A 53,105-nucleotide genomic window follows, 5' to 3' on the forward strand; every position below is an offset into this window, starting at 1 on the left:
CACTGGGTGAACGGCGCTTCGGTCACGTAGAGCGTGTCGCCGTCGCGGACGACGAAATCGCGGGCCATGAACATGCCGTTGGGTTCGGTCAGGTCCAGAACATAGACCAGCCGCTGCGCGCCGATGAGGTCGGTGCGGCCCATCACCTGGTTGGCGATCTCGGCGGGTTCGTTGCGGAAGATGAAGACGCCGGTGGGATCGGCCGAAGCGGTCAGCAGACCGCCGACCTGGGCAATCGCCTCGACCGCCGACAGGGTCTGCGTCTCGAACGGCACGCGGGCCTGGGTGCCGGTGGCGCCAAGCGCCGTGAAGGCGCGGGTGTCTTCCTCGACCAGGATCTTGTCGCCGCCGCGCAGGGCGATGTCCATGGCCGGGTTCTCGTAGAGATCCTGGAACCAGATCTTGCCGGTCTGACCGCCACGCTGGACGGTGACCTGTGCGATCTCGGGCCGGATGGTCACGCCGCCCGCCCGTGCCAGCATCGACGACAGGGTGCGGGTCGGACGTTCGATGGCATAGACGCCCTGGCCGCCGACAGCGCCGGCAAGGCTCACGGTCGAGCCGTCCCCGGCGATGCGGCGCACCTGCACCTGCGGATCGGGGGTCTGTTCCTCGAGCTTGGAGGTGATGATCCGGCGGATCGCTTCGGGCGAATTGCCCGATGCCTTGATGCGGCCAGCGTAGGGCACGAAGATGAAACCCGATCCGTCGACCTGCACCTCTTCGAGGATGGTGGAGTTCGACGCCTCGCCGGACAGCAGCCCGTCATCGACGTTTTCCCAGATCGTCAGGCCCAGGGTGTCGCCGGGGTTGATCACGTCCGATCCGACCACGCCGGCACTCTGGAAGGTCTCGCTGAAGCCGAGCGCCGGCACCACGGCGGTGGCGCGGGTCACGCGGTCGTTGACCGACACGACGAAGGCGTCGCCCTGGCGTTGTACCGATCCGGCAAAGATTTCGCGTTTTGTGGGGCCAACGCGCGGCAGGCCGCAGGATGCCAGAATCGACACCGCGGCCAGCAGGGCGATCGCTCTCGCCCGACGGGTGGGGGAGGTATTCACTGCTCGGTCTCCTCGACCTGTTATTGTTCTGCCTCAGGTTTTTCTTTTAACCTACGGGACTCCTGCCCAAAAAGCCAGTCGCAGGTATTCGGCGCCCTAACGGACGACGCGCAACTGTTGCCTTGGAGCCGCGGTTCCGAGCAGCAGCGCGTCGTAGGGATCGTCCTCTGCCAGCATCATATCGACCACATGCCGCAGCAGTTGCCGGCGCCCGCGCGCCGAGTAGAAGCCGCCGGGAAGCTGCGATGTTTCCAGCAGGTAACGGCGGTAATCCTTGTAGGCGCGGTTGTCCGGACGGGCGGGAGTGGCGAAGAATTCGGCCAGCGGCTGGTCCGAGACGAACTCCGGCTTGGCATAGACCGCGTCGCCGAAGACCTTGAGCGGAATCCCGCGCCAGAGCACCTGCTGGGCGGCGGTGGAATTCACCGTCACGGCGGTGCGCGCGTCGTTCAGAAGCTGCGCCAGCTTGCCGCCGCGCACGAAGTGCACCCGGTCCGAGACGCCATGCGCCTTGGCGAAGTCGCGGATCGCGCGGCGCACCGGCACACGGCCGTCCTCGAGCGGATGCGCCTTGAAGACCAGGTGATGATGCCCCGGCGCGCCCTTGGCGAAGCCCTCGATCACCAGTCCGAGGAAATCGGTCATGGTGGAGAAGGGCGAATGCATCTGGAACGAGCTGTCGTGTTCCAGTTGCAGCAGTGCCAGGTGATAGGGGAAGCCGCCCAGCCGGATGCGCTGGGTGGCGACGATCCGGTCGAGCGCCGTCAGCGGCAGGGTCAGCAGGCGTTTGACGTAGAGCCGGAACTCCTGCGCCACGGCGAGGCTGCGGTGCGGGCGGAAGTTGCGGTAATCGCCGTTCCGGAACATCACGAACCAGTGGTAGAGCGCGCCGTAGAAGATGTGGTGGCGCATGTCGCCCCAATGCGCGGGCGGCAGCGGCGCCTCCATGTCGGACTGGCGCAGGGCGTCCTGCATCTGCGCGATGGACATCTCTGTCAGCCGCGAATGGCCGTTCGATCCGCCCCGTTCGTAGGTCACCCAGTAGGGGCGCATGTAGCCTTCCTCGAAGACATGCACGGTGACGCCGCGGGCGTGGGCGGCGGCGACGGCCTCGGCGTGGATCGAGCGCGTGTCGCCGTAGAGCACGATGTCGGTGACGCGGCGCTCGGTCAGCAGGGCGCCGATATGGGCGGGCCAGTCCTCGGTCGTGCCGCGGTAGGGCAGGTAGCTTGCGGAGTGGAACCAGAAGGCGCGGTCGCCGGCGTTGAACCCGACGCGCCAGACCTCGGCGCCGGTCTTGCGCAGCATCTTGCCCAGCTTTGAAAAGAACGGCCCGTGCGGCCCCTGCAGGAACAAGAAGACCCGTTTCTGTCCGGTTGCGTTGCTCATATCGACAGGCTATCCCTCCGCTCGGATCAGGTGTAGCGCCTGAAGGCGGCGAAAATAAGGCCCCATTGCCTTGCGGCGGGAGGGCCCGAAAGGGGCAGAGCCATGTTTACCGGCATCATCACCGACATCGGCGAGGTCCGGTCGCTGGAGCAGCGCGGCGACCTGGGCGCGCGGATCGCCACGCAATACGACACCGCCGGGATCGAGATCGGTGCCTCCATCGCGTGCAACGGCGTGTGCCTGACGGTCGTGGCCCTGGGCAGCGACTGGTTCGACGTGCAGATCAGCGCCGAGACGGTGAGCAAGACCAACATCGGCGCCTGGTCGGTGGGCTACCGGGTGAACCTTGAGCGCGCGCTCAGGGTGGGCGACGAACTGGGCGGGCATATCGTGTCCGGGCACGTGGACGGGCAGGCCGAGGTGATCCGGGTGGCCGAGGAGGGCGACAGCACCCGCGTCACCCTGCGTGCCCCCGAGGCGCTGGCGCGGTTCATCGCGCCCAAGGGGTCGGTGGCGCTGAACGGCACCTCGCTCACGGTGAACGAGGTCGAGGGCCGCGACTTCGGCATCAACTTCATCCCGCACACCAAGGTGGCGACGACCTGGGGCGACGTGCAGGAAGGCGACATGGTCAACCTCGAAATCGACACTCTGGCGCGCTACGTGGCGCGGCTGGCGGAGATGTCCTGACGGCGGTGGAGCCGTTCATCGTGGGGGCGGAGAGGCGCCGTCCGCTGCGCTTTTTGCGGATCGGGGCAACGGAATCGCCCTTCGGGCGATACGAGAGACGCTGTCTCTCGTGCTCTCTGGAGGTTTATCGGCAAGATGAAGGCGGATCAGGCTCGGGCGCGGCGCGCGCGGGCCAGCGCGAGGTGCAGGCCGAGACCTGCGAGATAGGCGGTCATCACCGCCAGCAGCCCCGCGGTGGCGCCGCCCAGTCCGAGGATCGCGAGCAGCAGCGGCATGCCCAGCAGGTTGCCGACATTTCCCATCTGCGCGAGCGCGCCGTTGGCCAGGGCCCGGTCGGCGGGGTCGGAAGCCAGTTCGGGCACCGCCGCGAAGCTGGCCGATTGCACCAACGCCAGCGCGGCAAAGAGCGCGAAGACCGGCCAGAGGGGGCCCGGCAGGGCCAGAAGCGCGGCGACCGCGATGGCGGAGGCGGCGAAGCCCAGCAGGATCACCTGCACCGCACTCAGCTTGCGCAGCAGGGCCACCCCCAGCGTCAGCGCCACCGCGATCGAGGTCAGCGGCAGCGCGCCCAGCAGCCAGCCGGGCGAGGACGGCTCCATGACCGCCGGAAGCAGCGTCAGCAGCGACACGAAGGTCAGCGTGTAGCAGAGCCAGCCGAGGGCCGGGGCGCTGAGCGCCGGCGAGCGGTAGATCGCCGCGTGGCGTGCCAGGACCGCGCGCCAGGTCAGGGGGTCGGTGACCCGCACGAGGCGGGCGGTCGGCAACAGGACCGAGAGCCAGAGCGCCATGGCGGCCATCCAGGCGCCGTGCAGCGCGAAGAGCGCGCCGGGGCCGTGGCTGTCGACCAGCGGCAGGCCGGCCCAGGCGAAGAGCGCGAAGGCGACACCGAAGAAGGTGGACCAGAGCGTCAGCGCCGCGCCGCGCCAGCGGTCCGCGACCGTCTCGGAGATCAGCGTCGGCGCCGCGACGACGATCACCAGGTGGGACAGCCCTTCGACCAGCCGCGTCGCCAGCAGCGCCCCGAGCCCCGGCAGGATCGCTTGCGCCAGCGACAGCGCCGCGCCGAGCCAAAGCCCCCAGAGCAGCATCCGCCGCAGACCCAGCCGGGCCACGATCATGCCGGCGACGACACCCAGGAGCGCGCCGAGCAGGGAAATCAGCGACACGGCCAGGCCCAGGCTCGTCCCGGCCTGCGGGTAAAGCGCCTGCAGCGCCGGGAAGGCGACGGCGATCTTGGCGAACTGCCCGGCGGCCCCAAGGCCCGCGAGCCAGAGCACGACGACGGTCAGGGCAGGGTCGGCGGGCCGGGTCATGGCGTCCTGATGCCACAGCGCGGCGCGGCCCGCCAGAGCGCGCGCCTGTGCTTCTCCGGTTTTCAATAACCCTCGGGGGAGTCCGCCCTGGCGGACGGGGGCAGAGCCCCCAGCGGTGCCGGCGTCACTCGGCCGGCTGGAACCCTTCGATCAGCTGGCGCAATCCGAACGCGGCGCCGGCAAAGATCGCGGCGAAGGTCACCGGCGCGGACCAAGCCAGCACCGAAAAGGCCGACAGCCCCTGTCCGATGGTGCAGCCGAGCGCCACGACCGCGCCCACGCCCATCAGCGCCGCGCCGACGATCTGCCGGCGCAGCTCGCGCGGGTCCTCGCAGGCCTCCCAGCGGAAGTGGCCCTTGATCAGCGACCCGGCGAAAGCGCCGATCCAGACCCCGGCGACGGAGCCCACGGCAAAGCTCACCGGCCGGACCGAGCCGGTCATCCACCACAGGATCGCCTCGCCCAGCGGCGCGGAAAAGCTGTGCGACACCGGCGCGATCGGCTCGAAGCCGTGGGCGCGGATATAGCTCGTCCCGGCCCATCCGGTCAGGATCGCGGCGCCGACGATTGCGGCCCAGAAGACCGTGCCGGGCGTTTGCCAGAGCGCTTTCGAGGCCAGCGACGCCGCCAGCAGTGCCAGTCCAAGGGCGATCCCGATCGCCGGGGCGCCCAGGCCGGTCAGGCGGGCCAGCCCGTGCGCAATGCCGGGCAGCCGGTCGTCGGTCACCGCGTCGATGGGAAAGAGCGCGGCGCGCAGCGGTGCGAGGGGCCCGCTGACTGTGGCATAGGCGGCGACGCCCATGACCAGCACGATGACGAAGCTGCGCAGATCGCCGCCGCCCAGCCGGGCCAGCGCGCCGTAGCCGCAGTTGCCCGCCAGCGCCATGCCGTAGCCGAAGGCCAACCCGCCCAGGACCGACCCGAGCGGGTTCCAGTGCAGCCCGAGGTAGAGTGTGTCAGCCGCAGGAAGCGCCCCGGTCGCGATCAGCGCGAAGGTGCCGACGATCGCGACGCCGATGGCGATGCCCCACATGCGCAGCCGCAGGTCCGACCCGCCGTAGAGTCTGTCCTCGATGGCGCCCAGGGTGCAGAAGCGGCCCAGCCGCGCCGCGAGGCCCAGCAGGATGCCGCCCACGACGCCGACCAGCGCCGAAGCGCCGTATTCTCCGATCAGGTCGATCATGCCGGGGCCCTCCCTCTGCCCAGACAGTCCGGCGCGGTTCCCGCGCGCCCCGTATGCGTGGTGTCAGTCGTCGTTGCAGAAGAGCTCGTAGACGCATTCGAGCATCTTGCGCGGCTTGTCGTCGGCGAGGCGGTAGTAGATCGCCTTGCCGTCGCGGCGCGGCACCACCAGCCCCTCGAGCCGCAGGCGCGACAATTGCTGGCTGACTGCGGCCTGGCGGGCCGACAGCAGGTCCTCGAGCTCGGTCACGGATTTCTCGCCCGACACCAAGTGGCAAAGGATCATCAGCCGCCCCTCGTGGCTGATCGCCTTGAGAAAGGCCGAGGCTGCGGTGGCCTTTTCGAGGATCCTGTCGAATTCCTCTTCGCTCATGTCGTCGCGCAGAACGGGCAGGGCGGTCATGGCATCATCCCTCAGAGTCGGTCACGGGGGTCGCGGCAGAGACATCAGGTTCGAAACCCGCGTGTTCGGCCAGCATCATCGACAGCAGGCCCCAGAAGAAATCCGCGCCCGGGTAGCCTTCGATGCGGGCCTGTTCGGTGCCGTCCTCGACCAGGATGAAGGTCGGGGTGAAATTCACCTTGCGGTCATAGGTGATTCCCTCGGGTGGGCCGTCGCGCAGATCGGCGCGCAGAAGCGGCGCGTGCCGGCCTTCGCGGGTCTTGGGGTAGGCCTCGGCGATCTCTTCGTCCCAGCGCTCGCAGTAGACACAGCCGGGCTGTTCGACCATGACGAGCCGCGGCTCTGCCAGGGCAGTGACCGGAGCGAATGCCCAGAGGACAAGGACGGGCAGGGCGAATGTGCGCAGCATCGGACTTCTGTTTGACCTTCTTCGGTTGCACAACGTAATATGAATATGTGAATTAAACAAGGAGCCCGTCGCCCGTGCTCGATATCTCGTTCGCCGGTGCAGCACTTGCGGGGCTGCTGAGCTTCTTCACTCCCTGCATCCTGCCGATGGTGCCCTTCTACCTGTGTTACATGGCAGGTCTGTCGATGGCGGAACTGCGCAGCGACGCCGGCATCCCGCCGGGCGCGCAAAAGCGTCTTGTGCTGTCGTCGGTGTTCTTTGCGCTGGGAGTGACGACGATCTTCGTCCTACTGGGTATGGGGGCGACGGCGGTGGGCCGGGCCTTTGCCGACTGGATGGACGTGCTGAAATACGGCGCCGCGGCGCTCTTGCTGGTCTTCGGGCTGCATTTCCTCGGGATCATCCGCGTGCCGATCCTCTACCGCGAGGCGCGGGTTGACAGCAGCGCGGAGCCGACGACTGTGCTGGGCGCCTACGTCATGGGGCTGGCCTTCGGGTTCGGCTGGACGCCCTGCGTCGGCCCGGCGCTGGCGTCGATCCTGATGATCGCCAGCGGCATGGGCGACATTACCCAGGGGGGGCTACTGCTGCTGGTCTACGGGCTGGCGATGACGGCGCCCTTCGTGGTCGCGGCGCTGTTTTCCGGGCCGTTCCTGCGCTGGACCGCGCGGCACCGGGACAAGCTCGCGCATGTCGAGAAAGTGATGGGCGGGATGCTCATCCTCTTTGCGATCCTGATCGCGACCGATACGGTAAACCTGATTGCCGATGCCATGATCCGGTGGTTTCCCGGATGGGTGTCGCTGAGCTGACGCTTGGGAGGGCGAAACATATGAAACACTGGATGACGGGACTTGCGGCAACGCTGATCGCCCTGCCGGTCTGGGCGGCTGAGCTGGGCGACGACGGCCTGCACAAGACCGACTGGATGCGCGACACCTTCAAGGACCTGCGCGACGACCTGGCCGAGGCCAATGACGAGGGCAAGCGGCTGGTGCTCTTCTTCGAGCAGCGCGGCTGCATCTACTGCACGCAGATGCATGAAGAGGTGTTTCCCGATCCCACGATCTCGAACTACATCGAGGAGAACTACTTTGTCGTGCAACTGAACCTGCATGGCGACATCGAGGTGACCGACCTCGACGGAGAATCGCTGTCCGAGAAGGAGATGGCGCGGAAGTGGCGGGTGATGTTCACGCCGACCATCATGTTCCTGCCCGAAGAGGTGCCCGAGGACACGTCGGCCGCCGAGGCCGCGGTTGCGGTGATGCCGGGCGCCTTCGGAAAGGGCACCACGCTCGACATGTTCACCTGGGTCAATGAAAAGCGATACCTGCTTGATAACGGTGAGGATTTTCAGCGATACCACGCGCGGATGATTCAGGAACGCGACAACGGCAAGACCGACTGACCGGCCGTGCGTTGAGCGGTATTTATTCACTTCTGTGAATTTGTTGTTGCGTGTGTGTGGGCCGGTGGCCTACGGTATACCGGAACGATCCGCCGTCAGAGCGGAAGAGACAAGCCTAGGGAGGGAACATGAGGCTGACAGCAATCACGATGGCCGCGAGCCTGGTGGCGGGGGCGGCCCTGGCCGACGCGGTCGCGCCGGGCGACGTGACCTACACCGAATACGGCGAAATCGAAACATCGCTCAGCGGCGCGCCCGGCGACGCCGAGGCCGGCGCCAAGGTGATGACCACCCGCGGCCTGGGCAACTGCGTGGCCTGCCACAAGGTCGACGCGCTCGACGCGGCGTTCCAGGGCGAAGTCGGCCCGCCGCTCAACGGTGTCGGCGGGTATCGCAGCGAAGCGGAACTGCGCGGTATCGTGGCCAACGCCAAGATGACTTTCGAAGGCACGGTGATGCCGGCCTTCTACAAGACCAGCGGCTTCATCCGCCCCGGAGACGGTTACACTGGCAAGGGGGCTGCAGAAGAGGACCTTGAACCGCTGCTGACGGCACAACAGATAGAAGACGTGGTCGCCTACCTGATGACGCTCAAGGACTGAGCAGGCCCCGCGGCCTGCCCGAGACTGCACGAGATTAAGGAGATAACTCATGGATTTCACGAGACGCGAGACACTGGCGATGACCGCCGGTGCAGCGCTGATGACGGTCCTGCCGTTCCGCGCCAACGCAGCGGTCGATGACATGATCGCGGAGTTCACCGGCGGTGCCGACATCGCCGATTCCGGTGTCGAACTGACGGCACCCGAGATCGCCGAAAACGGCAACACCGTGCCGATCGAGGTCGCGGCCCCCGGCGCCAGCGCCATCATGGTGCTTGCCGCGGGCAACCCGACCCCGCCGGTCGCCACGTTCAACTTCGGCCCGCTGGCCGCAAGCCAGGCCGCAAGCACGCGGATCCGCCTTGCCGGTACGCAGGAGGTGATCGCCATCGCCAAGCTCGAGGACGGCAGCTTTGCCCGCTCTTCGAAGATGGTGAAGGTCACCATCGGCGGCTGCGGCGGCTAAGTCAGACACAGCAGAGACACAAGGAGACGAGAAAATGGCATCTGGAGTCAAACCCCGCGTCAAGGTCCCCAAGTCGGCTGCGGCTGGCGAGGAGATCACCATCAAGACGCTGATCAGCCACCCGATGGAATCCGGCCAGCGCAAGGACAGCGACGGCAACACCATCCCGCGCTCGATCATCAACCGCTTCACCTGCGACTTCAACGGCGAGAACGTCGTCGACGTGAAGATGGAGCCGGCGATTTCCACCAACCCGTATTTCGAGTTCACCGCGACGGTGCCCGAAGCCGGTGAATTCAAGTTCACCTGGTACGACGACGACGGGTCGGTCTACGAAGACGCAAAAGAAATCGCCATCGGCTGAAACCGGTGCGCGGCCCTGTCCCCGAACCGCGGGACAGGGCCGATTCCAGGGAGGGACAGACATGAATTTCAAGGCAATGACCGCCGTTGCGGCCGCGCTGATCGCCACGGCGCCGGCGCTGATGGCCGGCGGCCCGGACGATGACACCATGGTCATCAACGGCGAGATCGAGATGACCACCAAGACCGAGGCGCCTGCGCACATGGAAGGCACCGGCATCGACACGATCATCTCGGGCTGGCACTTCCGCGAGGACGAGACCCAGAGCCAGCAGCTCGACGATTTCGAGAACCAGGGCATGATCTTCGTCGACAACGCCCGGGACGCCTGGGACACGGTCGAGGGCGAGGCGGGCGAATCCTGCGCCTCCTGCCATGGCACGCCCGAGGACATGGCCGGCGTGAAGCCGGTCTATCCCAAGTACGTCGACTCCGCCGGCGAGGTGCGCACCCTGCAGATGCAGATGAACGCCTGCCGGACCGAACGGATGCAGGCTGAGGCCTGGGGCTACGACGCCCAGCCCGCCATCGAGATGGAGGCGTTGATGAGCTCCGTGTCACGCGGCATGCCCGTGGATGTGGCCATCGACGGACCCGCCGCCGAGGCCTGGGAAATGGGCAAGGAGATCTACTACACCCGCTACGGTCAGCTCGAACTGGCCTGCGCGTCCTGCCACGAGGAAAATTACGGCAACTATATCCGCGCCGACCACCTGAGCCAGGGCCAAGTCAACGGCTTTCCGACCTACCGCCTGAAGAACGCCAAGCTCAACGGCGTGCACAGCCGGTTCCGCGGCTGCGTGCGCGACACCCGTGCCGAGACCTTCAGCACCGGCAGCCCGGAATTCGTGGCGCTGGAGCTTTACGTCGCCTCGCGCGGCAACGGTCTTTCGGTCGAAGGGCCGTCGGTTCGCAACTGACCCATGACCCCGCGCGCCTCGAGCTGCGCGGGGTTTTTCGCTCGCGAAATATGCACACATGCGAATGTGTGGGCTGCAAACGGAAAGACCCTCCCGATGATCTCCAGACGCGATTTCCTGCAAGTCTCGATGGCCACCACCGCGCTGGTGGGCGCCAGCGGTTTCGGCAACTGGTCCCGGCTGGCCGCGCAGCAGGCACTGACGCAGGACCAGCTGTTGCAATTTGACAGTTTCGGCAACCTGACGCTGATCCACGTGACCGACATCCACGCACAGCTGAAGCCGATCTATTTCCGCGAACCCGAGGTCAATATCGGCGTCGGCCCGAACCGGGGCGAGGTGCCGCATATCACCGGCGCCGATTTCCGCAAGCTTTACGGCATCGAGGACGGCAGCCCGTCGCATTACGCGCTGACATACAATGACTTTTCCGCGCTGGCGCAGGAATACGGCCGGGTCGGCGGGCTCGACCGCGTGGCCACGGTGATCAATTCGATCCGCGCCGAGCGGCCGGACGCGATCCTGCTGGATGGCGGCGACACCTGGCACGGCTCCTACACCTGCTATCACACGCAGGGGCAGGACATGGTCAACGTGATGAACGCGCTCAAGCCCGATGCGATGACCTTCCACTGGGAATTCACGCTCGGGTCGGACCGCGTGCGCGAGCTGGTTGAGGGGCTGCCCTTCGGCGCGCTGGGCCAGAACATCTTTGACGCCGAATGGGACGAACCGGCGGAGCTGTTCAAACCCTACCAGTTTTTCGAACGCGGTGGTGTCAAGGTCGCGGTGATCGGCCAGGCCTTCCCCTACATGCCCATCGCCAACCCGGGCTGGATGTTCCCGGAATACAGTTTCGGCATCCGCGACGAGCGCATGCAGGAAATGGTCGACGAGGTGCGCGGGCAGGGCGCGGAATGCGTCGTGCTTCTGAGCCACAACGGCTTTGACGTCGACAAGAAGATGGCCGCGCAGGTGACCGGCATCGACGTGATCCTGTCGGGCCACACCCATGATGCGCTGCCCGAGCCGGTGCTGGTGGGCGAGACGATCGTGGTGGCCTCCGGCTCCAACGGCAAGTTCGTGAGCCGCGTCGACCTCAATATCCAGGACGGCCGGATGATGGGCTTCCGCCACAAGCTGATCCCGATCCTGTCGGACGTGATCGCGCCCGATCCGGCGATGACCGCGCTCATCGACGAACAGCGCGCGCCCTTCGAATCCGCCATGTCCGAGGTGATCGGCCAGTCCGGCGGGCTGCTCTACCGGCGCGGCAACTTCAACGGCACTTGGGACGACGTGATCTGCGATGCGCTCTTGTCCGAGCGCGAGGCAGAGATCGCCATGAGCCCCGGCGTGCGCTGGGGGCCGAGCCTTCTGCCCGGGCAGGACATCACCCGCGAGGACATCTGGAACGTCACCTCGATGACCTATCCCAATGCCTACCGCACCGAAATGACCGGCGAATTTCTCAAGATCGTGCTCGAGGACGTGGCCGACAACCTCTTCAATCCCGATCCCTACTACCAGCAGGGCGGTGACATGGTGCGCGTCGGCGGCATGGGTTACCGCATCGACGTGACGAAGCCGGCGGGCGAGCGGATTTCCGAGATGACGATGCTGGCGACCGGCGAGCCCATCGACCCCGCGCGCAACTACGTCGTGGCGGGTTGGGCCAGCGTCAACGAAGGCACCGAGGGCCCGCCGATCTGGGAGGTGGTCGAGGCGCATATCGCCAAGCTCGGCACGGTCGAAGTTGGCGAGAACACCAGCGTCGAGGTTGTCGGCGCCTGAAAGGTTGCACGGCGGGTGCCGCGGGTGCCCGCCGATTTTTCTGCAAAAATCATTCACATAGGCGAATGTGATGATGCGAGAGGAGTCAAAGATGACGCAAGACAGCAAGAGCGGCACCTCGCGCCGGGCGTTCCTGCGGGGCACGCTGGCGGCCGGGACGGCCGTCGCCGGTGCCGGCATGGCCCGGGCCGCGGGGCCGGATCCGCTGATCACCGAGGTGCAGCCCTGGGCGCAGGGCCTGGGCGACGGAGTCGACGCGACGCCTTACGGCCTGCCTATCGAATTCGAATCCGACGTGATCCGCCGCAACGTGCCCTGGCTCACGGCCGATCCGATCAGCTCGATCAACTTCACCCCGATCCACGCGCTCGACGGCACGATCACCCCGCAGGGCTGCGCCTTCGAGCGGCACCATTCCGGCGCCATCGAACTCGCGAAGCCCGACTACCGGCTGATGGTCAACGGCCTTGTCGAAAAACCGCTGGTCTTCACCTATGCCGATCTCGAACGCTTCCCTCGGGAAAACCACGTCTATTTCTGCGAATGCGCCGCGAACACCGGCATGGAATGGGCGGGCGCGCAGCTCAATGGCGCGCAGTTCACTCATGGCATGATCCACAACATGGAATACACCGGCGTGTCGCTGCGCACCCTGCTGGAAGAGGCGGGCGCGGACCTTTCCGGCGACAAGTGGGTCTATGTCGAAGGCGCCGACGCGTCCTCGAACGGCCGCTCGATCCCGATGGAGAAGGCCCTGGACGACGTGCTCGTTGCGTTCAAGGCCAACGGCGAGGCTTTGCGCAAGGAGCACGGGTACCCGGTGCGCCTCGTCGTGCCAGGTTGGGAAGGCAACATGTGGGTCAAGTGGCTGCGCCGGATCGAGGTCATGGACGGCCCCGTGGAAAGCCGCGAGGAAACTAGCAAGTACACCGACGTGATGGAAGACGGCTCGGCGCGGAAATGGACCTGGGTGATGGATGCGAAATCGGTCGTCACCAGCCCCAGCCCGCAGTCGCCGATCACCCACGGCGCCGGCCCGCTGGTCATCACCGGCCTGGCCTGGTCCGGCCACGGCAGGATCACCCGCGTCGACGTCAGCAAGGACGGCGGGATGACTTGGGAAACCGCGCGCCTGGCGCGCGAGGGGGAGAACAAGGCGCTGACGCGCTTCTACCTCGACACCGAATGGGACGGCTCCGAGATGCTGCTGCAAAGCCGCGCCATGGATGAAACCGGCTATGTGCAGCCCACCAAGGCGCAGCTGCGCGAGGTGCGCGGGCTGAACTCGGTCTATCACAACAACTGCATCCAGACCTGGCACGTGAAGGAAAACGGAGAGGCGGAAAATGTCGAAGTTTCTTAATCTTGCAACCGCCGGCGTGCTGATCGTCATGGCCGCTCCGGCCTTTGCGGAGAGCTACGGCCTGGGACGCGAGGCGCTGCCCGAAGAGATCGCCGCCTGGGACCTGGACGTCAGCCCCGACGGCACCGGCCTTCCGCCCGGCTCGGGCTCGGTCGAGGATGGCGAGGCGATCTTTGCCGAGGCCTGCGGCGCCTGCCACGGCGTCTTTGCGGAAGGCGTGGGCAACTGGCCCAAGCTCGCGGGCGGTGACGGCACGCTGGCCAACGAAGACCCTGTCAAGACGGTGGGCAGTTACTGGCCGTACCTGTCCACCACCTTCGACTACGTCCACCGCTCCATGCCCTTCGGCAATGCGCAAAGCCTGACCGCCGACGAGGTCTATGCGATCACCGCTTATATCCTTTACTCGAACTTCATCGTGGAGGATGATTTCGTCCTGTCGAACGACAATTTCACCGAGGTCGAGATGCCCAATGCCGACGGCTTCTTCGTCGATGATCGCGCCGAAACCGAGTACCCGATCTGGTCGGGCGAACCCTGCATGCAGAACTGCAAGGACTCGGTGGAAATCACCATGCGCGCCACGGTTCTGGACGTGACGCCCGAGGAAACCGCCGAGGAGGCGGCGCCAGCGGCTGAGGAGGCGGCGGCGGAGCCTGCGCCTGAAGCGGCCGTCGAGGAAACGGCGGCCGTCGACCCCGAACTGGCGGCGGCGGGCGAAAAGGTGTTCCGCAAATGCTCGGCCTGCCACCAGGTGGGCGAGGGCGCCAAGAACCGCGCCGGTCCGCAATTGAACGGCATCGTCGGGCGTGACATCGGCGGTGTCGACGGGTTCCGCTATTCCGGCACCATGGCCGATCACGGCGGTGTCTGGGACGAGGCGACGCTTGCGGCCTTCCTCGCCGACCCGCGCGGCACCTTTAAGGGCACCAAAATGGCTTTTGCGGGTCTGAAGAAGGAGGACGACGTCGCCGCGGTCATCGCCTATCTCAAGGACGCCTCTGCCAATGCGAACTGATTTCGCGACACTGGCGCTAGCGGCGACGCTGGCGCCGCTTGCCGCCCTGGCTGAAGAACTGGTCGTGCCGGACGGGATCATGGATCTCGACGGAGATCCGGCCTACGGCGCCTATCTCGGCGGCGAATGCGCCGGGTGCCACCAGCTTGACGCCTACGACGGGATTCCGCCTCTGCACGGGCTGGATCGGGAACACTTCATCCTGGCGATGCTCGAATACCGTCAGAAGCTGCGCGCCAATCCGGCGATGCAGCAGGTGGCCGGGCGGCTGTCGGATGAAGAGATCGCAGCCCTGGCTGCGTATTTCAACGAGTCCGACTAACCGGACCGATTTAGGGAGGAGTTACCATGTTATTGAACAGAAGAGGATTTCTGGGCACCGGCGCGGCTGCGCTGAGCCTGGCGGCCCCGATGGTCCGCGCACAGGGCAAACCGCGCGTGGTCGTCCTGGGCGGCGGCGCGGGCGGCGCCACGGCGGCGCGCTACATCGCCAAGGACAGCGCAGGCGCCATCGACGTCACGCTGATCGAACCGTCGCGAAGCTACTACACCTGCTTTTTCTCGAACCTCTACCTGGGCGGCTTCCGCACGCTGGAAAGCCTCGCGCATTCCTACGGGACGCTGGCGTCGGAGTATGGCATCAACGTCGTGCACGACTGGGCGACCGGCGTGGACCGCGACGCCAAGACCGTGGCGCTGGCGGGCGGCGGATCGGTGCCTTACGACCGGCTGATCCTGAGCCCCGGCATCGACTTCGTCGACGGGTCCGTCGAGGGCTGGTCGCTGGCCGCGCAGAACGCCATGCCCCACGCCTACAAGGGCGGATCGCAGACCGAGCTTCTGAAGGCCCAGCTTGAAGACATGCCCGAAGGCGGCACCTTCGTCATGGTCGCGCCGCCCAACCCCTACCGCTGCCCGCCCGGGCCGTACGAGCGCGTGTCGATGGTGGCGAGCTACCTCAAGGCCAACAATCCCACGGCCAAGATCATCATCTCGGATCCCAAGGAGAGCTTTTCGAAACAGGCGCTGTTCGAGGAAGGCTGGAACCAGCACTACTCGGGCATGATCACCCGGATCGGGCCGGATTTCGGGGCCGAGAACACGTCGGTGAACCCCACCGACATGACCGTCGACATCGACGGCGAGGTGGTGAACGCCGCTGTGGTCAACGTCATCCCGGCGCAGAAGGCCGGTCTGATCTGCGAGAGCGCAGGTCTGACGGATGGCAACTGGGCGCCCGTGGTGCCGGAAACCATGCAAAGCCGGATGGACGAGAACATCCATATCCTCGGCGATGCGGCGGCGCAGGGCGACATGCCGAAATCGGGCTTTTCGGCCAACAGCCAGGCCAAGGTCTGCGCCATGGCGGTGCGCGGCGCGCTCACCGACTCGCAGGTCTTCCCGGCGCGCTTCTCCAACACCTGCTGGTCGCTCATTTCCGAGAACAACGGCGTCAAGGTCGGCGCGTCCTACGAGGCGACCGAGGAAAAGATCGCCAGCACTGGAGGGTTCATCAGCGACACCGGCGAGGATGCGGCCCTGCGCGAGGCGACCTACGAGGAAAGCATCGGCTGGTACGCGGGCATCACCTCCGACATGTTCGGCTGATCACGGTTCAGGGGGCGGCGCCTTGTGGCCCCCGACTCCCGGCGGCGCGCTCCTGAACCGGGCGCGCCGTTCGGCGTTTCAGTGCATCCTGCCGCCCAAAGGCACGTCGCGATCAGGCGCCAGAAGCACGATGGCGCCATCCGCGTCCGAGACGCCCAGCACCAGCACTTCGGACATGAACGGCCCGATCTGGCGCGGCGGGAAGTTCACCACCGCCATGACCTGCCGCCCGACAAGCGCCTCGGGCGTGTAATGCACCGTGATCTGGGCGCTGGTCTTCTTCTCACCGATCTCGGGGCCGAAATCGATCCACATCTTGATCGCCGGTTTACGCGCCTCGGGAAACGGCTCTGCCCGGGTCACGCGCCCGGCGCGGATGTCGACTGCGGCGAAATCGTCGTAGCTGATCTCAGCCATCGGCCAATTCCCTGGACCGGCGGGCGGCGGCGGCGACGGTGGCGCGCATCAGCGGCGGCAGGCCCTTGTCCTCGTCCATCAGCACCTCCAGACCCGCCTGGGTCGTGCCGTTGGGGCTGGTCACGTTGCGGCGCAGTTGGCCCGGATCCTCGCCCGACATGGCAAGCTGTCCGGCCCCGGCAACCGTGGCCCGCGCCAGTTGCAGCGCAAGGTCCGGCGCCAGCCCCTCGGCCTCTCCGGCGGCGGCCAGGCATTCGATCATGTGAAAGACATAAGCCGGACCCGAGCCGCTGACGCCTGTCACGGCGTCCATCTGCCTCTCGTCCTCGAGCCGCACCACCTCGCCCACGGCGCTCAGCAGCAGGTCCGCCTGGTCGAGGTGCAGATCGTCCGCGTGGGCGTTGCCGATGATCGCGGTGATGCCGCGGCCGACGGCGGCGGGGGTGTTGGGCATGGCGCGGACGACCGGCGTCTCGGACCCCAGCAGCCGCTCGAATGTGGCGATGGGAATGCCCGCGGCGACCGAGACGAAGAGCGTCGTGCCATTGCCCAGGGCCTGAAGCGACGGCAGCGCATCACCCATCATCTGCGGTTTCACCGCCACAAGAACCAGCGCCGGGTCGTCGGGTAGCCCGTCGTTTAGCGTCACGCCCGTGCCCTGCAGCCAGTCCGACGGGTTGGGGTCGATGACCCAGACCGATCCGGCGGGCAGGCCCCGGTCCAGCCAGCCTTCGAGCATGGCCGACCCCATCTTGCCGCAGCCCAGAAGCACGAGCCCGCGCTTCGCAATTTGCGTATCCTTCATGATGCTCTCCTGCGCGTCCCGCTGGCTGCGTGGCGTGTTCCGACGCCCCGTTCAGCCCGGCTGCGTCACGATGATCGCACCTCGGTCCGTCGCGACGACCGTGTGCTCGTACTGGACTACCGGCGCCGGCGGGGCGCTGTAAAGGGTCCAGTCGTCTTCGCCCTCGGTCGCCCAGAGGCCGCCTCGGGACAGGAACGGCTCGACCGTGAGCACCAGCCCGTGGTTGATCCGCCGGCGGTCGCCCAGGACCGGCCATGTCGGGATCTCGCCCGGCGCCTCGTGCAGGGCGCGGCCGACACCGTGGCTGGCGAGGTTTCGGATCAGAGTGTAACCCCGCGCCTCGGCGAAACGTCCGATGGCGCGTCCGATCCCGGCCAGCGGCCGGTCGCTGCCCACCTGCGCGATGCCGATCTGCATGGCCCGCCGGCCATCGCGGCACAACCGGTCGACCGACGGCTTGACCGGCGCCATGCGAAACGAGGCGCCGGTGTCGGCAAAGTACCCATCCTTGGAGGCCGAAACGTCGATATTCACCAGGTCGCCAGCCCGCAGCACACGGTCGCCGGGGATGCCGTGGGCGATTTCCTCGTTCACGCTGATGCAGCTGGCACCGGGAAAGCCGTAGGTGTCCTCCGGCGCCGGAATCGCGCCGTCGCGCTCCAGCAACCGTCGCCCGATGTCGTCGAGGTCCCGCGTGGTCATGCCGGGTTCCATGGCACGGGCCATGGCCTGCAGGGTGTTGGCGACGATGCGCCCGATGACCTTGAGCCCGTCAAGCTCTTCGGCTTTGGTGATCGTCATGTCCTGATCCTCGTTTTCGTACGTCCGACAAGAAAAGGACCGGTCGCCCGGCCCTTTTCAACGCGCGTCAGGGAGGAGAGTTACGCGCGCCCGTACGCCTCCGCAATGGCCACCTGCAGGGCCTCGCGGGGGGTCTTGTCGCTGTAGACCATCAATTGGAACGCCGGGTAGTAACGTTCCGCGCTCAGCACGGCGGCGGTGATCAGCGTGTCGATCTGCTCGGGGCTCGCGACGTTGCCGCCCGCCAGGACCAGGCCGTAGCGGTAGACCATCAGCTGCTGTTCGGCCCAGTAGCTGAACGCCCCGGCCCAGCACTGGTCGTTGACCGAGTTGAGCCCTTCGTAAAGCTGCGGCAACTTGTTCGCAGGCGGCTCCATCTCGAAGGTGCAGATCAGCCGCAGGGTCTCGTCGTAGCCCGACCAGGCCAGGGTGATCGAATAGGTGCGCCACTGGCCTTCGACCGCCATGGCGATCTGGTCATCGGCGATGCGCTCGAAATCCCAGTCATGGTGTTCGGCCAGATGCTCGACGATGTCGATCGGGTGAATATCCTCTTCCAGGTACTGCTCGGACAGGGCCATGGCGCCACCTCTGTTGTTGTGTAGCGACCGGGTTCGGCAGTGTCCCAATCGCTAGGTGCCTGCTCTAGGAACGGGGGCTGTTCCCACGTCCCTTACCAGATATGGTGCCTGTGTCGGGTAGCGTCTGTAAAGCTATATTTTTGGGGATAAGACGATAAGTTGTGGATGAAGCGGGGGTGATGCCTAAATAGCGGCATGTTCAGTTGCACGAACCTGTGTCGCAGGGGGGCGCGTGGGAGACGGGCTTGCAGGCGAAGGCCGGTGTGGCTGTAGCGTGACATCAGGTTTTACAGAGTTTGACACGCAAAATTGCAGCAGACGATTTTTCAGGCGGAGCCGTTTGAAGAAGTTGTGAAGAAGCCCTCAAACCGCATTTTCAACCTGCTGCCCGTCGCTCTCTGAAGGATGGCATGACTGGCACGTCCTCCGGAAGCTCTGCGGTAAGCTCCTGAGCCTTGCCACCGGCGATCGCCAAGAGCATTTCTCGCTGAGCGAGGTCGCGGGGGTTTTTGAAGGCGGCTCTGGCCGATTTCTTTCGTCCGATCGCCGCCGCCGTCACTGTATCCAGCATCGCCGGCACGTTGATCACCGCTCCCGCGAACATCTCGGCGATGGTGATAATCTGAACGGCCGGGATCGGACCGAAGAGGGTATCGACCTTGCCGAATTCCCGCGCAGCATCGCGCATGCCCTTTGTCGGTTCGTGCGCGCAAACCAATACGCCTATGGCCTTGTCGTCTTTGGTCAATCGGCGCTGGGTCTGAACCGTCCCGCCAAGATCTCGAACCATCCCTGGGTTGAGACTGCGCCCACCCTTTACAGAGACGATCCCTCGGCTACGATCATCGCTGGCTGTTAGATAGTAGAATGTTCCGTCGATCCCGCCATCTCCCCGGAACTTGCCAGAGTGCATTGCACCCAAAGCTGTAACCGCCCATTCCTCGAACTTGAAAGGGTGGTTTTCGGCCAGCCACATTGCACCGTCGGCGCTCTTCGGGATGCCGAAAACGTCGTATTTTACGTTCGGAAAATGGTGTTTCAAGCGGTCTTGAACGACATGCATCGATTGAACCGCCACGTCGATCCCGATCCATTTGCGGCCCAGCTCCTCAGCTGCGTGTAGAGTGGTGCCACAGCCGCAGAACGGATCAAGTACGACGTCGCCAGGATTTGAAGATGTTTCGAGTATCCTCTGCAACAGAGTGATTGGTTTCTGTGTAGGATATCCAAGACGCTTATCTCCCTTTTGGAATGAAATGTCGGACCACAGATCCTGCAGCGGCACGCCTGGCATCTCGTCAAGAAAGCGCTTGTATTCCGGCATGCCGTCGTAGGTATGCCTGATCCGGCCCTCATGAGCCATGATCTTCATGTTCGTCAGCGAATAAGCCCAAAATCGGCCAGAGTACGGTTGAACCGCTTTGTACTCCCAGCCTCTTTTTGGATTGAGCCATTCATCGTCGGTGTCGGCGGTCCAACGGACACGAGCGGCGACCGGCTTCTTCACACGCCAATCGTAGGAAACGTCTCCACCGTCTTTGGCCGCAGTCAAATCACCTCTTCTGAAGCGGCGGCCGGTTTCATCGATAAGCTTGTAATCCCGCCCCGTGTACTCTTCGGAATAAGGTGTAAATTGAGCGTTCCAAACCCATTTGCGTGATTTTCTGTAGTAGAGAAGGGTGTCATGCACGTGCCCGAAGTTTTTCAGACCTTGTGCAGTATCGTTATGCGCAGAGGAGCGCTTCCAGCAAATCTCTGAGCCGAACTGACCCGGTCCAAATATCGAATCCAGAACAATTTTCAGGTAATGGCTCGCGGTCGGGTCACAGTGAAGGTACAGGCTTCCGCTAGGTTTTAAAGCTCTGTGCAGTTCCAACAATCGTGCGATCATCATGGTTAGATATGCGAGCATGTCGTTCGTGCCCAAAATGAGACGCAGCGAGCTCAGAACGTCCGCTGCCTTGCCAGGCATCGCCAGCACATCCTCAAAAGTCTCCTCTGCCGCATCTCCCCATGACCAGGTATCGTCGAATGTCGCGATCTGGGAGTCCGCCCATTTGCTCTTGTCTGGACTTTTGAAAAGAAGGTTGTAGTTCGCGTTCGAATTAAACGGTGGGTCCAGATAGATCAGATCGACGCTCTCGTCGGGGATGTATTCCCGCAAGATGTGCAGATTATCGCCAAAATAAAACGCGTTCTTCATTTCGATCTCCACCCCCCAGGGTGGCGCGACATGCGCGCAAAGATACTCCGCAAAGTGGACGCCATTCTCCAAGCAAAAATAGCACCATTTAAATTTCGCCAAGGTTCATGGTAACGGTGCAACCAGCATATGCCGTCGATTATCGGCATAGGCCCATCATCTTGAAGTCCGGTTAAATTCGGTCTCGTTGATCTCTCCAGTTGGCCCGGCCGCAAGCGCAACCTCTCCCGAGCGACACGCCGCCGATTACGCCGCGATCGTCATCCCAGGATGCCGCTCGAGGAACAGGTTGCGGACCGCGGTGCGGATCTCGGCGCCGGTCGAGGGGAAGACCAGGAATTCCTCGATGAAACCGTCCAGGGGCGTGGAGAAGCTGTTGCCCACGTCCGTCCGGATCGAGCCGATGCGGAAGCGCTGGCCGGCGGCGACGGGGCCGCAGTTGGGGGTGCCGCTGACCGCCTGCAAGACGCCGTTGACGTAGATATTGGCGGTGGCGAGGCCGGTGAACTCGACCACCAGCGCCATCAGGCCGCCGCCATTGGCGCCGGTCACGGTGGCGGTCAGCTGGGTCGGGCCGTTGCGGCGGGTGTAGGCGTTGATCTCGCCCGCACCGCCGAAGCCGATGGCCATGATGTTGCTGCCGTCCCCCAGCGTGTCGCCCGAGATCGCGAAGCCGCCGCTGCCCGCGGGCTGCTGCATCAGTAGCGCCACGGTCATCCGGTTTACGCCATCGGTGCTGACCTCGGGCAGGACCGCGTTGGCCGAGGACAGCAAAGTCCCCATGGCCACCGGCGTTGTGGCGGGCGACGCCTGGCCCATGTTGAACCGGCCGTCCGTCCCGGCGTTGCGCGGCACCCGCTGCGCGCTGGTGGTGTCCTCGGGGTGTCGGATCAGGTATTGCGGCAGGCCGTCGAGGCCCATCACATGCCCCGGCACGTTGACGATGAAGCCGTCGGAGCCGGTCTCGTCATCGGCGTAAAGCCCGCCGAACCAGCTCTTGGGTTTCTCGCGCCAGGCGGGCTGGCCCAGCAGGTCGAGCAGCGCGCCCTCGGCGGGCGTGTAGAGCTGCGCGGCCCCGGCCGGCGCGATGACCGACCCGTTGGTGACTTTCTGTTCGAGGACGTATTTCGCGGGCATGGTGTTGCTCCTTTAGGCCGGCAGGGCGACGCCGGGGTTGGTGGTGTAGCGGTAAAAGGCATCCGGCGCGTTTGCCGCGGCCAGGTCTTCGATCACCAGCGCGGTGATCAGCTCGTTCCAGGTGGTGCTGCCTGGCGTGCCGGCGGCGACGGTGCCGCCGCTCTGGCCCACGTAGGTTTCGGACCGGCCGCGGTCGTACATCACCACAAAGCGCCCGGTGTAGCGGCCCAGCCTGTCGCGCAGGAAGACGATGCTGGGATAGGTGACCTTGGGCCGCGCCCGGCCGTCCAGCAGCAGCGGCGGCAGCCACAACGCGTCGCGCCCGTCACTGCCCTTTAGGCTCAGCATGACCGACATGTCGAACCGGCCATTGTTGTTGTTGAAGCCCCAGACCAGCCGCCCAGAGGGGCTGCGCGCGATGGTCGACTTGGAACTGGCGCTGGCAAGCTCGCGCTCGGCATAGGACGGCGCCTCGTCCGACCAGTGCTTGCCGCCGTCGTAGGACCGCCGCTCGTAGGTGCCTAGATCGGTGCGCTGGATCAGCCAGAGCTCGTCGCCGCCAACCGGCACGGCACAGGGTTCGGGGAAGTCCTCGATGCCCCGGTCGAGCAGCGCGGGCAGCTCGCTGATCACCTCGGCATGGGCCCGGACCTCCGTGACGACGCCCTGCACCTTGGTCTCGTGCAGGCGCAGGCGGCAATAGCGCGGGATACGGTCCTTGTTGCGCGGTTCGGAGGAATCAGGGAACCCCGACACGAAGAACCGATGTTCCGACCCCTCGTAATGCGACTGGAAGGCGAAGCCATAGCCGAAGAACGTCTGCGGCCCGATGACGAAGGTGCCGGGCGTCTCGAGGTCCAAATCAGGCGGCGTCCCGGTGTCCGGGTTCTGGATCACCCAAGCGCGGTTGGTGTGCAGAGCGCTGCCCAGCTTGAACGCGATGCTGAAGACCAGGTAGCCTTGGTGGGTGTAGAAGAACTGGCAATCCTGCACGAGCGCGTTCGGATCGCCCGCGTAGTGGACGATTGCGACCGGGTGCCAATTCAAATCGTCGGTCGCGCCATCGGTCGCGGGCGGCGTGCCGGTGAGATCGTCGTCGCACATCTCGATCAGCATGAACATGTCGTAGCCGGTGTGTTCGGGATTGGTGCCGAGCGGGCCGTTGTTGCCGTAGTAGCCGCGCCAGAGCCGGCCGCTGCGATAGGTGTGCGTCCCCACCGGGTCCATCCGGTTGACCATCGGCAGGTAGGCGTTGATCGCGGCCGGGTCGGTGATCACCGTGACCGGGCCGCCGGGGGTGTTGAGCGGGTCTTCGTCGGGCGGGCCGTTCAACTCGAGATCGGCGCGCCAGGCCGCGGCCTCGTCGGCAAGGCCGATCCCGGCCGCGGCCAGCAGTTCCGACGACAGCGGCGGAACCTCGGCATCGGCGCGGGCGGCGTAGGCGGGCAGCTCTGGACTGGCCTGGATGACCTTGCCGGCGGTGTCGGTCTGCACCACGCCCATGCCGGCCAGCGCCGGATCGGCAGTCAAGACGTAGCGCGGAGTACCGAGAACGGCTGGCTGGCTCAGGCTCACGACCTTGCCGGCCGCGTCGGTCACTGCGGCGCCCGCCGCCTTCAGCAGCGGATCGACCGTCAGCACCCAGCGCCCCTGGTCCCGCGCCAGCGCATCCACCGCGTCGTTGGTGCGCGTCACCTGCGCCAGCGCGTCGAGGCGCACCACGCCGCCATCCGCGTCTGTGACCACGCTGTCGCCGTCGCGCAGCCCGGCCACATCGTCCGCCACCAACACCATGCGCGGCACCTCCGGCACCTTTTCAGCGACGGCCGTCACCGCTTCGGCCGAGGCCGCGCCGATGTTGCCCCGCGCAGCGGCGGGGTCCAGCACGTCGCCCAGGTTCGCCGCCGTCGCAAGCCGCGCGACCAGCGCCGCGGGCGACGGCACGGTGGTGATCAGCGTGGCTACCGGCCCCGCGTCATGACGATATGTGTCGTAAGAGATGTCCGGGTCGGCGTTGGCGACGTTGAACTGCGCCCCCTCCACGGTCGCCGCCAGCCCGGCCGCTGTGTCGGGATAGACCGGCGCATTGGTGAAGGCCTGCTCCTCGAGCGTGTCGAGCCGTGCATTCGTCGGCTCGGCGTCGGCCTTGGCGGCGAAGGCAACGGACATGGCGGTCGTCCCCAGGAGCTGGGTCCCAAGGTCGGTCACAGCTTGGCGGCCGGTCGATCCGCCGGAATTGCCCAGAACCTCATCAAGTGTCGTCTTGATGCCGACGCTGGTCGATTTGACGCCGCTTTCAGCCATGTTGAACCCTCATGAAATCACGGTTGAAAATGGTCCGGCGAGCGCGCCCAGAACATCGTCAACGTTTTGCGGGGAGACGTAGTAGTCGACGGCGCCCTGCGCGGCGCTGGTCGGCGTAGGCGCGTAGATCGCGATGTCGTCGACCGACCCGTCGAAGGAGTTGCGGCCGACGACGGTGACCCCGGTGACGTTCGCCGGCGCCACGAAGGTGCCGGAGGCAAAGCCGTTGTCGGCAACCGACGCCGTCTCGACATCGGTGTCGCCCTCGATGCGCAGATAGACCGAGCTGGCGGTGCGGTCGGACACGGTCATCGACCAGCGGTAGGTGGTGCCGGCGGTGAGGCTCAGCGGCTGATCGAGCGTGCCCAGGCTGCCCGGCGTATGCGTGGCCTTGCCGCCCGCGATGGTCCAGCCGCCGGCGGCCGTCCAGTCGTCGCCGGTCGCGAAATCGCCACCACTCACCGCGTTGGTGCGGGTCGCATCGCCGTCGTAGAGCGTGAGCGCCGTGCCGGGCGTTATCGCGGCCGGACTGCCGATCCGGTCGGTGTCGAGATCGGGCGCTACACCCGGCGCCGTCCGAAAGACCGAGACGGCAGTCGTCGCCGATCCGATGGGCAGCAGAACGGTGATCGCCGCGAAGCCCGGCCCGCCCTGGGCGGTGACCGTTCCCGGATCCAGCGGCGCGGGCAAGGGCGCCGCGCCCGATCCGACGGTGTGCAGGATGGCCGGGCTCGCCGGACTTTCCGCGCCATTGGCCGCGATGGAGATCGCGCGCAGCTCGACCACCTGGCCGCTCATGTAGCCGTCGATCTGTGCGCCGCCGTTGGTGGTGGGCAGGGTCACGCTGTCGAAGGCTGGCGCGCCTTGCAGCCGGTGCTCGATCCGGTAGGAGCTGAGCAACACCGCTCCGGACACACCTGGCGCCAGCAGAACGGTGATCGGCGCTTCTTGTGCTTCCGGGTCGCCAGCGCCTGGAAGCGGGAATGCGTAGACCGGCTCGCTCGCGATGCGGGTGATGCGCGGGGCGGGCAGGGCCGAGGCGGGCAGCGCGATCGGAGCGCCGACGCGCGGCGACCAGGCGGGCGGCACCTCGGCATCGGCCAGCGCGTCGATGATGGGTGCGGCGGCGATCAGCGACAGCCGCGCCGAAAAATCCTCGGCCGGTTCTATCTCGAGGATCTTCATCGGCAGGCTTTCGGTCGCAAGCGGCCCGACATGCACCACGTCGCCGGGCGCCGGCATCGCATCACTCACGATCAGCCGCAGAAGCGCGGTCTCGGTTCCGGTGTTCGCGATCTCGCGCACCAGGGAGGTGCCGATGCTGTCGTCCTCGTCCGCATGGACCCGGAAGCGCAGGCCGTAAACCTCAGCCGGGTCCATCTCGATCCGCTCGTCCAGTTCGATCACGCTGCCTTCGACGCGCACCACCCGCGCCGCGACCAGCGTCCGGTCCAGCGTCTGGAACGATCCCATCACCAGGTCGCCGCGGGTCGCGACCCGCGCGGCACCGTCCTGCATGCAGGTGAAGACATCGGGGCGATGAATGACCTCGTATTGTGCGCGGCGCGCCTCGCGCCAGATCTCGACGGGATCGGTTTTGCCGGGAAGGGGCAGGTCTTCGGTCAGGTCGATCGGGCCGGTATGTCCCGGCCAGCGCACGATCCGTTCGGCCGGCTGGTACCCGTTCGTCTCATCCGCAAACTGCACCCTGATCGCGTCGGGCGGCTCCTGGTAGCTGCGCTCCCAGGCAAAGGCGCGGGCGTTGCGATCGCTGACGTGATCGATCACCGGTTGGTCGGGCCGATCGATCACCACGGTCCATTTCTGTCCGTCGTGGCGCGGGGTGGCGCGGCCCGCGCGGGCGATCATCCGCAGCATCATCCCAAGCGTCTCGTCGGCCTCGTGCACCCGGTCGTATTTGAAGCCGCGCGCGGTGCAGAAGTCGTGCCAGTCCGCCAGCGCATCGAGGTCCAGCTCCGAGATATCCGCCGGATAGGGATTGGCCGGACCGGTCAGGGCGGCGCGGAACGCCGCCGCCGGATTGCGCGGCAGACCCTCGGCCCAGGTGCTTCCGGTCCAGTCCGGCGCACAGCGGCGCACAACAGCGTTGACGTCGTCGAGCTGCCCGCTCAGCTGGAACGTCGCGCGGATGCGCATCGCGACGAGGGCCAGAGGCTTGTCGAAGGCGATGGGATATTCCGGGCGGACCGACTGCATGGCCGAGAGGATGCTGCGGTCCGAGGTCTGCGTGTCGGGCCGCTCTTGCGTCATGCGCGTGACCTCGATCTCCCACCGGCCCCGGCTGGGCAGCTGCCAGGTGTATTGCCGAAAGAACCCCTCGCGCTTCTGTGCGACGATGCTCAGGGTCTCGACCTCGCTCCATTCACCGCCGGGAAGGCGCTGGCGGATGCGGATGTCGACGGGGCGCGAACGCAAATCGCCATTGTCCTTGACGTAGAACAGACCACTCGGAAAGCCGAAGATCAGGCTCACGATGTCGGTGTCGTCGGCCGTGGTGCGCACCACCGGCGTCTCGATGGGATCGCCCGTCGCGATCTCACCGGCGTCGTCGCGCGGGAAAGGCCGGACGAGCTCGACGCCCAAGGGCTCCTCGAGCACCTGTTGCGGGTAGAGGGTCACTGGATCGTCGTTCGGCCGGCCCTCGCGGATCTCGACCTCGATGTCGTCGAAGTCGTCGATCGACGTGTCGCCCAGGCGCAGGTCCTCGATCTGCACCGGGCCGTAGCCGAAGGTGAAGAGCGCGCGCACATACTGATCGTCGCCCACGATCTCGGTGTAGGAGGTGGCGGCGAAGGGCGGCGCCATGCGGTGCTGACCCAGCAGGTAGGGGATCGCCTCGTTGCGGCGCACCTGGTTGGACCAGCCGGTCAGCGCATAGGTGGAGGCGGGACGATCCGTGCGATTGTCAGGCGGCGGGGTCGGCGGGACAAGGCTGTTGACTAGCAACCGACCGGCCAGCTGCAGCCCGAGGCCCGTGAGGCTGAGCTGGGCGGCGGTGTAGCCGGTGCCGAACAGCGCGCCGGCGACGGTCGGTGCCAGGGCAATGGCGGCGATGGAAACCACGGCCAGCAGGATCGACCGCAACCCGTCCTTGCGCGGCACCATGCGCAGCACCACCTGGATGCCGGTTTTCGGTCGAACGTGCGACCAGAGGTGCTGCGGTACAGGACGTGACGCCTCGGTCGAGACCAGCACGACTCGCAGCTCGCCGAGATCCCCGGCCGTTGCACCCGGAAGCGCTGCGGCAACGATCTCGCCGACGGTCAGGCCCTCGGGCATGGTTATTGCCGTCCGCGCCTCGCCCGGATCGGCGAAGGGCGCCAGAAGCACCTTTTGCCCCGCGCGGGTCATGTCAGGGCCTCGTGGCGGAAAGCGCCGACCAGGCGCGCGGACCAATACGGATCACGGATGTCCGCGAGCTTAGACTGGTCCTCGCCGTGAACGTGCAGCATGTGCCGGGCTGTGGCGGCGATCGCGACGTGGCTGCGCAGCCGGCCCTGGCGGAAGACCAGCACGTCGAAGGACCGGATCACGGTTTGAGGCAGCCACGGCCCGCGCGCTTCGGCCGCGTTGATCAGGCGGCTGATCTCGCGGCGCTCTTCGGTACAGGTGTAGTCGCCGACGTATGACGGCAGGGAGATGTGCTTCTCTTCCCAGAGGCACAGGCGCACCAACCCCCAACAATCGACGCCGTCCCAGTCGCGCCCGAGGTCCTTGGCAGGGATCCCGATGTAGCGGTCAGACCAGCTCATCGGAACAGCCCCGGAAAGCGGTCCTTGGTGAAGCGGTCCATCGGCGCCAGCTCGTCCTCGATCGGTGCCCGCGACAGCGTCAGCGTCACCTCGCCGGCATCTCCGCCCGCCTGCATGAGCTTCAGGCCCAGGTACTGGTATTCGACCAGGTCCGGATCGGTCGACCGGACCACCGCCATGTGGACCGTCGCGCGGTCGGTGAAACTGCGCAGAACCTCGGCAATGCGGTTGTCGACGTTCTCCAGCACGAGGGCACCGGAGGCCGGCGCGTCTTCCTGGTCGCCCGGCAGCTCGGCCGAGACCAGGGCGAAGAGGAACGGCTCGGCCGAGGGGCTCGGGTCCAGCCAGGTCGATCGGGTGCCGTAGAGCAGCGGCTCGACGGACAACCTCTCGGTCGGATCGGTCGAGAGACGGATCGGCGCCTCGAGCGCGGGATGCTCGAACTGGAACAGCGCGATATCGACTTCCGCGGTGTTCGCGGCGTCGAAGCCTCGGCGGGCGTTGAGCGAAATCCGTCTCATGGCATCACCGAGATGTTGAACGACAGGGTGAAGCTTTGCCCGCGCAACGTCTCGCTCGGCGGCGTGCCGAAGAGGCAGAGCCAGCGCGCCGCAAGCGATACAGGCGCGCCGGCCGAGGTCAGCAGCGGGGCACCGGTATCGGTCAGCAGCGCCCAGCCGTCGGTGGTGGGATCGGGCATCCAGAACGGCAAGGTGCCGTGGCGCAGGGTTTCGACGTGGAACTGCTCGAACTCGGCCTTCTGGCTGCGCGAGACGACCACCGACATGGCAACCGTGCGCGGGACGCTGGAATAGCGTCGACGATATCCCGGAGGGCCGACCTCGGCGTTCTTCGCCAGCCGGGGGTCAACGAGCTGCCCCTGGTAGCCGCTGCGCAGCGGACGGGGCAAGGTCGCAGGCCAGTCGAGCACGGTCATCGCTTCGGCCCCGTGGTTTTCAGCCCGTAGGCCGAGCCTAGCGCGCGGCGCGCCCGGCCGCCCGGCATGGTCAGCGCATCGCCCACCGCATCCGCCAGGACGAAGCGGGTGCGGCGCTGGCCCGAGGGCAGCGTGTCTTCTTCGGCGGTCACGTTCACGCCCCGCCCGGTCTGGTCGATCAGCTGGATCACCGGACGGCCGCCGTCGGCAGGCATCGCCGCACCACCGCCGAAGGCGCCGCCGGCGGCAAAGGCGGGCAAGCTGCTCCCGATGCTCAGCGATCCGCTGTTGATCGCCTCGAGCAGCGCTCGGTTCTGCGAGGTGGCGCGGGCGTTGACGATGAACTCCCCCGACGAGATCCAGCTCAAACCGCCGTCCGACCGGCTGTCGCCACGGGCGTACTGCATGCCGCCGTCGGCGTTCTGCGGCACGCTTTCCAGACCGAGGGCGGAGCCGATCACGCCGATGAGCCCACCGCCGCTGCCGCCGCCAAGCAGCCCGGCGAGCGGACCTTCGCCCAGCAAGAGCGCCTGGAGCGCCGCGTCCTCGAGCGCCGCGGCCATACGGTCGATGGCGGATGCGGCCTCGTCGCCGCCGCGGATCAGCCCGCGCAGCGCGTCATAACTGGTCTGCTGGAAAAACTCCGCGCGCTCCTGCGTCCGGGCAATCGCCTGTTCCTCGCGCTGGCGGGTGGCGATGATCTCTTCGATCTGGGCGCGCTCGGCCTCGGTTGCGGCCGCAAGCGTCTCGCGGTTGCGCAGCATCTCCTTCTGGACCGGGTCGGTCTCGCGCAGAATGTCGAGCTGGCGCTGTTCGCTTTCGATGAGCCGCTCGACGGCCTCCCGCTGGCGCTCGAGCTCCTTCGCGGCCTTGTCGCGCTCGCCGCCGCCGCCGCCGCGGGACCCGCTGCTCCCTCTAGGAGTGGTGATCCTGTCAAAGTTCGCAACCGCTTGGCGCTGGCGCGCCCGGACACTGGCGTCGGGGATAACCTGCTGCCCCATGACCGCGTCTTCATCGGCCATCGCAGGTGTTGTTGTCGAAATCGCCAGAGCCCGCGACACGGCAATTCCGAGCCAATTCGCGAGACGCTCTGCTTCGGATGCTGCCGACGAAATACCGCTCGTGATGTCTAGGAGTGAGAGCGCCTGTTTGTGCTCGAATGCGCGCCGCATCTCGTCTGCAAGATCGCCGGTGACGCCCAGTGCTTCAATTTCCGCTTCAAATGCGCGCCGGGCGGCAGTCGCGCGCGCTTCGGCGACCTCGACGCTTTCGGCTCCGTGTTGAAGAGACAGGCGTTGGATCTCGTTCTCTTCGCGGAGCCCAGCCAGAATGTCTTGCGCAGCCGACCACTGTTCCAGCCGCGTGTTCAAATACTCGCGCGCGGATTGCACCAGGTTCGCGCCAACCTCTGCGGCATAAAGACCGGACGAGATCAGGCTTTGCTCCGCCGCGCGCAGATCTTCTTCGGTTTGAACAACCTCGTTTCGAAAAGCACGGTATTCCTCTTTCAGACCACCCGCGGCCCGTGCAGAGGCATCAACCGTAGCCAACAGCTTTTCGATGCCTGCAATCTGGCCGGAAATCTCTTCTGCCGAGAACAAATCGCTCAGAGACGACCGAATTGCGTCCGATGCACCATCGTTGCCAGCTCGGCTCAATTCCCGTGCGAACGCCAGTGCCGATTGCCCAATATTCTGCACGAGAGCTTCGGCGGCGTTTTTTGCGTCTGCCTCGATGCCCTCCCGTCCGATGTCCTGCAAGTCCTGGATCATCCTGGCGATCTCGGGGGAGATGTTGCCGAATTCTTCCCGGATATCCGACGCCGACCGCGTGGCGCGGTCCCGAAAATCATCGACCCGACCGCCCAGCCGTTCGAGGATGTCTTCCAGGCTCTCGGCTTCTTCTCCAGACGAACTCAGCCATTGGTACATCGCCGCACCGGCCGCGATCGAACCAATGGTAATCAGGTTGATCGGGCTCAGCATCGCCGTCGCGCCGCTCAGTAGCATTTTGAATGCGTCGCGGCCCGTGGCGCCTGACTGCTGGAACACCTGGCCGATCTGGGTGCCCTGCTGGATCGCGAGCTGAAGCGGGTTCTGGCCGGCGGCCAGCATCACGCCGATGTCGTTGAACTGTGCTGTGAGGTTGCCGACGGACCCTGCAGCAACGATATGGCTTTCCGTGACGCCACGGGCGCCCTGGGCGGCGCGGTCACCTGCGGCGGCGACCGCGTCCAGCCCGCCGGCGGTCTGCAGCGCCTCGTCGCCCATGGCATCGAGCGCGGTGGCGGCACCGCGTCCCTTCGAAGAGATCGCGTCGAACGCCTTTGTGACGTCCCGCGCCTCGCGGGCGACGGACTGCATCTCGGCCTTGGCCTGCTTGCCATCCGCGACCAGCGAAACTGCGTACCGGAACGTCATTTCAAGCCTCGTTCAATGCGGCTTCAGCACCGCTTTCGATGATCCGCACCTGCGTCCAGAGATCCGGGTCCGGATCGATCCCGGCAAGGCGCAGCCCGGCCTCCGCGCCGGCGTAGTCCAGGCCGTGGTGAACGCAGCCGCGCGGGCCGAGCGTGACGCGCCACTGGCTCTGGACCGCGAGGAAGGCGCGCAGGGCGGCAACGTGATCGGGCCAGACGCCGTCATCGTCCCGGCGGTCCGCGGTGAGCAACTCGAGAGGGATACCGAAGAAGGCGGCGTCTTTCGCCAGTTCCTCGTCGGCACGGGTATCATCCTCGAGCTCGCCGAGCGCCCAGGCGCGCCCGGCCCACCTCAGTTTCCCGCCTTGGCGCCGATCATCGCCGACTGGTAGCCACGCAGCAGACCGAGGCGCATATAGGGCAGCTCCAGCAGCTGGTCGCGCAAATCCTCGGAATAGGGCAGCGGCTTGTCCTGCTCGTCGACCATGTCGTCGAGGCGCACGAGGATTTTCCGGACCAGGTCCTTCAGCCCCTCGGCCGTCATGGTGTCGAAGCTGGCGAACTCGTCGTCGGTGATCACCTCGAAGGTGGCGCGGATCGTCTGTTCGTCGAAGCCGCCGTCGACCGGCACCTTGATCGGCACGACATGGGTGAAGCGGGGTGTCTTGGCGATCTTGAACATGGGCGGGGTCCTTGCAGGGTCAGGTGAGGGTGAGGGTCCACTGGTCGTTGCCGGCGCCTGGAAGCGGCTTCAGCCGGAGCGGCCATTCCTTAATCTTCTGCGCCTCGGTCACGCCCTGCGGGCGCTGCATCTGCGCGGTGGGGATGTTGAGCGCGCAGATGTTTCCGGCGGCAGTGCCATGCACGAGGTCGATCTCGACCGTCGCCTGGTCCCGCGCCAGGGCGAAGGGGTCGAGCGTCGCGAGCGGCGTCGCCTCGATCTGCATCTCGATCATGTCCGACCGATCGACGATGGCGATCTCTTCGGCGCCGATCAGGAAGCGCGGCTCGACCTCGTTGCCGAAGCCCAGCTTGAAACTGCGCAACACGTGGTTTGCCGCATTGATCGAGAAGCCGGGCGTGTTGGCCTTGGAGGCCATCAGCGGCTTGAGGAAACCGTCGAGGTTCACGGTGGGCAACACCTGCGCCGACGGCTTGGTCCAGAGCCCGGTGAAGGTGAACTCGAGATAGGGGATGCCAGAGGCGTTGACGGTGATCTCGCAATTACCGCGTGCGCCCAGCAGTGTGTAGAGCGTTCCGTCGATGTTGAGATAGAAGGTGGCGCTTTCGAAGGTGCCGGAGATCGGGTTGTAGGTGACATCCGTGCCGGCATCGACGGTTTCCGCCACGCCGCAGGCTCGGATCAGCGGTCCCCAGGCGGGCGCGGTCCCGGCGGTGCCCGATCCGGCCAGTTCGACCTTGAAGGTCATGACCATGTGCAGATCGTAGGGGATCGTGCCGGACGCACCGAGATAGACCGTGTCGTGGTTGCGGTCCTGGTCGGAGCCTTCCATCGGGCGGATTGCGATTTCCGTGGCGAGGATCGCGTTGGCAGCACCCGTCGGCACAGCATCGGTGCCGTAGGTGGTCTCGATCTTTGCCAGGAAGGTCTTCTTGCGGAAGAACAGCGACATTTATGCCTCCTCGGATGTCTGGGACGCCCTGCCTTCCGGGGCAGGCTTGCTCTTCGGATTGGCGGTGGGGCGCGGCTGGCCCTTGTCGTCGCGCAGATAGCTGCCGCCGGACTGGGGCAGAGCGGGCTTTTTCGTCTTGGGCATCAGAAGATCCTCAGCTGGTCGGAGATGGAGAATTCGATCTGGTAGGCGAGGCGCCCGACGCCCGGATCGATGATGTTGGCGCGCGTCAGCTCGAAGACGCCGGCTTGGTCGCCCGGCGCCCAGCCGGCGACGGCCTCGATGATCTCTCGCAGCATCGGGTGCAGCCTCTGCAGCGCCCTGGCACCCAGCTGGTCCAGCGAATTCACGATCAGCACTACCGCGATGCTCTCGCGGATCGGCTGGATGAACCGACCGGCGGCAGCGGTCGCGGCGCTGCCCTGCAATCCCAGCGGCAGGACGTAGGCCGCGACGGGAAAGGCGGGCAGGCTCTTGCGCTGCATCAGCGTCGTGAACTCGGCCGCGCCGAAGGTGCGGCTCTGCAGCTCTGCGACCTGCGCCTCGAGGCGGGCGATGACGTCGTCGATCATCAGATGAACCCCTTGAGACTGTCTTCGGTCATCGGGCGTTCGCGGTCGGTGACCTGCGCGCCGCCGCCGCCGGTGGTCGCCGGCGCGACGCCGTCGGCGCGCAGCTGGACCACGCCGCGGGCGATGTCGCGCAACGTGACCAGGGCGTCCTTGTAATCCTGGACGATCTTGCCGTTGGGCTCATAGACATGCAGCTTGTAGATCGCGATGGCCTTGGCCAGGTCGCGGATCAGCGGGTCGACCGTGCTGAGCGGCAGCTGGTATTTCGCCGCCAGGTGCCCGTTGATGAGGGCATCGGTATCGGCCAGCGCCGCATCGACCACGTCGGTGTCGATCATGTCGGTGGCCACGTCGCCGCGATCGGTGAGACCGATGAGCTGGCGCTCACCGTGCCGGTCGATCAGGTCTGCAAGCGAAGTGTAAGCCACGTCTCGTGTCCTCGGTCAGGAAAGGCCCGGCGGCATATGCCATCGCCGCCGGGCAAGGTGTCGCCTTGATGCGGCGGTCAGTCCGCCGCGGCGATGGCAGGATGCCAGGCGACGATCAGCAGCGGATCGTCCTCGAGCGCCTGAAGATCGGCCTCGGTCAGCTCGTCCATCGGGATCAGAACCGGTTCCGGCCCGAAGGCACGGCCGGCGCGGCGGCGGCCCTGGCGCGGTCCGATCACCTCGATCATGTCGGCGATGCCCAAGCCGAGCTCTTTCGCCTGGGAAACCATCGCCGCCACTTCCGCGCCCTGGTCCTTCGCCAGGTCCGCAGCGGTCCCGGCGGGGGCGCCCTCAGCCCCCGCCGGCGCCGTCTCGGACGCGTCCGATCCGGCGGCAGCCCCCCGCGCTGCCTCTGCCTCAGCCACGCGTGCGGCCAGGGTATCGTCGCCGATGTTGGCGGCGAACTTGACGCCCAGCTCGTTGGCCTTGGCCTCCAGCGCCTCGCGCTCTGCGGTCTTCTCGGTCATCGCAAGACCCTCCCTTACGCCAGCCACGGCACCACGAGCAGTTCGGCAGTGCCTTTCCACTCGTTGGTCTCGCCGCCGGCGGCGTATTCGGAGTTGAGGATCTTGCGGCCGGCGCTTTCCAGCGCGGGCGGCACGACCAGCAGTTTGGGCATGATGCCCAGCGGGCGGCCGTAATCGCCCTTCATGCCCTGCAGCGCGGCGCGTGCGGTGGCGTAGTTGGCCGCGTTCAGCGTCTGTTTGGAGCCCCACGCGAATTGCCAGAAGCCGAAGCCAGTATTGAAGCGCGCGTCGGCCCCGTACTGGAACTCCTTGTTGTTGAACACCGCGTCATCCGTGAGCTTGTCCTTGGCGACGAACTCGAAGTCGCGGCGCTTCTGCAGGATGATCGGCTTCAGCGCACGACTGTCGTCGATCAGGAACCAAGGTGCGCCGGAACCACCGTCGGTGTTGGCGACCGAGATCACCTGTCCCTTTTCGTCCAGCACCGGATGGTCGGTGTCGAAGAAGTTCTGGCCGTCGTAGCAGGGCTGGCTGAAACCGAGCTTCAGCGTGTCCGCGAAAACCAGCGTATCTTTCTTGGAGCCTGTGGACATGCCCATCTCGGTGAACATCGGGGCGTAAATCCCGAGGTTATCGGTCTCGATATCGTCGCGATCGACGCCGATGGTCAGTTCCCAGGCCTTTTCGGCGATGGCATAATCGTGCTGCGACAGGTTCTGCACCGCGCGGGCGCCGATCCATTCGCGGACGTTGGGCATCTTGCCGAGCCAGCCGTACTTCTGCTCCTTGGTCATCGACGGGACTTCGGTCGCGACGCGCGACCACATGCTGGGCGCCTGGCCCAGGCCGTTCTGGAAGTTGGTCTTGAAGCCGACACGCAGCGTGTCGAGGTTTGCGGCATTCACCAGCATGGTCTGATCTCCTTAGGAGGCGTTGGTCAGGGCTTCGTCGAAGCGGACCCAGACGCCGGTGGCGTCCACATCCTCGACGATGCCGGCAGGGGAGCGGGTGGAGGACCCGTTCGTCTTGGCGACGGTCTGGTCATCGACGGCGAAACACACCGCGCCGATGTCGCCGATGGCGATCGCGTCCGCGGCGGCCGAGTTGGCGAAGTGAAACACGCCCGGCAGATACTCCGCGCGAAGATCACCATTGGCGCCGGCGCTGTTGTCGACCCGCGCCTCGGACCGACCGACGCCGACGAGGCCGGTGGCGGTCTGGCCTTCGACCAGGTAGCCGGCGGCGTTGCGCATCACGATCGCCCCGGCGAAGAGCGTGGTGGCCGCGGCGACAAGGCCGGTGCGTTTGTCGCCCTGAAGGCGGGCGGTGTTGCGGTCCTGGGTCAGGGCGGGCATCAGAGCGTCTCCTGTGCATCACGCTCGGACTTGAGCGTCTTGAGATATTCATCGGCCGGGATGCCCAGCAGCTTCGCTGCTTGGGTCTGTTCGGCGCTCAGCGCGATGGCGCCATCCTTCGCTGCCGGGGCGACGAGGGTGGTGTGGGTGGCGCCCAGCTGCGGCAGGGAGTTGATGATCTTCTCCGCCTGCTCGGGGTTCTGGACGTGCAGCGCGACGTATTCGGCGCGCGCGCCTTTCACGCCGACACGCTTGCCGGCGATGGCCTTGTCGATGAAGGCTTCGGCAGCGGCCTGTTTGCCGCCGGTTTCGAGCTTGTCGAGCCGGGCCTGCAGCGCCGTCAGGGTTTCGGCCTGCTCGCCGGCGCCGGCCTTGAGGCCCTTGGCAGTGGCGACGAGCGCCTCGGGTGTGGCATCGCCTTCGACGCCCAGGGCCACGGCAATGGGCGACAGGGCGGCACTCAGCGCCTCGCTGTCGGGCTTGTCGGCTGCGAGCTTGGCTTCGAGCGCCGCCATGACTTGCTCTTCGGTGGCGTCCTCCGCCAGGCCGAGCATCTTGGCCAGTTTCTGGAGCATGGAATCTTGGTCCTTCCTGCTGAGAGGGGTGAGGTCCCGCACGGCGGGATCGTTGGTCAGCGCCGCACGGGCGATGGCGGTCAGCTTGCCCTTGGCGTCGGGCAGGATGACGGGAGAGATGCCCCAATAGGCCCGATCCGACAGCAGCTCGGTGCCGCGACGTGTCCAGTCCACGCGCCCCCAGATGCCATCCTCGCGCTCTTCCATCTCGACGATGTAGCCGACGGCCGGAGCATCTAGCCCCAGCTTGCCGGCGGTCTCGGTCGAATGGTTGAGGTCGATATGCAGGCGCTTGTGGCTGGCAAAGCTGAGGCGGATCACTTCGGCCGCGTCTTCATAGCGCCAGGGACCGCGGCCATCGACGGCGCGGAATTCGCCTTTGGGGATCAGGTGGACCCATTCGGGCACCGATGCTTCGCCGCTGGGCGCGGGCAGTTCGATGACGGAGAGGGCGATGGGTGTCTTGTCCATGCGGCGATCTTTGCCGCGCGGACCGCACCCGAAACATTGTCAACAGGTTGACCGGACGACAAGTGCCGTACTCACGCTACCCTGATCCGCGGTGCCGCCTGCGTCAATCCCCGGCGGCAGTGCCCAGGTATTCGGTGATCGTCTCGAGGATGTTCTCGCGGTCGGTCGGGCCGACGCCGAGGAAGGGCCGGGCCGGGATGTCGCCCCAGGGGATGGTCATGAAGAAATCCCGGCCGTTCTTGTCCTTGCCGATCCGCGCGCCGAATTCCCCTTGGGCAGCACCCAGCTGCATCACGGCGGCGTAGATCATGTTCGATCCCCATTCGACCGACGTGGCGGTGGCGGCGTGGCTGATCGTGGTCGAGAGGCTCTTGCTGGGACCGATCAGGGGGCGCGGGCCGGGCGTGTCGCCGCGTTTGGCGTAGGCCGCCAGGGTCGAGGGCTTGCGCGGCGCCCAGGCGTTGCCCTCGGGATCGGTGCCGGTGGCGAAGTTCTGTTCCGTGCTTCGGACCATCAGCTCGCCCAGGTCCTGCATCAGCGGCGTCATGTCCGTCAGCGCCGCCGCGAGCCGCGTCAGCCCTTCGGTGATCTCGTCTTCCTTGAGTTCGTGGCGGATCATGCGTATATCCCTCTTTGCAGGCGTGACACGGTAATATTCTCGCGGCCGTAGCACGATCTTCGGATCGGAGCGCTATGTGGGGTAGCCGGCGAAAGCTGGAAGCGGGGCCCCACCGCCTGCATCATCCTCTTTTCAGCAACCGCCGAATGACCTGAGCGCGCAGGAATGGGTCACCGCTCATCCGCCGGAAGCTTGTCAGGAACAGGCCCTGGCCGGAGCTGGTCGCTTTGACGACAACGAGGTGGCCGTCATCGGCATCGCGGATGAAGACCATGCTGCGCGGCGTGTCGCGGACGCGGTGCGTTGCTTCGTCGACCGCCAGCTGCGCCATGGCGTATTCGGCCGGCGTCAGCTCCGGATGTTCGCGCAGCTGCTTCCTTGCGGTCTCCTCGCTCATATCGGCGACGCGCCGCTGCGCACCCAGGGAGGCGGCATCCTCGGCCGAGAGGCGCACCATAGGCCAGTTCCCGCGCGGATCCTTCAACCACGCCTCGAAGCCTTCGCGTAACCAGTCCTGGATCAGATCGACCGACGGCTGGTCCGGCAGGCGGTCCAGCCGGTCTCGCAATGCCAGAACCGTATCGCTGACCGTGGCGCCGGGCGCATAGTCCCAGCCCTTGCCGATCCCGCGGGGCGCGCCGGTGCGCGGGTCGATCGACTGCCAGCCGTCGGGCAGCTCCTTGTCCGGATCACCGCCCAGGCGCCGAACGCCGGCAGGGGTCCGCGCGCCCGAGACCGAGCAGCTGCAGCCCCAGCCATTGGGAGGGAAATGCGCGGCCCAGAACGGATGGTCCGGCGGCAGGGCGATGCCGTTCCAGGACAGATGGTCGAGACGCGGCTCCACCGATCCGCCGTGGAAGTAGACCCAGAAGGCGTAATTGCCCTCGGTCAGCTGAGCATAGCGCCCGGCCATGTAGCTCGTGCGCATGTTGGTCCGGTAGATCACCCGCGTCCGCCAGGCTTCGCCGGCTTTCGTGCCTTCACCGGTCCAGCCGTGCCAGCCGCGGCGCTCGACGATCTCGCGGAAATCGCGGCGGAACTCCTCGAGGCTCGTGCCGTTCGCGATCACCTTGTCGACGGCGGTGGCCAGGTCGGCCAGCAGATCGGCCTTCGTGGCACCTGCCACCATGAAGGCGCGGTCGTGCGCGCTGCGCTTGATGTCGTCCCAGCGGCTGGTCGGAACAAGATCACCCAGGCGCGCACGGAAGGCCGCGACCTGTTCGGCAAACGGGCGACGGAAGGTAATGGCAATGGGCGAATCAGGAGGTGCCATCTACCATGTCTCCATGGGTGAGGATCTCGAAGCGATACTGTTCGGATTTGCGCAAGCGATGTTCTCCGGCGAACCTGTATCGAGCACCACTCCGGACTTCGAGGCGGCACTGGCGAAGCTTTCCGAAAATCGCACCTTGAAAGCGCAGTCGGCGATGACGTGGCCGATCCCGGCCAAGACCGCTTTGAGAGAGCTGCTGATTTGCTGGATATTCGTCATTCGGCAGTCGATCGAACAGGGCGATCCATCTCCGGTACCGCAGGACTGGATTTCCGGTTCATCCTCGACACGGCTAAACGAGAAGCTCGTCGCCGAAATTCTGAATAGGTCAGACGCGCTGATATCGCTGTCTCAACGCAGGCGCCAAGCTCTCGAAGATCGCGGGCGGATGCACTGAGCGCGATCTGAAACGCACGATCGTGCGCTGCGTCGGTTTCAGACATCGGCCTCATCCTCCACCGTCGCCCGGCCGCCGGCTTCAGCGCCCATCAGCGCGAGGGCCATCACGTCGGCGAGGCCGGCGCTGTCGAGCGTCGGGTAGGCGCTGAGAAGGGTTGCGCGGAACTCCTCGAGCGATCCCGCCACCTCGAGCATTGCCTCGATCTGTCCCAGCATTTGGCCCATCTCGGGTGCGGCCTCCCGCGCGAGGCGATCTTCGGCATCGGCAAGAACCGCAGAGCGGCCCGCTGAGGCGCTCAATCTCTGAAGTGGGGCGGTGACCCGCGAAAGACCGAGATGGGTATTCAATGGGTATTCAACGGCGCTCTCCGGGGGCATTGCGCCGGAACCCGGCGCCGAAGGTGCGCCTGGCGCCGCGGTTTTGGCCAGCGGGGTGAGGATTTCCTCCCCTTTCTTGGGTTCGGGCAGGCCGAACTTGCGCATGACGGCGGGCTTCGACACCTGGAGGCCCCGGTCGATCAGCGGGCCGACTGCTTCGGCGAAGTGCTTGAGGTCTTCCTCCTCCGGCCGTTCGATCTTCAGCCGGGGATATTTCGCCTGCGGCCCGAACTCGAGATCGATCCAGGGCCGGATCAGGTCGCGGTTGAGGATCGCCGCCAGGGCCTTGCAGTCGGCGCGCTCGATCACCTCCTGGACCTCGCGGTGTTCCTTGCCGGATCCCAGCCCGCCGGTTTCCGCGTCGGTGGTCGCGGTCTGTCCCAGCACCGCCTTGGAGATCTGCTTGTCGAGCCAGTCCGACCGGCGCTCGTAGTGATCGGTCGACGAGCCGATGCTCTTGGCCTCGACGAATTCGATCATCATGCTCTCGGGGATGATCGCAGCGCAGTCGCCGCCGATGTTGGCCACGGCCCGGAACAGCGTGTTGCGGTCCTTCTCGTCTGCGCCGGGGCCGTATTTGCCCACCCGGATCGGCTGGCCGTAGGTCTGGGTGAAGATCGCCCAGTCGCGCTGGGTGTACGCCTTGAAGAGCCAGTTCCAGACCGCAAGGCGCGCGAGACCCGATCGCAGCGGCAGTCCGCTCTTCGCGCGCATCCGGGCGTAAATGAACTTGTACGCCGGATACGGCTCTTCCTGGCCGGTCTCGCTGATCATCAGGGGCGTGGTGAGGTCGTGATTGGCAAAGCGGAACCAGCGCGGATCGCGGTATTCCAGCCGCTCCGGCCGCCATTGACCTTCGGAGGTGTCCCAGATGATCTCGGTATGGCTGAAGCCCTTGCCGACGGCATCCAGGATGTCGAAGAGCTCGTCGGCCAGTTCGTCCCGTGTCAGCCAGTCGCGGACCGTCTGGGCCATCCGCGTGTCGTGGCTGTCTTCGCTGGCGTCTTCGATGGTGATGTCGATCTGGCTGACCGATCGTTTGCGGGTGCCCAGGACACCGGCGTAGTGCGGGTCGCGCTCTTCGATGATCTCGGCCAGCTCGAGGTACCGGATCGGATCGCCCATGTCCGCCTCGCGCAGGATGCCAGCCAAGCGGCGCGGGTCCAGCCCGTCCGCCGGCGACCCGCTGATCGGCGAGCGCACGCCGCCGAAGGTCGGCGCCGCGATCTCCTGCGTGAGCTGCGCCTTGCGCACCGGCTGGCCGCGGGCATCGAGCAGTTGCGGTGTTCTGGCCATCACAAGCCTCCTCTCATTCCGGCACCCAGCGGCGCGCGCCACCAGTCCCGGTTGATGCCGTCGTCTTCGTCGGGCTCATCGCGGAACCCGCCGTCCTGCCGCGGCGGCGTGACGCCGCGATACTCGTATTCGACCGGGGCGGCCTGGGCGGCGGCGACGGCCAGCGCCAGCGCCCAGAACCGGTCGGCGTGGCCATCGGTCTCGCCATCGGCCACGAGGCGACGGATGCCGGTGGGTCCGACGCGGGACCGGATCGCATGCAGATCGGCACGCAGAACCGGGTCGCCGGCGGGGATCGCCACGGTGCGGTCCTGCATCGCTTCCTTGAGGACGGTGGCCAGCTCGAGCTTGCGCGTGCTGGTGAAGAGCACCCCGTCGACACGACTGGATCCGTATCGGCGGATCGCATCCTCCACCGGCTTTTCGCCCATGCCGGTCTGGTCGATCGCCACGCGCAGTACGTTGTATCGATCGAAAACCTCGTCCAGAAGCCGATCCTGTTCGGCGAAGGCGATGCGCTTTTCGGCGATCACCTCGCGGGTGATCAGCTGGGCGCCGGTATCCTCGACCACCCAGATCACGAAGAGGTCGTTGCGCGCGGCGATGTCCACCCCGACGTAGACGCCCTTGCCGCCGTAATGCTCGGGGTATCCGGCGATCGGCTTCTCTACGCTGGCGATCAGATCGTAATCCAGCCAGCTGCTGGCGGCGTCGAGCCATTGCAGCTCGAACTCCTGCGCCCAGGCATCCTCGTCCGCCATGCCGGAGCGCAGCTCGTCGATATCGACGTTCAAACCCTGTTCAACGGCCTGGTAAATGTCGACGTGATGGCGGGACCAGCCGTTGTCGTCGGCGGTCATCAGCTCGTAGAACTTGTTGCCCTTGCCGTTCGGGGTCGAGATCACGCGGATCTTGTGCCCGCCCCGCGCCGCGACCGGAAAGGCAGATCCCCAGATCCGGCGGCTGTCGCGATGGAAGGCGAATTCGTCCAGCAGCAGGTTGCCGCCGAAACCGCGCGCGGCATCGGGTGAAGCGCTGAGCGCGGTGATCCGCGATCCGCCCGGAAACCGGACCTCGTGCGTCTTGTAGGTGGCGTCCAGCTCGGGGCTGTAGAACTCGCCCTCGTCGAATTCCGGCGCGGCCCCTCGCGCGATCTGGTTGTAGGCGGCCCAGAAGCCCCGGACGATGGGCTTGAGCGCATCCTCCATCGCTTCCTTTGCCGTCGCCTCCGACCGCGACAGGATGGTCCAGCGCGCCTTGCGCCCGGCGATCTCTGCCTGAAAGCAGTCGTCGGCGATCTCGCCGCAGGCGCCGAAGGTCTTGCCGCCGCGCCGGGTGAACATCCCGATCTTGAAGCGCGCCTGGTCCTGCAGCCAGCGCTTCTGGTAGGGCAGGAAGGTGATGACGGGATCGGTCATCTCCGGTCCGCCTGGCGACGCAGCTCTTCCAGAGCGAGCCGGGCGCGTGTGAGGTTCTGGTCAATGTGGTGGCTGCGGCAGAAAGTATGGTTTTCGAGATTGAGCAGCCGGCGATGCAGACCGCCCCAGGTGCGCCCGTCAACGCGCTCTCCGGCGAGATGCGCTCTGATCTGCCGCGCGGCGTCACTGCAAGCGACAGCCACGCCAAGACGCCGGTCGCGGCCATGCCAGTAAGCGGCTTGCGCTGCCATGTCGTTCGCGATCTGGGCCGGGGTCGCCATCAGCAGCTCTCCCAGTATCCGCCGCGCAGCCAGCCATGCCAGTGGCCCTCGATGTTGACCGAAGGTGTCAGCGTGGCGCTGTCGGACTTTCCGTCCCAGCACCAGGACGAGACGATGGCGGCCGGCTTGAACCCGTTGCCGACGAGGATCCGCTGCTGCAGCCCGCAGCCGCACGGGCAGAAGAACCACAGGTGTCCTTCGCCCTGGTCGCCCGGCGCGGTGAAGTGAACCGATCCCGCCATGCGCTTTTCGCGGAAGTCGCGGATGTCGCTGAAATGTACGGCCCGGATCATCTTGCGTCCTCCGAAAGGTGGATCAGGTAAGGTTCGCCGCGCCACCAGCTGAGATGCGCGACATCGCCAAGGTGCGTGACCAGGACCTCGCGCCGGCCGAAGAGCCAGGCGAGTGCCGCCTTCCAACGCGGGCCTTTGCGCCAGCGCCAGTCGCCGACCAGCAGGATCGCGTCTTCGACGACGCCAGGGCGGCGGTTCATGATCATGATCCGAACCCCATGACTTCGCGGGCGGCCTGCGCGGCGGCGGCGTCGATCGCGCCGCTGGCGACGCCGTCGTCGAGGCGGTCGAGCGCTTCGGCTTTCGCCGCCTCCTGCGCTTGCCGCGTGATCCGCGCACGTTCATCCGCCAGCAGTTTCTCCCGCATGCCGGAGCTCGACATGAGATCCTTGAGCATCCGACCGAGTGACATGAGGTCCTTGGGTTCGAGGTGCCCGTCTTCCTCGCGCACGGCATGGATCATGTGGACGGCGCTGGTGGCGATCATCTGCATCAGCACCTTGTGCAGCTCGCCTTCGGCTTCGATGTCCATGTCGGACAGCAGCGTCTCGGCGATGCTGAAGGCCTCGCGCTGATCCTTCAGGGCTTTCGAGAACTTGCCGACGGCCGTCTTGCCGACGGTCAGCTCCAGCCCCTGTTCCTGGAGCCGGAAATTCAGCGCCTCGGTGACGTCGACGATATCGGCGAAGCCGCGCGCCGCCAGTTCCTCGCGCAGCCAGTCGCGCAGTTCCGGCGGGATCAGGTCGAGCTTGGCAGGGGCCGGCATCGCTCAGTTGCCCGGACGGGGGCGCTGGACGCCGGGATAGGTCACGATGCCCTGGGCAACCTCGACCCCGCGAACGGTTGCCGTGGCGATGACGAACCCGTGGTGGTCCTCGGCATTGAGCAGCCCTTGCTCCTCAAGCCAGCGGATCTCGCCCACGACCTGGTCGCGGGTGTAGCCGATGCCGAACCGGCGCAGCAGGTCGGTCATCATCGACACGTTGGAGGTGTAGCTCGGCGCATCCGCCAGCATGCGCAGGATGGCGATGCGGGCGTGTTCGCGCAGCTCTTCGGCGTAGCTCACGGGTCAGTTCCCTTTCAGCAGGTGATCCTCATGCCGGGACACGATCTGCTCGAGCCGGGACATGATCTTGGTGTTGCCTTCCATCACGGCCTCCATGCGGGACATGGTCCCGCCGAGCCGTTCGATGTTGATCTGGATCGAGTGGATGTCCTCGCGCGATGGCAGCCCGCCGACCGAATGTTCCAGCTTCGAGATCCGCTGGTCCATGCGGTCCATCCGGTCCGAGCCTTCCTTGAACCGGCGATCGTAATCCTTCCGGCGCGTGGCGACGAAGGTGTAGACCATTGCCGCGATCGGCAGGACCTGAAGGAAAAGAAGCCAAGCTTGGGCAATCGTGAAGGTCATGCAGGTTCCTCGAAGGCGTCGTGAGAAGGTGCAAACGTCCCGAACGCCTGGCCGCTGCCGACAAGGCAGGAGAGGCCGTTTGGCAGTGAAACGATGATGGTCCAGGTGCCGCCCTCGGATGCCCAGAGCTCCATGAGGTTGCCTTGTGCGTCGAGGCCCATCGCCTGGACGCGCTCCTGGTATTTTTCGGACAGGCGGCCGGCGACGTGGTCGCGCGGGGCGCAGGTCGACGGCACCTGGGCCATCAGTGGCGCCGCCATGAGCACCAAGAAAAGCATGGCCACTAACCGGATCATGCGGCACCGCCTTTCCGGCTGAAGAACTTGCTGGCCACGTCCTTGACGGTGTGCCCGCCCATGTAGAGCGCCATGTAGAGGCCGGTGAGCTGCAGCAGGACAGACAGGTCCGGCGGTGGCAGCGCGATTTTCCAGATCGCGTTGGCGACGTGCAGGATCACGAAGGTCCAGAGCCAGAGGAACCCAACCAGGTACATGCCCAAGGGGCGCCAGGCCCGCATCCAGTTGGGATCACCCCGCTCGGACATCAGCTGGTCACGCTGATACTCGAGGGCCTGGGCATAGAGCGCCAGCCGTTCGGGCAGGTTCTCCTCGGTCTGGCGAATGGCTTCCTGGACCACGTCCGGCTGCGTCCGCGCCGCGTCGTCCAGGTCCCGAACGGGAATGCCCGCGCGTTCCGCGATGGCCGACAACACGTCGGTCACGATCTCGGCGCTCTCCGAGCCGATCTGCCGCGTCAGCACCTTTCGGACCAGCGGCGCGCCGATCTCGGCGGCAAGGGCGATCAGGGCTGAGCTCATGTCAGAACCTCCTCAGGAAACGGGCGGTGGCAGGGGCGGCGGTCTGGATCTTGGCGGCGACGGCATCGCGGTACTGCCAGGCGCGATACCCGACCCAGACCACGGCCAGACCGAGGCCGGCCCAGATCAGCCAGTCGGGCAGGGCGGCGATGTTGAAAGCTTCGGCCCCGGCCGTGCCGGCAGCGGCGGTGCCGCCGACGGCGCCGTCCTGGCCCGCCTTCGCCCGCGCATCGAGCATACGTTGAAGGGTGCTGAGCGTGGCCCGGCCGATCAGCCCGTCGATGGTCAGATCGTGATCGCGCTGGAACTGCATCACCGCGGCCTTGCGGATGCCGCCGGGATCCTCGCCAACCTTGTAGCCGAGCTTGGCAAAGCCGACGCGCATGGCCTGGATCTCGGCGGGCGTCACCGAAACCACGAACCGCGCGCGCTCGGAGGTCGGGCTCTGGCCGGCCACGCCGGCGCCGTAATCGCCCAGGCGGATAAGGTTGAACTCTTCCTGCCTGCGGCGCACGAGACCGGGCAACACGCGCCCGCCGCCTTTTTTCCAGAGCTTGATGCGCCGCTCGACTTCGCTCCAGTTGCGCTCGGCCCAGGCGCGGACCCAGCTGGCCTTGGCGATGGCGCCAGTGTTGAAATGAAAGCTGACCGCGCCGTCGAATTCGTGTTGGTTCGCGCCGGGCATCGTTCGAGCGACGGCGGGCTCGTAGTTCCGGCCCAGGGCGAGACCCAGCAGGCGGCCGGCTTCGGCCTTGGTGATCTTCATCTGCGATCGCGGCGTCACCACGCCCGAGGCGGCGGTCAGCCCGGCGCCGATGGTCCAGATCCCCACCGGATCGCGATACGCTTTCAGGACGACGCCTTCGTGGCGTTCCAGAAAGGCGATGCCCTTGTCGGATGTTCTCATGCTGCCCCCGGAGGTTGTCGCGCGCCGATTGCGGCGCCAGTCCGGTGCAGAATGCCGAAAGCGCTGCGCGCCGGGCATTGTCAACAAGTTGATCAGAAGAGCTTGAGCTGTCGGGTGTCTTTGGGGGCGCCAACTGCGCCGGACGATCCGTCGGACGGTTCGCGCAGGTATTTCCACACCGCCGAGCTGCTGACGTGCAGAGTGCGCGCAATTCGGTTCTTCGACAAGCCCTCAACGCGGACCAGCACATGCGCCAGCCAGCGCCGGGCGGTCGGCACCCGGATCGTCTCGCCGGGACGCAGGGCGCAGAGCGCCTCGAGCCGCTTGCGGCCAAGCAGAGCTTCGACTTCGCTGCGCCCGGCTGGATCGCTGGCGAGGTACAGGCGCGCGCCACCGAACTCGAGCAGGAATTTCACGGTAAGCTCAGGCCCCAGCGCGTCGATGAAGACCTGGACATGGGCCGGGGCGCGGGGATAATCAGCCATCGTCGATCTCGCGGCGGCGCTTGTAGGAGCCGATGTGTTGGGGTGCCTGATTGGCCAGCTTCACGGTAATGACCCGGCCCGAGCGGCTGAGCTCGTAGATGAAGCCGCCCGACACGACGGCGCTGGCGCCGTGTTCCAGGCCGAGCGCCACCGTGCGGCCGATCTCCGATCGCACGGCCTCAATATCCTCGCCGCGCACCCGTTCGAGGAACCGCAGGACGGCATGATCGGTCACGGGGTGCAGCGGCTTTTTCATCGGGCATGCTCCGACCAGTCGAAGTCGATCTCGGCCCGGTCGCCCCAGGCGCGCAGTGCTTGGATCACCGCGTCGATCTGGGTCCAGTCGCGCATCATGTCGACGTCGGCCGGGACGGATCCCCAGCTGCGTTCGAACCGGCTGCGGATGAAAGCGTTGAGGCCGCGGCGGCTCGGGTCGCGCAGTGCGCCCGCATCGCCCAGCTTTCGCCAGAGGACGTGGATCATCCGAAGATCGGCCCGCGGCGCGCGCTTGTGCCGGGTCTTGCCGGGCCGAACCTTGAAGCCCTTGGCCTTCAACGCCTCGAGGACCGCCTTCAGCTGATCCTCGGTCATGTTCGCCATGCTTTCCTGGCCGGTGGTGACCAGCTGCAGATCGCGCCGGGCATCGCTGTCGATGCCCAATTCGCGGCACCCGACGTGGATCAGCTTCTGGATCTCGCGGGTCATTGCCTATGCCTTCGCGAGGTCGATGGTGATCGCTTGCCAGGGCGCATCGAAGGTGTCGCGGCGGTGGCAGCGCACATAGACCTTCGAGCCGATCACCCGCATGGCATCGCGGATCGCCTGCATCGCCTTCACCCAGCGCGGATCGTCAATGTCGAGACGCAGCAGCATGAAGATCTCGGCGCGGTTGATCTGGCCGGCCTTGTCGGTGTTGAAGGCGCGGGTGACGATCGTGCGGATCTCGGCGCGCGCGTCCGACGCCCATTCGGTCAGGCACTCATCGACCAGGTCCTTGGCGATCTGCAGCTCCGGGCCGAAGTCGATATGATCGGCGACCTGGACGGTAACCTTGAGCAGCCCGTCCACGCTCATGAGGGTCTTGTTCCCCTTCTTGCCGCCGATGGTCGCATCGTACTCCTGCGCCAGCAGCGCCTCGAAACTGCCGATGTCGTCGAAGGTGTGGTCCTTGAACCGGGACACCTGCGCCGAAAGGTCAACAGCATGGCCGATGATCTTGCGCACCGTCTCGTCTTCGAGCAGGTGCTGCGGCTTGACCAGGTCGACGGGCTGCCAGCCGCCCTTGCCGTCGCCGATATATTCCTGGCCGTCGATGACCTTGCGGCCATCCGTCGGGGTCATGTCAGTCATGACGTGATTTCCTTCTGCTCGGTGGTGTTGAGCCGGTCCACGGCCTCGGCCGTGTGGCGGCAAAGATGCCCGGCGCCGGTCAGATCGATCAGCAGCGCCATGGCGGTGATTTCGTCGTGGGTGACCATTTCGACCCCGCGCGGGCCGCGGGTGTCGATCTTGACGATCGCCCGCCCGCAATGGGCGAGGATCTCCGTCTCGGTCATGGGATTGGCGTGTTTCCTAGTCATCCTGACCTCCTGTTGCGTTGAGCGGACAGGCCCGGCAGGCGCGGAACATGCTCACGTTGAGGGAATTTGTGGGGATCAGCCGGCCCGACCGCGCGCGCCAATGGCGGCAGCGCTCGGTCGAGAGGGTGCCGAGCACCGGGCAGTCGACGGTCTTGGCCTCGAAGACGCCGCGATAGATGTCCTCGACCCGCGACAGATCGCCGGGATAGCGCGCGGCGATCACCGCACTGACCAGCGAGGCGGAATAGCCCATCTGTTTGGCCACCTGGTTCTGGCTGCGGGCCATGCAGTGCTGCGCCAGACCGGCGACCCAATCCGGCAGATCCTCGCCCCAGCAGCGGCGGGCCTTTTCAATGGGGGTTTCAAGGGTCATGCGCGCGCCCTCGAAAGCAGGGTGAAATCGCCCAGGTTGGCGTCCCAGATTGCCTTGACGCTGCGCTCCCGCGGCGCAAAGGCGCCGGTGTCGCGGATCAGCCGGTAGAGCGCCAGTTGACCGCGCCCATTGGCCTTGACGTCGGCCCGCAGGTAGCCCGCCGCAGCCAGCGCCTGGCAGTACCGCTGGGCATCGGCCTCGGTGACCGGCGTGGCGGCGGTGTTCGACCACATGGCGATGTCGACATAGCTGAACGTGCCGCCAGCCTTGCGCATCGCCCGCCACATGTTGCCCTCGGCCGTGGTCTCGCGGATCACCTCACCGTCGTCGTCGCGGGTGACCGGGTTGCCAGCCTTGCCGGTGACCTGGAACAGGACGCGGCGCCCACGATGTCCGATCCGCTCGACATAGCCGAACTCGGTCCAGTCCTTGAGAGCCTTAAGAATGTATTCGTCGCTGCGGTTCGTGGCGCCCGCCAGTTCGCGGGCCGTGAATTGCCGGTGCGCCTTGGCAACCGACCAGACGTGATCACGCAGGGCGAGTTTCCGGGTGTGTCGTGCCATCATCCGAACCTCCGCATCTGCGGCGCCTTGCCGTCGTGCAGGGTCACACTGCCCATGTCCTTGAGCGACACCTGCTGGATGCCCAGCGTTCGGGCGCGCAGACGCACCGTGTCGAGGTTGTTGACGATCAGCCGGGCGGACCCGGCGCTGGCGGTGCGGATCGCAGCGCCGAGCCGCGCGTCGAGCGTCAGGCCGGGGCAGCGGATCTTGACCAGGTGGCCGAAATCCTCTTCGTCGATCGGCTCCGCCTGCACCCGCTCGAGCATGCGGCTGTTGATCCGCTCCCATTGCCGCAGCTTCGACGGCAGGGCCTCTTCGCCGATCAGGATCACCGGGACAAAGCTGCCCTCGTAGATGTCCCGCACGATCTCGATCATCTTCTTCTGGACCAGGAAATCGGCCTCATCGATGATCAGCGGCACATTGGCCTGGGCCAGCGCGTCGCCGATCTGCGCGACCATGCGCCAGACCAGGCGCTCGGGCTTTACGCCGAGCTCGGCAAGGATCGCCTCGCAGAGTGCGCGCTGGGTCCAGACGCTCTTGACCTGGACGAGGCAGGCGCCGTGGGCGTTGGCGCAGTAAATGCTCGCCATGGTCTTGCCGAAACCGGACGGGCCGTAGAAACAGCCCATGCCAGGCAATCCGGCGGTGCGGTCGTCGAGGCGCTGCACCATCGTCTTGAAGGCCAGCACGTTCCTGAGTGGGGCTAGGGTGTTGTTCACCGGACTGCTCTGTGTCATCTTTTCCTCGTTGCTCTGTCAACGGCGCGGTCGGGGGGCCACCCGCCGCGCCAACCTCACCCCGAAAACCCCTTGCCCAGATCGTCCATGACGGCCTTGTGGGCGGCGTATTCCGGGGTCTGGCGATAGCCTTCCAGCCACCGCTCCTGGTCACGCTTCAGCGGCTCTCCGTCCGCCAGGCGCGCTTCCATCTCCATTGCCTGCGCGAACCTTGCGCGGGCGTCGTCTTTCGGGGCGCGGGCATCGGCCGCGGCCTTGGCTGCGCCGAAGTCGGCCACGAAGGCCGCGCGCTCGGCGCGCTCATCGGGGCTCAGCTCTGCCGCGCTGGGTTGCGGCCGGGGCGCGCGGGGCAGGGGCGTTGCCAGCTTGACCACCTTGGCGGCGACGTCTGGCGCCTCGGGCGGGTTCTCGGCCGCCGCGCCGTCCAGGAAAGTGCCCAGCTCCGCGGCATTGAAGCGGCGCGCCTTGTCGGCAGCGATCTTCTCGGCCTTGATCCAGTCGCGGCGCGCCTTGGCATGGTTGCGGGCCTCTTCGACGTCGAAGAACCCGGCGGCGACGCGGCACTCGGCATGGCCCAGGTACTTGCCGCCCAGAGAATAGAGATGCAGGCCCGCGCGCAGGTCCGCCGGATCGAACCGTGCCACCACTTTCTGGCCGGCGATGTCGTGCATCCACTCGCTGAAATAGTCGTTGCCCATGAACCGGACCTGGGCGGTGCGGGCGTCGGGGCGCAGGCCTTCCGCACCCATCAGCCACAGGCGGCGCTGCTGCTCGGTGGCCTTGCGGATCGGCGCCTGGACATAGCTCTGCTCGAATGTCTCGAGGATGCTGCGACCCATGGTGGTCTGCCCGCGACGCCCGGCGCGGGCGTTGTGTTCCTCAATGCCTTCGGCGATGACCTCGATGAAGCGCTCCAGAGGGATCGCAGCGGACTGGTAGTTCTCGGGCTTGGCATCGGGTCGGTTGCCGGTATAGGCGCCGGCAAAGCGCGGATCTTTGGAGATGTCGTCGCAGAAGTCGCGGAAGGCGCGCTCGATCGGCTTCGACTGGCCGCTGTAGGGCGTGGCCCAATGCACCTTGACGCCCAGCGTCGTCAGGATGCCGGGGATGTCGTCTTCCTTCACCTTGAAACGGAACCGCGTGGGCGTCCCGCCGGTCAGGAACTTGTTGGCGAACTCCCGGCCGTTATCCAGGACGATATGCTCGGGAATGCCGAAGCGCTCGATCATGTCCCCGAGGGCCAGGCTGACCCCGACCTTGTTGGGCGTCCGGTCGATCCGCCAGCTGAGGATGCGGCCCGAATAGATGTCCTGGAACGCCACCAGCTGCGGGCGCACGATCTCCCCTTCGCCAGAGTTGGACCCGGGCAGGGCCGGCCAGCGCACGAAGACGTCGAACCGATGGTAATCGGCGTTCACCGCCTCCATGGCATGCAGGCTGAGGCGGTCCCGGGTTTGCGCCGGGTAGAGCCGTTTCAGAGCGTCCACGCCCTTTCGGCAGAGCGTGATGGTCAGCTGCGAGAACTCGGCCTCGAGGTGGCGCCGCATCCGCCGTTCGGGCGCGATTTTCCAGCCCTCGGTCTTGGCGATCCGCACCGCGCGGCGGTAGACGGCGGCAAAGCTTGGACCTTCGGGGCGCAGGTAGTCGGAGAAGATGTAGTCGCGGAATGCGTCGCTGTAATCCGCTTCCTTCGATTTGCGCTCGGACGTCCCGTGACGCGGAGCCAAATAGACCAGGCGATCCTCGATGCGCACCCCGTCGATCAGGGAAAACCAGTTCCAGATCGTTTTCGCCGACACGCCGTGCGTCCGGGCCATCTGATTGACGGCCGTGTTCTTGATCATCCCGCCCATCAACAAGGCTTCGACCCTCTGGATCACGTCCAGCCGCTTTCGCGCTGCTGCGCGGGCGCGGTCGCTCAGCTGCTCGAAGTCCTGCCAGGCATCCTCGCGCTCGGGCGCAGGCGCCACCGGCGTTGCGGAGGCCAACAGAGCCTGTTGCGCACGGGTCGGGAACAGCGTCCAATGATATTCCCAGCCGCCGCCCTTGCCTTTCCGCCGGCGTGCGCAGTTCGGCATTCCGCGCCAATTGAAGCGTTCCGCCTGCATCTGGACGCCGCGCTTGGTGGTCGGCAGGTCGGCAAGTTTCGCCGTGGCGATTTCTTGCGCCGTCCACCAAATCTGGTCGGGCTCGCGAACCTCAGTCATCGAGGTCCTCCATCAGGGCCAGAAGGCTGTCCCGGTGCTCAGCGACGAACCGGCGCTGCGCCGCCTCTGGCGCGCGCTCCCATCGGTCCATGAGGTTGAGAAATGCCTCCTCAACACGGTCTTTTTCAGGTCGGGGCAGACCGGAATGTTCCGCCTTCCAGACCTTCCGTGCCGTCGCGGCGTTCTTGACCTTGCCCTCCGCCAGGCTGTCGACGACATGGTATCGCTCGGCCGAATTGGTGATCTGGGCGATCTGCATCAGATCGTTGAGCGCGACTGGCCTTGGCGCGGCGCGCAGCTTGCCGACCTCGTCCGGTCCCAGTGCGGCGCCTGCCATGATCATGCGCCGCACATGGCGGTCGCTGACGCCAAGTTTTTCTGCTGTTGAGGCCGAGAAACTTGCAACGGACATCGTGTCCGTTGCACCGTGTCTGGCTTTCGCGCCCGCAACGCCGCGCTTGGTTTCCGGATGTAGCTTCTCGTAAATCCGCTTTCGAGCTGACAAGAACACGGCTGTGTCGAGAGGGGTCAACTCGGCGCAAGCCAGGTTGTCGTCGATCTCCATCAATTGGGCGAAGTCATCGGTGCACTTCCAGCAGACCACCGGAACACTGTCCCAGCCAAGCTCCAAGGCGGCGGTCAGCCGATGCGCGCCTGCCAACAAGACAAAGGTGCCATCGCGCATCTTGCGGACGTGAATGCGATCCTTCATCGCGCCGAGCTCGGTGATTGACGCTTTGATTGCGTCGACGCCTGCGCGCGACACTAGCCTCAGCCGGTGTCGCATGACGATATCAGTGACAGGCAAATCGGTGATGGTCGTCAGAATGTCACCCATCTTGGCGCGGACCTTTCGTCATCGTGTAGTAGAAAATTCGCCGACGCTCCGGCCCTTCTATCCGCAGCTGACAATCGATCCGGGCGCCTAGGCAGCGCAGTTCGGCGACACAGGCGCTGACGGCCGCGACCTTGCCACGGCGCATGATCTCCCAGGTCGAATGCGGTTTTCCGTCCGAAAGGACTTTCCGGACACGCTCCAGCCGCGCGGATTTGATCGAGGCGTTGTTCATCGCGCGCCGCCCTGGGCAAACGACGGGAACAGCGCCTCGGGTGGCAGGTCCATGGACCGCTTCC

66 protein-coding genes (2 of these 66 running past the window's edge) are annotated in these 53,105 nt (G+C 66.2%); 13 read left to right on the forward strand and 53 right to left on the reverse strand.

Annotated elements, in window-relative coordinates; genetic code table 11:
- On the reverse strand, positions 1 to 1,061 hold the 5' portion of the coding sequence (locus DU478_RS17290) for a polysaccharide biosynthesis/export family protein (protein ID WP_233501390.1). Its footprint begins 85 nt before the window's first position; 1,061 of the gene's 1,146 nt are visible here — the first part of the coding sequence; its start codon is at positions 1,059 to 1,061; the stop codon falls past the left edge of the window.
- A gap of 96 nt (positions 1,062 to 1,157) precedes the next feature.
- Positions 1,158 to 2,450: a capsule biosynthesis protein gene (locus tag DU478_RS17295; RefSeq protein ID WP_114512218.1), complete on the reverse strand. Its 1,293-nt coding sequence runs from the start codon at positions 2,448 to 2,450 to the stop codon at positions 1,158 to 1,160.
- A 102-nt stretch (positions 2,451 to 2,552) separates the two neighbouring features.
- Between DU478_RS17295 and DU478_RS17300 the strand changes: the two genes are divergently transcribed.
- Positions 2,553 to 3,140: a riboflavin synthase gene (locus DU478_RS17300; protein ID WP_114512219.1), complete on the forward strand. Its 588-nt coding sequence runs from the start codon at positions 2,553 to 2,555 to the stop codon at positions 3,138 to 3,140.
- Between the two features lie 146 nt (positions 3,141 to 3,286).
- On the opposite strand, the gene DU478_RS17305 is transcribed toward DU478_RS17300, so the two are convergent.
- The 4 genes from DU478_RS17305 to DU478_RS17320 form a co-directional block, all read right to left on the reverse strand.
- The gene (locus DU478_RS17305; protein WP_114512298.1) at positions 3,287 to 4,453 is read right to left on the reverse strand and encodes an MFS transporter; all 1,167 of its coding nucleotides are present in this window, start codon (positions 4,451 to 4,453) and stop codon (positions 3,287 to 3,289) included.
- Positions 4,454 to 4,577: 124 nt separating this feature from the next.
- Positions 4,578 to 5,636 (reverse strand): YeeE/YedE family protein, encoded by a 1,059-nt coding sequence (locus DU478_RS17310; protein ID WP_114512220.1) that lies wholly within the window; start codon positions 5,634 to 5,636, stop codon positions 4,578 to 4,580.
- 63 nt (positions 5,637 to 5,699) lie between these two features.
- Positions 5,700 to 6,038 carry an ArsR/SmtB family transcription factor gene (locus tag DU478_RS17315; RefSeq protein WP_114512221.1) on the reverse strand — a complete coding sequence of 113 codons (339 nt, stop codon included), beginning with the start codon at positions 6,036 to 6,038 and terminating at the stop codon, positions 5,700 to 5,702.
- Positions 6,039 to 6,042: 4 nt separating this feature from the next.
- Positions 6,043 to 6,447: a thioredoxin fold domain-containing protein gene (locus tag DU478_RS17320; RefSeq protein ID WP_114512222.1), complete on the reverse strand. Its 405-nt coding sequence runs from the start codon at positions 6,445 to 6,447 to the stop codon at positions 6,043 to 6,045.
- Between the two features lie 74 nt (positions 6,448 to 6,521).
- Between DU478_RS17320 and DU478_RS17325 the strand changes: the two genes are divergently transcribed.
- From DU478_RS17325 to DU478_RS17375, 11 genes are all read left to right on the forward strand, one after another.
- Positions 6,522 to 7,259 carry a cytochrome c biogenesis CcdA family protein gene (locus DU478_RS17325; protein WP_114512223.1) on the forward strand — a complete coding sequence of 246 codons (738 nt, stop codon included), beginning with the start codon at positions 6,522 to 6,524 and terminating at the stop codon, positions 7,257 to 7,259.
- Positions 7,260 to 7,279: 20 nt separating this feature from the next.
- Positions 7,280 to 7,858 (forward strand): thioredoxin family protein, encoded by a 579-nt coding sequence (locus DU478_RS17330; protein WP_114512224.1) that lies wholly within the window; start codon positions 7,280 to 7,282, stop codon positions 7,856 to 7,858.
- 128 nt (positions 7,859 to 7,986) lie between these two features.
- Entirely contained in the window at positions 7,987 to 8,460 is a 474-nt protein-coding gene (gene soxX, locus DU478_RS17335) for a sulfur oxidation c-type cytochrome SoxX (RefSeq protein WP_114512225.1), read from the forward strand.
- A gap of 49 nt (positions 8,461 to 8,509) precedes the next feature.
- Positions 8,510 to 8,926 carry a thiosulfate oxidation carrier protein SoxY gene (gene soxY / locus DU478_RS17340; protein ID WP_114512226.1) on the forward strand — a complete coding sequence of 139 codons (417 nt, stop codon included), beginning with the start codon at positions 8,510 to 8,512 and terminating at the stop codon, positions 8,924 to 8,926.
- 34 nt (positions 8,927 to 8,960) lie between these two features.
- Positions 8,961 to 9,290, forward strand: a complete 330-nt coding sequence (gene soxZ / locus DU478_RS17345) for a thiosulfate oxidation carrier complex protein SoxZ (RefSeq protein ID WP_114512227.1) — start codon at positions 8,961 to 8,963, stop codon at positions 9,288 to 9,290.
- A 61-nt stretch (positions 9,291 to 9,351) separates the two neighbouring features.
- Positions 9,352 to 10,209: a sulfur oxidation c-type cytochrome SoxA gene (gene soxA, locus DU478_RS17350; RefSeq protein WP_114512228.1), complete on the forward strand. Its 858-nt coding sequence runs from the start codon at positions 9,352 to 9,354 to the stop codon at positions 10,207 to 10,209.
- Between the two features lie 96 nt (positions 10,210 to 10,305).
- Entirely contained in the window at positions 10,306 to 12,003 is a 1,698-nt protein-coding gene (gene soxB / locus DU478_RS17355; RefSeq protein WP_114512229.1) for a thiosulfohydrolase SoxB, read from the forward strand.
- 91 nt (positions 12,004 to 12,094) lie between these two features.
- Positions 12,095 to 13,366, forward strand: coding sequence for a sulfite dehydrogenase (soxC, locus tag DU478_RS17360; RefSeq protein WP_114512230.1), 1,272 nt, complete (start codon positions 12,095 to 12,097; stop codon positions 13,364 to 13,366).
- Entirely contained in the window at positions 13,350 to 14,384 is a 1,035-nt protein-coding gene (locus DU478_RS17365) for a c-type cytochrome (RefSeq protein WP_114512231.1), read from the forward strand. The genes soxC and DU478_RS17365 overlap by 17 nt, the downstream gene beginning before the upstream one ends.
- Positions 14,374 to 14,706: a c-type cytochrome gene (locus tag DU478_RS17370; RefSeq protein ID WP_114512232.1), complete on the forward strand. Its 333-nt coding sequence runs from the start codon at positions 14,374 to 14,376 to the stop codon at positions 14,704 to 14,706. Before DU478_RS17365 ends, DU478_RS17370 begins: the two co-directional genes overlap by 11 nt.
- Positions 14,707 to 14,732: 26 nt before the next feature.
- Positions 14,733 to 15,992, forward strand: a complete 1,260-nt coding sequence (locus DU478_RS17375; protein WP_114512233.1) for an NAD(P)/FAD-dependent oxidoreductase — start codon at positions 14,733 to 14,735, stop codon at positions 15,990 to 15,992.
- Between the two features lie 78 nt (positions 15,993 to 16,070).
- Here DU478_RS17375 and DU478_RS17380 read toward each other — a convergent pair whose 3' ends face one another.
- The 24 genes from DU478_RS17380 to DU478_RS17490 all read right to left on the reverse strand — a co-directional run bounded on the left by DU478_RS17380 (position 16,071) and on the right by DU478_RS17490 (position 38,823).
- Entirely contained in the window at positions 16,071 to 16,409 is a 339-nt protein-coding gene (locus tag DU478_RS17380) for a tRNA-binding protein (protein ID WP_114512234.1), read from the reverse strand.
- The gene (gene proC, locus DU478_RS17385) at positions 16,402 to 17,214 is read right to left on the reverse strand and encodes a pyrroline-5-carboxylate reductase (protein WP_114512235.1); all 813 of its coding nucleotides are present in this window, start codon (positions 17,212 to 17,214) and stop codon (positions 16,402 to 16,404) included. Before proC ends, DU478_RS17380 begins: the two co-directional genes overlap by 8 nt.
- A 51-nt stretch (positions 17,215 to 17,265) precedes the next feature.
- Positions 17,266 to 18,015 carry a type I methionyl aminopeptidase gene (gene map, locus DU478_RS17390; protein ID WP_114512236.1) on the reverse strand — a complete coding sequence of 250 codons (750 nt, stop codon included), beginning with the start codon at positions 18,013 to 18,015 and terminating at the stop codon, positions 17,266 to 17,268.
- Between the two features lie 80 nt (positions 18,016 to 18,095).
- Complete coding sequence (locus tag DU478_RS17395; RefSeq protein WP_114512237.1) at positions 18,096 to 18,596, reverse strand: type III secretion system chaperone family protein; 501 nt, start codon at positions 18,594 to 18,596, stop codon at positions 18,096 to 18,098.
- 376 nt (positions 18,597 to 18,972) lie between these two features.
- Positions 18,973 to 20,799 (reverse strand): DNA methyltransferase, encoded by a 1,827-nt coding sequence (locus tag DU478_RS17400; RefSeq protein WP_114512299.1) that lies wholly within the window; start codon positions 20,797 to 20,799, stop codon positions 18,973 to 18,975.
- A 246-nt stretch (positions 20,800 to 21,045) separates the two neighbouring features.
- Positions 21,046 to 21,936, reverse strand: a complete 891-nt coding sequence (locus DU478_RS17405) for a LamG domain-containing protein (protein ID WP_114512238.1) — start codon at positions 21,934 to 21,936, stop codon at positions 21,046 to 21,048.
- A gap of 12 nt (positions 21,937 to 21,948) precedes the next feature.
- A complete protein-coding gene (locus DU478_RS17410; RefSeq protein ID WP_114512239.1) occupies positions 21,949 to 24,240 on the reverse strand; it encodes a sialidase family protein in 2,292 nt (763 codons plus the stop codon).
- 9 nt (positions 24,241 to 24,249) lie between these two features.
- On the reverse strand, positions 24,250 to 27,612 hold the full coding sequence (gene gpJ / locus DU478_RS17415; RefSeq protein ID WP_114512240.1) for a TipJ family phage tail tip protein: 3,363 nt from the start codon (positions 27,610 to 27,612) through the stop codon (positions 24,250 to 24,252).
- Complete coding sequence (locus DU478_RS17420; RefSeq protein WP_114512241.1) at positions 27,609 to 28,013, reverse strand: NlpC/P60 family protein; 405 nt, start codon at positions 28,011 to 28,013, stop codon at positions 27,609 to 27,611. The genes gpJ and DU478_RS17420 overlap by 4 nt, the downstream gene beginning before the upstream one ends.
- Positions 28,010 to 28,534, reverse strand: a complete 525-nt coding sequence (locus DU478_RS17425) for a hypothetical protein (RefSeq protein WP_114512242.1) — start codon at positions 28,532 to 28,534, stop codon at positions 28,010 to 28,012. The genes DU478_RS17420 and DU478_RS17425 overlap by 4 nt, the downstream gene beginning before the upstream one ends.
- Positions 28,531 to 28,950, reverse strand: a complete 420-nt coding sequence (locus tag DU478_RS17430) for a hypothetical protein (RefSeq protein ID WP_114512243.1) — start codon at positions 28,948 to 28,950, stop codon at positions 28,531 to 28,533. Before DU478_RS17430 ends, DU478_RS17425 begins: the two co-directional genes overlap by 4 nt.
- A complete protein-coding gene (locus tag DU478_RS17435; protein WP_158545806.1) occupies positions 28,947 to 31,313 on the reverse strand; it encodes a phage tail length tape measure family protein in 2,367 nt (788 codons plus the stop codon). Before DU478_RS17435 ends, DU478_RS17430 begins: the two co-directional genes overlap by 4 nt.
- A 58-nt stretch (positions 31,314 to 31,371) precedes the next feature.
- Positions 31,372 to 31,620, reverse strand: coding sequence for a DUF1799 domain-containing protein (locus DU478_RS17440; protein WP_233501392.1), 249 nt, complete (start codon positions 31,618 to 31,620; stop codon positions 31,372 to 31,374).
- Between the two features lie 101 nt (positions 31,621 to 31,721).
- Positions 31,722 to 32,051, reverse strand: a complete 330-nt coding sequence (locus tag DU478_RS17445; RefSeq protein ID WP_114512246.1) for a hypothetical protein — start codon at positions 32,049 to 32,051, stop codon at positions 31,722 to 31,724.
- Positions 32,052 to 32,070: 19 nt separating this feature from the next.
- The gene (locus DU478_RS17450; protein ID WP_114512247.1) at positions 32,071 to 33,003 is read right to left on the reverse strand and encodes a phage tail tube protein; all 933 of its coding nucleotides are present in this window, start codon (positions 33,001 to 33,003) and stop codon (positions 32,071 to 32,073) included.
- Complete coding sequence (locus DU478_RS23175; RefSeq protein ID WP_199488367.1) at positions 33,004 to 33,147, reverse strand: hypothetical protein; 144 nt, start codon at positions 33,145 to 33,147, stop codon at positions 33,004 to 33,006.
- Complete coding sequence (locus tag DU478_RS17455) at positions 33,147 to 33,575, reverse strand: phage tail terminator protein (RefSeq protein ID WP_114512248.1); 429 nt, start codon at positions 33,573 to 33,575, stop codon at positions 33,147 to 33,149. The genes DU478_RS23175 and DU478_RS17455 overlap by 1 nt, the downstream gene beginning before the upstream one ends.
- Positions 33,575 to 34,003, reverse strand: coding sequence for a gp436 family protein (locus tag DU478_RS17460; protein ID WP_114512249.1), 429 nt, complete (start codon positions 34,001 to 34,003; stop codon positions 33,575 to 33,577). Before DU478_RS17460 ends, DU478_RS17455 begins: the two co-directional genes overlap by 1 nt.
- A gap of 77 nt (positions 34,004 to 34,080) precedes the next feature.
- Positions 34,081 to 34,530: a hypothetical protein gene (locus DU478_RS17465; RefSeq protein ID WP_114512250.1), complete on the reverse strand. Its 450-nt coding sequence runs from the start codon at positions 34,528 to 34,530 to the stop codon at positions 34,081 to 34,083.
- 14 nt (positions 34,531 to 34,544) lie between these two features.
- Positions 34,545 to 35,441: a Mu-like prophage major head subunit gpT family protein gene (locus tag DU478_RS17470; RefSeq protein ID WP_114512251.1), complete on the reverse strand. Its 897-nt coding sequence runs from the start codon at positions 35,439 to 35,441 to the stop codon at positions 34,545 to 34,547.
- Between the two features lie 12 nt (positions 35,442 to 35,453).
- Positions 35,454 to 35,885 carry a hypothetical protein gene (locus DU478_RS17475; protein ID WP_114512252.1) on the reverse strand — a complete coding sequence of 144 codons (432 nt, stop codon included), beginning with the start codon at positions 35,883 to 35,885 and terminating at the stop codon, positions 35,454 to 35,456.
- Positions 35,885 to 36,931 carry a phage protease gene (locus DU478_RS17480; RefSeq protein ID WP_114512253.1) on the reverse strand — a complete coding sequence of 349 codons (1,047 nt, stop codon included), beginning with the start codon at positions 36,929 to 36,931 and terminating at the stop codon, positions 35,885 to 35,887. The genes DU478_RS17475 and DU478_RS17480 overlap by 1 nt, the downstream gene beginning before the upstream one ends.
- 103 nt (positions 36,932 to 37,034) lie before the next feature.
- A complete protein-coding gene (locus DU478_RS17485) occupies positions 37,035 to 37,550 on the reverse strand; it encodes a phage virion morphogenesis protein (protein ID WP_114512254.1) in 516 nt (171 codons plus the stop codon).
- A gap of 121 nt (positions 37,551 to 37,671) precedes the next feature.
- Positions 37,672 to 38,823, reverse strand: a complete 1,152-nt coding sequence (locus DU478_RS17490; protein ID WP_114512255.1) for a phage head morphogenesis protein — start codon at positions 38,821 to 38,823, stop codon at positions 37,672 to 37,674.
- On the opposite strand from DU478_RS17490, the gene DU478_RS17495 reads away from it, so the two are divergent.
- Positions 38,801 to 39,220, forward strand: coding sequence for a hypothetical protein (locus tag DU478_RS17495; RefSeq protein ID WP_147276374.1), 420 nt, complete (start codon positions 38,801 to 38,803; stop codon positions 39,218 to 39,220). The genes DU478_RS17490 and DU478_RS17495 overlap by 23 nt on opposite strands.
- 38 nt (positions 39,221 to 39,258) lie before the next feature.
- Here DU478_RS17495 and DU478_RS17500 read toward each other — a convergent pair whose 3' ends face one another.
- The 23 genes from DU478_RS17500 to DU478_RS17610 form a co-directional block, all read right to left on the reverse strand.
- Positions 39,259 to 40,896, reverse strand: coding sequence for a DUF935 domain-containing protein (locus tag DU478_RS17500; RefSeq protein WP_114512257.1), 1,638 nt, complete (start codon positions 40,894 to 40,896; stop codon positions 39,259 to 39,261).
- Positions 40,896 to 42,314 carry a terminase large subunit domain-containing protein gene (locus DU478_RS17505; RefSeq protein ID WP_114512258.1) on the reverse strand — a complete coding sequence of 473 codons (1,419 nt, stop codon included), beginning with the start codon at positions 42,312 to 42,314 and terminating at the stop codon, positions 40,896 to 40,898. Before DU478_RS17505 ends, DU478_RS17500 begins: the two co-directional genes overlap by 1 nt.
- Entirely contained in the window at positions 42,311 to 42,595 is a 285-nt protein-coding gene (locus DU478_RS17510) for a hypothetical protein (protein WP_114512259.1), read from the reverse strand. The genes DU478_RS17505 and DU478_RS17510 overlap by 4 nt, the downstream gene beginning before the upstream one ends.
- Positions 42,595 to 42,888 carry a DUF6527 family protein gene (locus DU478_RS17515; RefSeq protein WP_114512260.1) on the reverse strand — a complete coding sequence of 98 codons (294 nt, stop codon included), beginning with the start codon at positions 42,886 to 42,888 and terminating at the stop codon, positions 42,595 to 42,597. The genes DU478_RS17510 and DU478_RS17515 overlap by 1 nt, the downstream gene beginning before the upstream one ends.
- Positions 42,885 to 43,088, reverse strand: coding sequence for a hypothetical protein (locus tag DU478_RS17520; protein ID WP_147276375.1), 204 nt, complete (start codon positions 43,086 to 43,088; stop codon positions 42,885 to 42,887). Before DU478_RS17520 ends, DU478_RS17515 begins: the two co-directional genes overlap by 4 nt.
- A 2-nt stretch (positions 43,089 to 43,090) precedes the next feature.
- The gene (locus tag DU478_RS17525; protein WP_114512262.1) at positions 43,091 to 43,654 is read right to left on the reverse strand and encodes a phage protein Gp27 family protein; all 564 of its coding nucleotides are present in this window, start codon (positions 43,652 to 43,654) and stop codon (positions 43,091 to 43,093) included.
- Between the two features lie 3 nt (positions 43,655 to 43,657).
- Positions 43,658 to 43,954 carry a VpaChn25_0724 family phage protein gene (locus DU478_RS17530; protein WP_114512263.1) on the reverse strand — a complete coding sequence of 99 codons (297 nt, stop codon included), beginning with the start codon at positions 43,952 to 43,954 and terminating at the stop codon, positions 43,658 to 43,660.
- Positions 43,955 to 43,957: 3 nt separating this feature from the next.
- Entirely contained in the window at positions 43,958 to 44,299 is a 342-nt protein-coding gene (locus DU478_RS17535) for a DUF2730 family protein (RefSeq protein ID WP_114512264.1), read from the reverse strand.
- A complete protein-coding gene (locus DU478_RS17540) occupies positions 44,296 to 44,595 on the reverse strand; it encodes a hypothetical protein (protein WP_114512265.1) in 300 nt (99 codons plus the stop codon). The genes DU478_RS17535 and DU478_RS17540 overlap by 4 nt, the downstream gene beginning before the upstream one ends.
- Entirely contained in the window at positions 44,592 to 45,116 is a 525-nt protein-coding gene (locus tag DU478_RS17545) for a hypothetical protein (RefSeq protein ID WP_114512266.1), read from the reverse strand. Before DU478_RS17545 ends, DU478_RS17540 begins: the two co-directional genes overlap by 4 nt.
- A gap of 1 nt (position 45,117) precedes the next feature.
- Complete coding sequence (locus DU478_RS17550) at positions 45,118 to 46,023, reverse strand: glycoside hydrolase family protein (protein WP_158545807.1); 906 nt, start codon at positions 46,021 to 46,023, stop codon at positions 45,118 to 45,120.
- A gap of 92 nt (positions 46,024 to 46,115) precedes the next feature.
- The gene (locus DU478_RS17555; protein ID WP_199488368.1) at positions 46,116 to 46,508 is read right to left on the reverse strand and encodes a helix-turn-helix domain-containing protein; all 393 of its coding nucleotides are present in this window, start codon (positions 46,506 to 46,508) and stop codon (positions 46,116 to 46,118) included.
- On the reverse strand, positions 46,501 to 46,764 hold the full coding sequence (locus DU478_RS17560) for a hypothetical protein (protein WP_114512268.1): 264 nt from the start codon (positions 46,762 to 46,764) through the stop codon (positions 46,501 to 46,503). The genes DU478_RS17555 and DU478_RS17560 overlap by 8 nt, the downstream gene beginning before the upstream one ends.
- Positions 46,761 to 47,213: a regulatory protein GemA gene (locus tag DU478_RS17565; protein ID WP_114512269.1), complete on the reverse strand. Its 453-nt coding sequence runs from the start codon at positions 47,211 to 47,213 to the stop codon at positions 46,761 to 46,763. The genes DU478_RS17560 and DU478_RS17565 overlap by 4 nt, the downstream gene beginning before the upstream one ends.
- Before the next feature lie 3 nt (positions 47,214 to 47,216).
- Positions 47,217 to 47,858, reverse strand: a complete 642-nt coding sequence (locus DU478_RS17570) for a DUF3164 family protein (RefSeq protein WP_114512270.1) — start codon at positions 47,856 to 47,858, stop codon at positions 47,217 to 47,219.
- On the reverse strand, positions 47,855 to 48,088 hold the full coding sequence (locus DU478_RS17575) for a hypothetical protein (RefSeq protein ID WP_147276376.1): 234 nt from the start codon (positions 48,086 to 48,088) through the stop codon (positions 47,855 to 47,857). Before DU478_RS17575 ends, DU478_RS17570 begins: the two co-directional genes overlap by 4 nt.
- Positions 48,081 to 48,461, reverse strand: coding sequence for a hypothetical protein (locus DU478_RS17580; protein WP_114512272.1), 381 nt, complete (start codon positions 48,459 to 48,461; stop codon positions 48,081 to 48,083). The genes DU478_RS17575 and DU478_RS17580 overlap by 8 nt, the downstream gene beginning before the upstream one ends.
- Entirely contained in the window at positions 48,458 to 49,024 is a 567-nt protein-coding gene (locus DU478_RS17585; RefSeq protein ID WP_147276377.1) for a helix-turn-helix domain-containing protein, read from the reverse strand. The genes DU478_RS17580 and DU478_RS17585 overlap by 4 nt, the downstream gene beginning before the upstream one ends.
- Positions 49,024 to 49,764, reverse strand: coding sequence for an AAA family ATPase (locus DU478_RS17590; protein WP_114512274.1), 741 nt, complete (start codon positions 49,762 to 49,764; stop codon positions 49,024 to 49,026). Before DU478_RS17590 ends, DU478_RS17585 begins: the two co-directional genes overlap by 1 nt.
- Before the next feature lie 56 nt (positions 49,765 to 49,820).
- Positions 49,821 to 51,971 (reverse strand): transposase domain-containing protein, encoded by a 2,151-nt coding sequence (locus DU478_RS17595; protein ID WP_114512275.1) that lies wholly within the window; start codon positions 51,969 to 51,971, stop codon positions 49,821 to 49,823.
- Positions 51,964 to 52,809 carry a ParB/RepB/Spo0J family partition protein gene (locus DU478_RS17600; RefSeq protein ID WP_114512276.1) on the reverse strand — a complete coding sequence of 282 codons (846 nt, stop codon included), beginning with the start codon at positions 52,807 to 52,809 and terminating at the stop codon, positions 51,964 to 51,966. The genes DU478_RS17595 and DU478_RS17600 overlap by 8 nt, the downstream gene beginning before the upstream one ends.
- A complete protein-coding gene (locus tag DU478_RS17605; RefSeq protein WP_114512277.1) occupies positions 52,802 to 53,041 on the reverse strand; it encodes a hypothetical protein in 240 nt (79 codons plus the stop codon). Before DU478_RS17605 ends, DU478_RS17600 begins: the two co-directional genes overlap by 8 nt.
- Positions 53,038 to 53,105: the end of a hypothetical protein gene (locus DU478_RS17610; RefSeq protein WP_114512278.1), read on the reverse strand. Its footprint extends 223 nt past the window's final position; 68 of the gene's 291 nt are visible here — the last part of the coding sequence; the start codon falls outside the window, past its right edge; its stop codon occupies positions 53,038 to 53,040. The genes DU478_RS17605 and DU478_RS17610 overlap by 4 nt, the downstream gene beginning before the upstream one ends.

It is taken from the genome of Thalassococcus profundi (assembly GCF_003344785.1).
GTDB classification, from domain to species: Bacteria; Pseudomonadota; Alphaproteobacteria; order Rhodobacterales; family Rhodobacteraceae; genus Puniceibacterium; species Puniceibacterium profundi.

Excerpts from the sequence above, each read along its gene's own strand:
- DU478_RS17295 (WP_114512218.1), bottom strand. The coding sequence starts at position 2,450 with ATGAGCAACGCAACCGGACAGAAACGGGTCTTCTTGTTCCTGCAGGGG.
- DU478_RS17300 (WP_114512219.1), top strand. The coding sequence starts at position 2,553 with ATGTTTACCGGCATCATCACCGACATCGGCGAGGTCCGGTCGCTGGAG.
- DU478_RS17305 (WP_114512298.1), bottom strand. The coding sequence starts at position 4,453 with ATGACCCGGCCCGCCGACCCTGCCCTGACCGTCGTCGTGCTCTGGCTC.
- DU478_RS17310 (WP_114512220.1), bottom strand. The coding sequence starts at position 5,636 with ATGATCGACCTGATCGGAGAATACGGCGCTTCGGCGCTGGTCGGCGTC.
- DU478_RS17315 (WP_114512221.1), bottom strand. The coding sequence starts at position 6,038 with ATGACCGCCCTGCCCGTTCTGCGCGACGACATGAGCGAAGAGGAATTC.
- DU478_RS17320 (WP_114512222.1), bottom strand. The coding sequence starts at position 6,447 with ATGCTGCGCACATTCGCCCTGCCCGTCCTTGTCCTCTGGGCATTCGCT.
- DU478_RS17330 (WP_114512224.1), top strand. The coding sequence starts at position 7,280 with ATGAAACACTGGATGACGGGACTTGCGGCAACGCTGATCGCCCTGCCG.
- soxX (WP_114512225.1), top strand. The coding sequence starts at position 7,987 with ATGAGGCTGACAGCAATCACGATGGCCGCGAGCCTGGTGGCGGGGGCG.
- soxY (WP_114512226.1), top strand. The coding sequence starts at position 8,510 with ATGGATTTCACGAGACGCGAGACACTGGCGATGACCGCCGGTGCAGCG.
- soxZ (WP_114512227.1), top strand. The coding sequence starts at position 8,961 with ATGGCATCTGGAGTCAAACCCCGCGTCAAGGTCCCCAAGTCGGCTGCG.
- soxA (WP_114512228.1), top strand. The coding sequence starts at position 9,352 with ATGAATTTCAAGGCAATGACCGCCGTTGCGGCCGCGCTGATCGCCACG.
- soxB (WP_114512229.1), top strand. The coding sequence starts at position 10,306 with ATGATCTCCAGACGCGATTTCCTGCAAGTCTCGATGGCCACCACCGCG.
- soxC (WP_114512230.1), top strand. The coding sequence starts at position 12,095 with ATGACGCAAGACAGCAAGAGCGGCACCTCGCGCCGGGCGTTCCTGCGG.
- DU478_RS17365 (WP_114512231.1), top strand. The coding sequence starts at position 13,350 with ATGTCGAAGTTTCTTAATCTTGCAACCGCCGGCGTGCTGATCGTCATG.
- DU478_RS17370 (WP_114512232.1), top strand. The coding sequence starts at position 14,374 with ATGCGAACTGATTTCGCGACACTGGCGCTAGCGGCGACGCTGGCGCCG.
- DU478_RS17375 (WP_114512233.1), top strand. The coding sequence starts at position 14,733 with ATGTTATTGAACAGAAGAGGATTTCTGGGCACCGGCGCGGCTGCGCTG.
- DU478_RS17380 (WP_114512234.1), bottom strand. The coding sequence starts at position 16,409 with ATGGCTGAGATCAGCTACGACGATTTCGCCGCAGTCGACATCCGCGCC.
- proC (WP_114512235.1), bottom strand. The coding sequence starts at position 17,214 with ATGAAGGATACGCAAATTGCGAAGCGCGGGCTCGTGCTTCTGGGCTGC.
- map (WP_114512236.1), bottom strand. The coding sequence starts at position 18,015 with ATGACGATCACCAAAGCCGAAGAGCTTGACGGGCTCAAGGTCATCGGG.
- DU478_RS17395 (WP_114512237.1), bottom strand. The coding sequence starts at position 18,596 with ATGGCCCTGTCCGAGCAGTACCTGGAAGAGGATATTCACCCGATCGAC.
- DU478_RS17400 (WP_114512299.1), bottom strand. The coding sequence starts at position 20,799 with ATGAAGAACGCGTTTTATTTTGGCGATAATCTGCACATCTTGCGGGAA.
- DU478_RS17405 (WP_114512238.1), bottom strand. The coding sequence starts at position 21,936 with ATGCCCGCGAAATACGTCCTCGAACAGAAAGTCACCAACGGGTCGGTC.
- DU478_RS17410 (WP_114512239.1), bottom strand. The coding sequence starts at position 24,240 with ATGGCTGAAAGCGGCGTCAAATCGACCAGCGTCGGCATCAAGACGACA.
- gpJ (WP_114512240.1), bottom strand. The coding sequence starts at position 27,612 with ATGACCCGCGCGGGGCAAAAGGTGCTTCTGGCGCCCTTCGCCGATCCG.
- DU478_RS17420 (WP_114512241.1), bottom strand. The coding sequence starts at position 28,013 with ATGAGCTGGTCTGACCGCTACATCGGGATCCCTGCCAAGGACCTCGGG.
- DU478_RS17425 (WP_114512242.1), bottom strand. The coding sequence starts at position 28,534 with ATGAGACGGATTTCGCTCAACGCCCGCCGAGGCTTCGACGCCGCGAAC.
- DU478_RS17430 (WP_114512243.1), bottom strand. The coding sequence starts at position 28,950 with ATGACCGTGCTCGACTGGCCTGCGACCTTGCCCCGTCCGCTGCGCAGC.
- DU478_RS17435 (WP_158545806.1), bottom strand. The coding sequence starts at position 31,313 with ATGCAGTCCGTCGCCCGCGAGGCGCGGGACGTCACAAAGGCGTTCGAC.
- DU478_RS17445 (WP_114512246.1), bottom strand. The coding sequence starts at position 32,051 with ATGTTCAAGATCGCCAAGACACCCCGCTTCACCCATGTCGTGCCGATC.
- DU478_RS17450 (WP_114512247.1), bottom strand. The coding sequence starts at position 33,003 with ATGTCGCTGTTCTTCCGCAAGAAGACCTTCCTGGCAAAGATCGAGACC.
- DU478_RS23175 (WP_199488367.1), bottom strand. The coding sequence starts at position 33,147 with ATGCCCAAGACGAAAAAGCCCGCTCTGCCCCAGTCCGGCGGCAGCTAT.
- DU478_RS17455 (WP_114512248.1), bottom strand. The coding sequence starts at position 33,575 with ATGATCGACGACGTCATCGCCCGCCTCGAGGCGCAGGTCGCAGAGCTG.
- DU478_RS17465 (WP_114512250.1), bottom strand. The coding sequence starts at position 34,530 with ATGACCGAGAAGACCGCAGAGCGCGAGGCGCTGGAGGCCAAGGCCAAC.
- DU478_RS17470 (WP_114512251.1), bottom strand. The coding sequence starts at position 35,441 with ATGCTGGTGAATGCCGCAAACCTCGACACGCTGCGTGTCGGCTTCAAG.
- DU478_RS17475 (WP_114512252.1), bottom strand. The coding sequence starts at position 35,885 with ATGCCCGCCCTGACCCAGGACCGCAACACCGCCCGCCTTCAGGGCGAC.
- DU478_RS17480 (WP_114512253.1), bottom strand. The coding sequence starts at position 36,931 with ATGGACAAGACACCCATCGCCCTCTCCGTCATCGAACTGCCCGCGCCC.
- DU478_RS17485 (WP_114512254.1), bottom strand. The coding sequence starts at position 37,550 with ATGATCCGCCACGAACTCAAGGAAGACGAGATCACCGAAGGGCTGACG.
- DU478_RS17495 (WP_147276374.1), top strand. The coding sequence starts at position 38,801 with ATGGGCGAATCAGGAGGTGCCATCTACCATGTCTCCATGGGTGAGGAT.
- DU478_RS17490 (WP_114512255.1), bottom strand. The coding sequence starts at position 38,823 with ATGGCACCTCCTGATTCGCCCATTGCCATTACCTTCCGTCGCCCGTTT.
- DU478_RS17500 (WP_114512257.1), bottom strand. The coding sequence starts at position 40,896 with ATGGCCAGAACACCGCAACTGCTCGATGCCCGCGGCCAGCCGGTGCGC.
- DU478_RS17505 (WP_114512258.1), bottom strand. The coding sequence starts at position 42,314 with ATGACCGATCCCGTCATCACCTTCCTGCCCTACCAGAAGCGCTGGCTG.
- DU478_RS17510 (WP_114512259.1), bottom strand. The coding sequence starts at position 42,595 with ATGGCGACCCCGGCCCAGATCGCGAACGACATGGCAGCGCAAGCCGCT.
- DU478_RS17515 (WP_114512260.1), bottom strand. The coding sequence starts at position 42,888 with ATGATCCGGGCCGTACATTTCAGCGACATCCGCGACTTCCGCGAAAAG.
- DU478_RS17520 (WP_147276375.1), bottom strand. The coding sequence starts at position 43,088 with ATGAACCGCCGCCCTGGCGTCGTCGAAGACGCGATCCTGCTGGTCGGC.
- DU478_RS17525 (WP_114512262.1), bottom strand. The coding sequence starts at position 43,654 with ATGCCGGCCCCTGCCAAGCTCGACCTGATCCCGCCGGAACTGCGCGAC.
- DU478_RS17535 (WP_114512264.1), bottom strand. The coding sequence starts at position 44,299 with ATGACCTTCACGATTGCCCAAGCTTGGCTTCTTTTCCTTCAGGTCCTG.
- DU478_RS17540 (WP_114512265.1), bottom strand. The coding sequence starts at position 44,595 with ATGATCCGGTTAGTGGCCATGCTTTTCTTGGTGCTCATGGCGGCGCCA.
- DU478_RS17545 (WP_114512266.1), bottom strand. The coding sequence starts at position 45,116 with ATGAGCTCAGCCCTGATCGCCCTTGCCGCCGAGATCGGCGCGCCGCTG.
- DU478_RS17550 (WP_158545807.1), bottom strand. The coding sequence starts at position 46,023 with ATGAGAACATCCGACAAGGGCATCGCCTTTCTGGAACGCCACGAAGGC.
- DU478_RS17555 (WP_199488368.1), bottom strand. The coding sequence starts at position 46,508 with ATGGCTGATTATCCCCGCGCCCCGGCCCATGTCCAGGTCTTCATCGAC.
- DU478_RS17560 (WP_114512268.1), bottom strand. The coding sequence starts at position 46,764 with ATGAAAAAGCCGCTGCACCCCGTGACCGATCATGCCGTCCTGCGGTTC.
- DU478_RS17565 (WP_114512269.1), bottom strand. The coding sequence starts at position 47,213 with ATGACCCGCGAGATCCAGAAGCTGATCCACGTCGGGTGCCGCGAATTG.
- DU478_RS17570 (WP_114512270.1), bottom strand. The coding sequence starts at position 47,858 with ATGACTGACATGACCCCGACGGATGGCCGCAAGGTCATCGACGGCCAG.
- DU478_RS17575 (WP_147276376.1), bottom strand. The coding sequence starts at position 48,088 with ATGACTAGGAAACACGCCAATCCCATGACCGAGACGGAGATCCTCGCC.
- DU478_RS17580 (WP_114512272.1), bottom strand. The coding sequence starts at position 48,461 with ATGACCCTTGAAACCCCCATTGAAAAGGCCCGCCGCTGCTGGGGCGAG.
- DU478_RS17585 (WP_147276377.1), bottom strand. The coding sequence starts at position 49,024 with ATGGCACGACACACCCGGAAACTCGCCCTGCGTGATCACGTCTGGTCG.
- DU478_RS17590 (WP_114512274.1), bottom strand. The coding sequence starts at position 49,764 with ATGACACAGAGCAGTCCGGTGAACAACACCCTAGCCCCACTCAGGAAC.
- DU478_RS17595 (WP_114512275.1), bottom strand. The coding sequence starts at position 51,971 with ATGACTGAGGTTCGCGAGCCCGACCAGATTTGGTGGACGGCGCAAGAA.
- DU478_RS17600 (WP_114512276.1), bottom strand. The coding sequence starts at position 52,809 with ATGGGTGACATTCTGACGACCATCACCGATTTGCCTGTCACTGATATC.
- DU478_RS17605 (WP_114512277.1), bottom strand. The coding sequence starts at position 53,041 with ATGAACAACGCCTCGATCAAATCCGCGCGGCTGGAGCGTGTCCGGAAA.